The 57,671-nt window shown below is 47.6% G+C and carries 54 protein-coding genes and 2 other annotated features (1 of these 56 running past the window's edge); of the genes, 51 read left to right on the forward strand and 3 right to left on the reverse strand.

Annotation, left to right across the window (positions count from 1 at the left end):
* Positions 1 to 253: 253 nt before the first annotated feature.
* Complete coding sequence (locus tag QMA09_RS02680) at positions 254 to 553, reverse strand: YtpI family protein (RefSeq protein ID WP_290211921.1); 300 nt, start codon at positions 551 to 553, stop codon at positions 254 to 256.
* 93 nt (positions 554 to 646) lie between these two features.
* Between QMA09_RS02680 and QMA09_RS02685 the strand changes: the two genes are divergently transcribed.
* From QMA09_RS02685 to QMA09_RS02830, 30 genes are all read left to right on the forward strand, one after another.
* On the forward strand, positions 647 to 1,585 hold the full coding sequence (locus QMA09_RS02685; RefSeq protein ID WP_290211922.1) for a DHH family phosphoesterase: 939 nt from the start codon (positions 647 to 649) through the stop codon (positions 1,583 to 1,585).
* A 21-nt stretch (positions 1,586 to 1,606) separates the two neighbouring features.
* Complete coding sequence (dnaE, locus tag QMA09_RS02690; RefSeq protein WP_290212036.1) at positions 1,607 to 4,663, forward strand: DNA polymerase III subunit alpha; 3,057 nt, start codon at positions 1,607 to 1,609, stop codon at positions 4,661 to 4,663.
* Positions 4,664 to 4,776: 113 nt separating this feature from the next.
* Entirely contained in the window at positions 4,777 to 5,427 is a 651-nt protein-coding gene (locus QMA09_RS02695; RefSeq protein WP_290211923.1) for a FadR/GntR family transcriptional regulator, read from the forward strand.
* The gene (gene accD, locus QMA09_RS02700; RefSeq protein ID WP_290211924.1) at positions 5,411 to 6,289 is read left to right on the forward strand and encodes an acetyl-CoA carboxylase, carboxyltransferase subunit beta; all 879 of its coding nucleotides are present in this window, start codon (positions 5,411 to 5,413) and stop codon (positions 6,287 to 6,289) included. Before QMA09_RS02695 ends, accD begins: the two co-directional genes overlap by 17 nt.
* Positions 6,276 to 7,259: an acetyl-CoA carboxylase carboxyl transferase subunit alpha gene (gene accA / locus QMA09_RS02705; protein ID WP_290211925.1), complete on the forward strand. Its 984-nt coding sequence runs from the start codon at positions 6,276 to 6,278 to the stop codon at positions 7,257 to 7,259. The genes accD and accA overlap by 14 nt, the downstream gene beginning before the upstream one ends.
* A gap of 182 nt (positions 7,260 to 7,441) precedes the next feature.
* Entirely contained in the window at positions 7,442 to 8,401 is a 960-nt protein-coding gene (gene pfkA, locus QMA09_RS02710; protein ID WP_135500336.1) for a 6-phosphofructokinase, read from the forward strand.
* 21 nt (positions 8,402 to 8,422) lie between these two features.
* Positions 8,423 to 10,183 carry a pyruvate kinase gene (gene pyk, locus QMA09_RS02715; protein ID WP_290211926.1) on the forward strand — a complete coding sequence of 587 codons (1,761 nt, stop codon included), beginning with the start codon at positions 8,423 to 8,425 and terminating at the stop codon, positions 10,181 to 10,183.
* Positions 10,184 to 10,207: 24 nt separating this feature from the next.
* On the forward strand, positions 10,208 to 10,591 hold the full coding sequence (locus QMA09_RS02720) for an FxsA family protein (protein ID WP_290211927.1): 384 nt from the start codon (positions 10,208 to 10,210) through the stop codon (positions 10,589 to 10,591).
* 185 nt (positions 10,592 to 10,776) lie between these two features.
* Positions 10,777 to 11,892: a citrate synthase gene (gene citZ, locus QMA09_RS02725; protein WP_135500333.1), complete on the forward strand. Its 1,116-nt coding sequence runs from the start codon at positions 10,777 to 10,779 to the stop codon at positions 11,890 to 11,892.
* A gap of 75 nt (positions 11,893 to 11,967) precedes the next feature.
* Complete coding sequence (gene icd, locus QMA09_RS02730; RefSeq protein WP_135500332.1) at positions 11,968 to 13,233, forward strand: NADP-dependent isocitrate dehydrogenase; 1,266 nt, start codon at positions 11,968 to 11,970, stop codon at positions 13,231 to 13,233.
* A gap of 63 nt (positions 13,234 to 13,296) precedes the next feature.
* Positions 13,297 to 14,235 carry a malate dehydrogenase gene (gene mdh, locus QMA09_RS02735; RefSeq protein ID WP_290211928.1) on the forward strand — a complete coding sequence of 313 codons (939 nt, stop codon included), beginning with the start codon at positions 13,297 to 13,299 and terminating at the stop codon, positions 14,233 to 14,235.
* Positions 14,236 to 14,796: 561 nt separating this feature from the next.
* Positions 14,797 to 15,273: a MaoC/PaaZ C-terminal domain-containing protein gene (locus QMA09_RS02740; protein WP_135500330.1), complete on the forward strand. Its 477-nt coding sequence runs from the start codon at positions 14,797 to 14,799 to the stop codon at positions 15,271 to 15,273.
* Positions 15,274 to 15,317: 44 nt separating this feature from the next.
* Positions 15,318 to 16,025, forward strand: coding sequence for a response regulator transcription factor (locus QMA09_RS02745; protein WP_135500329.1), 708 nt, complete (start codon positions 15,318 to 15,320; stop codon positions 16,023 to 16,025).
* Positions 16,022 to 17,419 carry a two-component system histidine kinase PnpS gene (pnpS, locus tag QMA09_RS02750; RefSeq protein WP_290211929.1) on the forward strand — a complete coding sequence of 466 codons (1,398 nt, stop codon included), beginning with the start codon at positions 16,022 to 16,024 and terminating at the stop codon, positions 17,417 to 17,419. Before QMA09_RS02745 ends, pnpS begins: the two co-directional genes overlap by 4 nt.
* Positions 17,420 to 17,433: 14 nt before the next feature.
* Positions 17,434 to 18,648: a carboxylate--amine ligase gene (locus tag QMA09_RS02755; RefSeq protein ID WP_290211930.1), complete on the forward strand. Its 1,215-nt coding sequence runs from the start codon at positions 17,434 to 17,436 to the stop codon at positions 18,646 to 18,648.
* A gap of 170 nt (positions 18,649 to 18,818) precedes the next feature.
* A complete protein-coding gene (hflK, locus tag QMA09_RS02760) occupies positions 18,819 to 19,778 on the forward strand; it encodes an FtsH protease activity modulator HflK (protein WP_290211931.1) in 960 nt (319 codons plus the stop codon).
* Complete coding sequence (gene hflC, locus QMA09_RS02765) at positions 19,778 to 20,758, forward strand: protease modulator HflC (protein ID WP_290211932.1); 981 nt, start codon at positions 19,778 to 19,780, stop codon at positions 20,756 to 20,758. The genes hflK and hflC overlap by 1 nt, the downstream gene beginning before the upstream one ends.
* Before the next feature lie 80 nt (positions 20,759 to 20,838).
* Positions 20,839 to 23,460 carry a DNA polymerase I gene (gene polA / locus QMA09_RS02770; protein WP_290212037.1) on the forward strand — a complete coding sequence of 874 codons (2,622 nt, stop codon included), beginning with the start codon at positions 20,839 to 20,841 and terminating at the stop codon, positions 23,458 to 23,460.
* A 15-nt stretch (positions 23,461 to 23,475) separates the two neighbouring features.
* Positions 23,476 to 24,345 (forward strand): bifunctional DNA-formamidopyrimidine glycosylase/DNA-(apurinic or apyrimidinic site) lyase, encoded by an 870-nt coding sequence (gene mutM / locus QMA09_RS02775; protein WP_290211933.1) that lies wholly within the window; start codon positions 23,476 to 23,478, stop codon positions 24,343 to 24,345.
* Between the two features lie 9 nt (positions 24,346 to 24,354).
* On the forward strand, positions 24,355 to 24,960 hold the full coding sequence (gene coaE, locus QMA09_RS02780; RefSeq protein WP_290211934.1) for a dephospho-CoA kinase: 606 nt from the start codon (positions 24,355 to 24,357) through the stop codon (positions 24,958 to 24,960).
* A gap of 100 nt (positions 24,961 to 25,060) precedes the next feature.
* The gene (locus QMA09_RS02785) at positions 25,061 to 26,077 is read left to right on the forward strand and encodes a glyceraldehyde-3-phosphate dehydrogenase (protein ID WP_135500322.1); all 1,017 of its coding nucleotides are present in this window, start codon (positions 25,061 to 25,063) and stop codon (positions 26,075 to 26,077) included.
* A gap of 312 nt (positions 26,078 to 26,389) precedes the next feature.
* On the forward strand, positions 26,390 to 26,773 hold the full coding sequence (speD, locus tag QMA09_RS02790; RefSeq protein ID WP_135500321.1) for an adenosylmethionine decarboxylase: 384 nt from the start codon (positions 26,390 to 26,392) through the stop codon (positions 26,771 to 26,773).
* Positions 26,774 to 27,525: 752 nt separating this feature from the next.
* Entirely contained in the window at positions 27,526 to 28,002 is a 477-nt protein-coding gene (gene nrdR / locus QMA09_RS02795; protein ID WP_135500320.1) for a transcriptional regulator NrdR, read from the forward strand.
* Positions 28,003 to 28,013: 11 nt separating this feature from the next.
* Positions 28,014 to 29,384, forward strand: a complete 1,371-nt coding sequence (locus QMA09_RS02800; RefSeq protein WP_290211935.1) for a replication initiation and membrane attachment family protein — start codon at positions 28,014 to 28,016, stop codon at positions 29,382 to 29,384.
* On the forward strand, positions 29,385 to 30,320 hold the full coding sequence (gene dnaI / locus QMA09_RS02805) for a primosomal protein DnaI (protein ID WP_290211936.1): 936 nt from the start codon (positions 29,385 to 29,387) through the stop codon (positions 30,318 to 30,320).
* A gap of 520 nt (positions 30,321 to 30,840) precedes the next feature.
* Entirely contained in the window at positions 30,841 to 32,769 is a 1,929-nt protein-coding gene (gene thrS / locus QMA09_RS02810; protein ID WP_290211937.1) for a threonine--tRNA ligase, read from the forward strand.
* Between the two features lie 58 nt (positions 32,770 to 32,827).
* Positions 32,828 to 32,963: a sequence feature (ribosomal protein L20 leader region), on the forward strand.
* Between the two features lie 84 nt (positions 32,964 to 33,047).
* Positions 33,048 to 33,554, forward strand: a complete 507-nt coding sequence (infC, locus tag QMA09_RS02815) for a translation initiation factor IF-3 (RefSeq protein WP_135500316.1) — start codon at positions 33,048 to 33,050, stop codon at positions 33,552 to 33,554.
* A 27-nt stretch (positions 33,555 to 33,581) separates the two neighbouring features.
* Positions 33,582 to 33,782: a 50S ribosomal protein L35 gene (rpmI, locus tag QMA09_RS02820; protein WP_006831131.1), complete on the forward strand. Its 201-nt coding sequence runs from the start codon at positions 33,582 to 33,584 to the stop codon at positions 33,780 to 33,782.
* 92 nt (positions 33,783 to 33,874) lie between these two features.
* Positions 33,875 to 34,234, forward strand: coding sequence for a 50S ribosomal protein L20 (gene rplT / locus QMA09_RS02825; protein WP_135500315.1), 360 nt, complete (start codon positions 33,875 to 33,877; stop codon positions 34,232 to 34,234).
* 67 nt (positions 34,235 to 34,301) lie between these two features.
* Entirely contained in the window at positions 34,302 to 34,574 is a 273-nt protein-coding gene (locus tag QMA09_RS02830; RefSeq protein ID WP_290211938.1) for a DUF1294 domain-containing protein, read from the forward strand.
* A gap of 9 nt (positions 34,575 to 34,583) precedes the next feature.
* Here the strand turns inward: QMA09_RS02830 and QMA09_RS02835 are convergent, their stop codons facing one another.
* Complete coding sequence (locus tag QMA09_RS02835) at positions 34,584 to 34,970, reverse strand: sigma-w pathway protein ysdB (RefSeq protein WP_135500314.1); 387 nt, start codon at positions 34,968 to 34,970, stop codon at positions 34,584 to 34,586.
* A gap of 90 nt (positions 34,971 to 35,060) precedes the next feature.
* Here QMA09_RS02835 and QMA09_RS02840 point away from each other — a divergent pair, with 90 nt between their 5' ends.
* The 11 genes from QMA09_RS02840 to QMA09_RS02890 all read left to right on the forward strand — a co-directional run bounded on the left by QMA09_RS02840 (position 35,061) and on the right by QMA09_RS02890 (position 45,562).
* On the forward strand, positions 35,061 to 35,546 hold the full coding sequence (locus QMA09_RS02840) for a dUTP diphosphatase (RefSeq protein WP_290211939.1): 486 nt from the start codon (positions 35,061 to 35,063) through the stop codon (positions 35,544 to 35,546).
* Positions 35,547 to 35,616: 70 nt separating this feature from the next.
* The gene (locus tag QMA09_RS02845; RefSeq protein ID WP_290211940.1) at positions 35,617 to 36,705 is read left to right on the forward strand and encodes a M42 family metallopeptidase; all 1,089 of its coding nucleotides are present in this window, start codon (positions 35,617 to 35,619) and stop codon (positions 36,703 to 36,705) included.
* 292 nt (positions 36,706 to 36,997) lie between these two features.
* On the forward strand, positions 36,998 to 37,213 hold the full coding sequence (locus QMA09_RS02850) for a helix-turn-helix transcriptional regulator (RefSeq protein ID WP_135500343.1): 216 nt from the start codon (positions 36,998 to 37,000) through the stop codon (positions 37,211 to 37,213).
* Positions 37,203 to 37,703, forward strand: coding sequence for a hypothetical protein (locus QMA09_RS02855; RefSeq protein WP_290211941.1), 501 nt, complete (start codon positions 37,203 to 37,205; stop codon positions 37,701 to 37,703). The genes QMA09_RS02850 and QMA09_RS02855 overlap by 11 nt, the downstream gene beginning before the upstream one ends.
* The gene (locus QMA09_RS02860; RefSeq protein ID WP_290211942.1) at positions 37,700 to 38,143 is read left to right on the forward strand and encodes a small multi-drug export protein; all 444 of its coding nucleotides are present in this window, start codon (positions 37,700 to 37,702) and stop codon (positions 38,141 to 38,143) included. The genes QMA09_RS02855 and QMA09_RS02860 overlap by 4 nt, the downstream gene beginning before the upstream one ends.
* 188 nt (positions 38,144 to 38,331) lie before the next feature.
* Positions 38,332 to 39,099, forward strand: a complete 768-nt coding sequence (locus QMA09_RS02865; RefSeq protein ID WP_290211943.1) for a TrmH family RNA methyltransferase — start codon at positions 38,332 to 38,334, stop codon at positions 39,097 to 39,099.
* A 44-nt stretch (positions 39,100 to 39,143) separates the two neighbouring features.
* Positions 39,144 to 39,371 (forward strand) — a binding site (T-box leader).
* A 38-nt stretch (positions 39,372 to 39,409) separates the two neighbouring features.
* Positions 39,410 to 40,447, forward strand: coding sequence for a phenylalanine--tRNA ligase subunit alpha (pheS, locus tag QMA09_RS02870; protein WP_290211944.1), 1,038 nt, complete (start codon positions 39,410 to 39,412; stop codon positions 40,445 to 40,447).
* 15 nt (positions 40,448 to 40,462) lie between these two features.
* Positions 40,463 to 42,925, forward strand: coding sequence for a phenylalanine--tRNA ligase subunit beta (gene pheT, locus QMA09_RS02875; RefSeq protein ID WP_290211945.1), 2,463 nt, complete (start codon positions 40,463 to 40,465; stop codon positions 42,923 to 42,925).
* Positions 42,926 to 43,150: 225 nt separating this feature from the next.
* Positions 43,151 to 43,612 carry a type IV pilus modification PilV family protein gene (locus QMA09_RS02880; RefSeq protein WP_290212038.1) on the forward strand — a complete coding sequence of 154 codons (462 nt, stop codon included), beginning with the start codon at positions 43,151 to 43,153 and terminating at the stop codon, positions 43,610 to 43,612.
* Positions 43,613 to 43,616: 4 nt separating this feature from the next.
* Positions 43,617 to 44,096 (forward strand): prepilin-type N-terminal cleavage/methylation domain-containing protein, encoded by a 480-nt coding sequence (locus QMA09_RS02885; RefSeq protein ID WP_290211946.1) that lies wholly within the window; start codon positions 43,617 to 43,619, stop codon positions 44,094 to 44,096.
* Positions 44,093 to 45,562: a hypothetical protein gene (locus tag QMA09_RS02890; protein ID WP_290211947.1), complete on the forward strand. Its 1,470-nt coding sequence runs from the start codon at positions 44,093 to 44,095 to the stop codon at positions 45,560 to 45,562. Before QMA09_RS02885 ends, QMA09_RS02890 begins: the two co-directional genes overlap by 4 nt.
* Before the next feature lie 181 nt (positions 45,563 to 45,743).
* Here the strand turns inward: QMA09_RS02890 and rnhC are convergent, their stop codons facing one another.
* A complete protein-coding gene (gene rnhC, locus QMA09_RS02895; RefSeq protein ID WP_290211948.1) occupies positions 45,744 to 46,673 on the reverse strand; it encodes a ribonuclease HIII in 930 nt (309 codons plus the stop codon).
* Between the two features lie 84 nt (positions 46,674 to 46,757).
* On the opposite strand from rnhC, the gene zapA reads away from it, so the two are divergent.
* From zapA to QMA09_RS02945, 10 genes are all read left to right on the forward strand, one after another.
* Positions 46,758 to 47,018: a cell division protein ZapA gene (gene zapA, locus QMA09_RS02900; RefSeq protein WP_135500543.1), complete on the forward strand. Its 261-nt coding sequence runs from the start codon at positions 46,758 to 46,760 to the stop codon at positions 47,016 to 47,018.
* 5 nt (positions 47,019 to 47,023) lie between these two features.
* On the forward strand, positions 47,024 to 47,560 hold the full coding sequence (locus QMA09_RS02905) for a CvpA family protein (protein ID WP_290211949.1): 537 nt from the start codon (positions 47,024 to 47,026) through the stop codon (positions 47,558 to 47,560).
* A 468-nt stretch (positions 47,561 to 48,028) separates the two neighbouring features.
* Complete coding sequence (gene polX / locus QMA09_RS02910; protein ID WP_290211950.1) at positions 48,029 to 49,732, forward strand: DNA polymerase/3'-5' exonuclease PolX; 1,704 nt, start codon at positions 48,029 to 48,031, stop codon at positions 49,730 to 49,732.
* A gap of 12 nt (positions 49,733 to 49,744) precedes the next feature.
* Positions 49,745 to 52,105: an endonuclease MutS2 gene (locus QMA09_RS02915; RefSeq protein ID WP_290211951.1), complete on the forward strand. Its 2,361-nt coding sequence runs from the start codon at positions 49,745 to 49,747 to the stop codon at positions 52,103 to 52,105.
* Positions 52,106 to 52,127: 22 nt separating this feature from the next.
* Positions 52,128 to 52,541, forward strand: a complete 414-nt coding sequence (locus QMA09_RS02920) for a DUF350 domain-containing protein (protein ID WP_290211952.1) — start codon at positions 52,128 to 52,130, stop codon at positions 52,539 to 52,541.
* A gap of 393 nt (positions 52,542 to 52,934) precedes the next feature.
* On the forward strand, positions 52,935 to 54,626 hold the full coding sequence (locus tag QMA09_RS02925; protein ID WP_290211953.1) for an AMP-binding protein: 1,692 nt from the start codon (positions 52,935 to 52,937) through the stop codon (positions 54,624 to 54,626).
* A 59-nt stretch (positions 54,627 to 54,685) separates the two neighbouring features.
* On the forward strand, positions 54,686 to 55,315 hold the full coding sequence (locus QMA09_RS02930; RefSeq protein ID WP_158290559.1) for a fatty acid metabolism transcriptional regulator FadR: 630 nt from the start codon (positions 54,686 to 54,688) through the stop codon (positions 55,313 to 55,315).
* Between the two features lie 16 nt (positions 55,316 to 55,331).
* A complete protein-coding gene (locus tag QMA09_RS02935; RefSeq protein WP_290211954.1) occupies positions 55,332 to 56,105 on the forward strand; it encodes an enoyl-CoA hydratase in 774 nt (257 codons plus the stop codon).
* Positions 56,106 to 56,125: 20 nt separating this feature from the next.
* A complete protein-coding gene (locus QMA09_RS02940) occupies positions 56,126 to 56,899 on the forward strand; it encodes an electron transfer flavoprotein subunit beta/FixA family protein (protein WP_135500551.1) in 774 nt (257 codons plus the stop codon).
* 66 nt (positions 56,900 to 56,965) lie between these two features.
* Positions 56,966 to 57,671, forward strand: partial view of an electron transfer flavoprotein subunit alpha/FixB family protein gene (locus QMA09_RS02945; RefSeq protein WP_290211955.1) — the 5' portion only. The gene runs 260 nt beyond the window's last position; the window shows 706 of its 966 coding nt (coding positions 1-706); the start codon lies at positions 56,966 to 56,968; its stop codon lies off the right edge, out of view.

The following is a 57,671-nucleotide window of genomic DNA, read 5'->3' on the forward strand; positions in this document are numbered from 1 at the left end:
AAATTCGTTGGCTACTCTCTTTAATGAGAGCTACATGCTAGCAACCGTTATGGCCACGAAGACTCCTGTGGGACAGCGAAAGCTGAAGACCCCGCAGGAACGTCAGTGACGAGGAGGCTGAAGCTGAGCCCACGGAAAGCGAAGTGGCCAGAACGGTTGGAAGATACACAGTTATTCATGTTGATTAGATTTTGTCTACAGTCTAAAACCTCTCCAAGAAGGAGAGGTTTTAGTTCTTACAGCTATTTACGGCTTACTGGTTCAAGCGCGCTTCTTCGGCAACAAATTGGTGGTAATGTTTAGCCGCTTTGTAATTCGTGACCATCATCGCTATGCCTAATACGATGAAAATGCCGGCAATGATGTAGGTGACGGCTGTCTGGAAGACGAAAAGCTGGTTGATGCCGAAAAAGAGCATAAAAGCACCAAGTGAAAAGGATGCCGTAGCGCCGTACCACTTTTTGCGGATCGGCAGCACCGCGCGGAATTGTTTTGTTTTATAATAAAAATAAAAAACAAATGATACAATGATCAATAATACGAATACTAACATAAGGGACCTCCTGTCATGCATAATTCATTTCTATTGTACTTAGAAAAGCATGGAATTGCGAATGGATTTCCTTATAAATGGAGGAACTTGGATATGAACAGTCAAATCATCGACACAATTGAACAGTATAGCAAGATCATTATCCATCGCCATGTTCGCCCGGATCCTGATGCTTACGGATCGCAGCTTGGCCTGAAATACCTCCTGCAGCATAATTACCCGGAAAAACAAGTTTTGGCGGCAGGCGAACACGATTTCACGCTCGACTTTCTCGGTTATCCGGATACCGTCGAAGATCAGGACTACGCAGGCGCCCTGGTGATTGTCACGGATACGGCCAATACTGAACGCGTTGATGACCAGCGCTACAAGACCGGGGAAAAAATAGTGAAAATCGATCACCATCCGAATGATGACGCTTATGGAGACTTGCTTTTGGTCGATACCAAAGCCAGTTCTGCTTCTGAACTCGTTTTCGAATTGTTTGCATACGGCCGTCAGCACAAGGGGTGGGAGCTGCCAGCTTCAGCTGCACGCCAGCTTTATGCCGGCATCATCGCAGATACAGGCCGATTCCTGTTTCCGAGCACGACGGAAAAGACATTCGACGTAGCCGGTGAATTGATCAAGGCTGATTTCGACCGCAATGAACTCCATAACGGCTTGTATGAAATGGATCGCAGTTTGCTACATCTGCAGGGCTATATTTATCAGAACTTCGTTATGGAAAGCAGCGGTGCTGCCCATGTCAAAATCACAATGGATATTCTAAAGGAGTTCGGCGTTACAGCGACGGAAACTTCTCTTCTAGTCGGTTCCTTGGGCAACGTAAAAGACTTAAAAGCATGGGTTATTTTTATCGAAGAAGAAAATGAAATCCGTGTACGCCTGCGCTCTAAAGGCCCGGTCATCAATGGCTTGGCAAAAGAGTTCGGCGGCGGGGGTCATCCAATGGCTTCTGGTGCTACAGCTTATTCATGGGAAGAAGCGGACCGGGTTGTTGCGCGCCTGAATGAAATTTGCTCATCGTAAAAAGGAGGGATAGTGTTGTCAATGGTCTACCCGCATATAAGCACTTCGGCTGATCTGCTGAAAAGCACGGTGCGCCTTGACGAACTTTTCCCTTTCCTGAAACAGCAAGGGACCGTCTCGGCTGCCATCGTCAATACGAAATTATACGGCATACTGCCCTTTTGGGAAGCGTGCAAAAAGGCGGGCATCCATGCGGTGGCCGGCCTTTCGGCGTTTATTGAATTTGATGGACAAGAATATCCAGTAGTGCTGTATGCCCGGTCCAATGCCGGCTACCAAAATTTATTGAAAATAACGAGCGCATTGTCCACCCGGGATAAAAATTCAATTCCGGAGCAATGGCTCAAAGCCTATAAAGACGGACTGGTCTGTGCAATTCCGAATTCCATCCAGTGGACGCTGACAGACCGGGGTGAAGCGTTCCGGTATTTGCAGTCGGTATTCGGGGAGGAATGCTTCGCAAGCGTCAGCCGGCCGGGCGGGGAACGGACGGAATACGAAGAAGGGTTCGTGGCGCAATGCACCGAACTCGGGCTTGCCATCTTTGCCACACAAGAATGCCGCTATTTGCGCGAAGAAGATGCATTTGCTTTTGAAGTGGCTTCCGCAATCGGCCAAGGCTTGAAAATGAATGACCCGGAACGCAAAAAGCCTGGGCACGCAAAAGCATATGTGCCAACAGCCCAAGAATTTTCCGGCTGGTTCTCGGACCGCCCGGAATGGGTCGCTGAAGCAGCGGCGCTCATGGCGGGCTGCCAAGTGGCGATTGCTTTGCACAGGCAATTGCTCCCTATGTTCCCGTTGCCGGAAGGAACGGACCGTTTGCGTTACATAGAAGAACTTTGCAAGACGGGCCTTGAGGAGCGGCTTCCTGGTACAACTGCGGCTTATTCTCAGCGATTGTCATATGAATTGGGTGTCATAAGCCAAATGGGCTTTATCGATTATTTTTTGATTGTCGCTGACTTCATGAAGTTTGCCCGTGAACAGGAAATTCTGACAGGGCCGGGCAGGGGATCTTCTGCCAGTTCGCTTGTCGCTTTTTCTTTGCGCATAACAGACGTCGATCCGCTCGAACACGGGTTGTTATTTGAACGTTTCTTAAATCCTGAACGCGTCACGCTGCCGGATATCGATATCGATTTCGCCGACCATCGCCGCCATGAAGTTGTGGAATATGTCGCACGAAAATACGGCAAAGATAAAACAGCTCAGATCATTACGTTCGGAACTTTATCTGCAAAAGCGGTCGCACGCGATACTGCCAGGGTTTTCGGTTTTGAGGCGGAAGAGCTGGAGGCGATCTCCAAGATGATTCCAAACCGTCTGGGCACGACGCTAAGGTCTGCATTAAAAGAGTCCCCCAAATTCAGCGATTGGGTCATTGCCAAAGAAGAACGGAAAACCTGGTTCAAAACCGCATTGAAATTAGAGGGGCTGCCGCGGCATGCCTCGACGCATGCAGCAGGCGTCATATTGAGCCCTGCACCGCTTGTCGACCTCGTGCCGATTGAAAAAGGCAGCGAAGACATCTACATCACCCAATGGCCAATGGGTGAGCTGGAACAAATCGGCCTGCTGAAAATGGATTTTCTCGGCCTGCGCAACTTGACGATTCTCGAACAAATCCGGCGGCTGCTGCATCGCCAAAGCGGAAAGTGGATCGATTACCGCAAAATACCGCTCCAAGACGATGCCACTTACGCCTTGTTAGCGAAAGGTGACACGACGGGCATCTTCCAGCTTGAAAGCGATGGGATGAGGCGCTCGCTGCAGCAAGTCAAACCGACAGCTTTCGGCGATATCGTAGCGGTCAACGCATTATTCCGGCCAGGTCCGATGGAGTTTATTCCGTTATACGCTCGCCGCAAGCATAAACAGGAAACTGTGGCCTACGCCCATCCCATACTGGAGCCGATTCTGGCGGAAACTTATGGTGTTATTGTCTACCAGGAGCAAATCATGCAGATTGCTGCACAGATGGCAGGCTTTTCACTCGGAGAAGCCGACCTGCTCCGGCGCGCAGTCAGCAAAAAGAAACGCGAAATTCTCGATGAGCAGCGTCTGAACTTTACAAAAGGTGCAGCTTCAAAAGGCTTCCCTGCAGCTGCAGCGACTGAAGTCTACGATTTGATCGTCCGTTTTGCAGATTATGGATTTCCGAAAAGCCACGCCGTCGCTTACAGCATGATTTCCTATCAACTGGCATTTATGAAGACGCATTACGCCCTGCCGTTTTATGCGGCGATGCTGGCGAACAGCGCAGGTAATAACGAAAAGATCCAGCAATTGCTGCAGGAGATAAAAGGGCGCAGCATCCCGGTTCTTCCACCATCAATCCAAGAAAGCGGCTACTCGTTTTCAGTGGATGGCGAAGGGATCCGGATCGGGCTGAATTCAGTGAAAAGCGTACCAGGCAATGCCATCAAAGCATTGCTGAACGCACGCAAAGAAGGTCCGTTCACCAGCATGTACAATATTGCCGAACGCATCTCTGCCGTGCATTTCACCAGAAAAGCGTTTGAACCGCTTATAAAAGCGGGCGCATTGGATGGGTTTGGACTGGATAGAGGAGTTCTGCTGGCGTCGCTTGACAGTGCGGTGAAACACGCTGAACTGGTTAAGCCCAATGAAGAGCCTGGACTCTTTGACGATATGGGGTCAAGCTTTATGAAGCCGAAATACGCCAAAGCTTCACCCATGCCGGAAAACTTGAAACTTGATTTTGAAAAAGAAGTGCTCGGCTTTTATTTGTCGATGCATCCGATTGCGCGGGAAAAAGAACAGCGTCAAAAAACGTTTGCTGATTTAGCGGAATTGAAAAACAGCAAAGACCGCGAACCCGTCCTTGTGCTTGGAATGGTAGAGGATGTCAAACGGATCCGTACAAAAAAAGGAGACGCAATGGGGTTCGTCACGTTGCAGGATGATACTGGTCCTGCATCCGTCACGTTATTCCCGGCCGAATACGCCAAGTTCAACGCGTTGCTTGAAATAAACGCCATTTTGGAAGTGCAAGGCATTATTGAAAACCGCAACCAAAAAACAGCCATTATATGCAAAACAATCGATAGCTGACTGCCTTTCTTCCAGGAAAGGCAGTTTTTTCTTTACGTATGGCGAAAAGTTTTGTATTCTAAACAATATGAGTGGCCAGACCACTTTCAAATTAATGGAAAATAGGGGCGACCATGAATCAATCAAAGCGATATTTAGACATTGTCAAAGAAATCCGAGACATGATCCGGCAGGAGAAAATCAGGCCGGGCGACCGCATTCCATCTGAAAGGGAACTGGCAGAAAAGCTTCAAGTCGGCAGATCGACGCTCAGGGAAGCGCTGCGGAGCCTTGAGTTATTGGGGCTCATCGAAACACGCAGGGGAGAAGGGACGTTCCTTTCCGACCATCGCAACCATAAATTAGTGGAGGTATTATCCACTTTCATATTGCAGGACAACCAATCCCGGAAAGATGTCTGGGAGACACGGTTGATGCACGAAATCTCGGCAATCCAGTCTATCTGCCAAAACAAAGCGTTGGTGGAGCTGCGCATTTGGGACAGCTTTAAGAAAAGGCTCGAAGGCGAAAGTTTTCAACGGGCCGATTTCGTCCGTGAATTGATGGTTTTGTCAGGCAACCGGCTATCGTTGAAAATTTGGTTTCTGCTGCACCAATACAGCGGCAGCCCGTATTCACACGAAGTGTCGGAAGACGAAAAGGATTTGATGCTTCCGATATTGGATGCACTCGAAAATCAGCAAGAAGAGAAGGCGATCCACGCTTTTAAATCCTGGAGTGAATGGATAGAAAAAAGGAGAATGCTAAATGGCGATAATTCGTGAAATATTCAAACGCAATAAAGATGATAGAGAAGCGACGATCCCTTCAAAAAAATCAAAGGATGTGCCGGAAGGGCTGATGACAAAATGCCCGGAATGCAAAGAAATCACTTTGACGAAAGATTTGACCAAGTTACTGAAGGTCTGCCCGAAATGCGACCATCATTATAAAATGACTGCCTACGAACGAATTGATAGCTTGCTGGATGAAGGCTCTTTCCATTCGATGGATGACCATTTGAAATCAGAGAATCCGCTTGGTTTTCCTGGCTACACAGAAAAAATCAAAGCCGATAGCGAAAAGACAGGCTTGAACGAAGCTGTCTTGACAGGTATCGGCAAAATTGGCGGCCATGAAATTTCGATCGCCGTCATGGATTCACATTTCCGCATGGGCTCGATGGGTTCTGTTGTCGGAGAAAAAATTACCCGTGCCATCGAAGCGGCAACCAGCCGCGGTATTCCATTTTTGATCTTTACAGCGAGCGGCGGTGCACGCATGCAAGAAGGTGTCTTGTCGCTTATGCAAATGGCTAAAACAAGTGTTGCATTAAAACGCCACAGCAATGCCGGTCTCTTATTCGTTTCCATTTTGACGCATCCGACAACGGGTGGCGTATCGGCCAGTTTTGCATCGGTCGGCGATATCAACATCGCGGAGCCGAAAGCACTCATCGGTTTTGCGGGCCGCCGGGTCATTGAACAAACGGTGCGCGAGAAACTGCCGGAAGATTTCCAGACAGCTGAGTTCCTATTGGACCATGGGCAATTGGATGCCGTTGTCCACCGCGGAAAAATGAAAGAAACTTTAACAGCAATCGTTAAACTTCACGCGAAAGGGGCTGAACACAATGCCCAAGCATAAATCATCGAAAAAAAATGCGCCCAAATCGATGGGCTTCGAAGAACCGTTGATCCAATTGCACAAAAAAATCAATGAGTTAAAAGAGTATTCGGCTACGGCGGAAGTGGATTTGAGTTCGGAAATCAAGAGTCTCGAAGACCGTCTGTCAAAGCTGGAGAATGACATCTACGAAAACATGAAGCCCTGGGACCGTGTGCAAGTGGCGCGCCACCCCGAGCGTCCGACTACCTTGGATTATATCCCGCTCATCTTTGAAGAGTTCATTGAATTCCACGGTGACCGTTTATACGGCGATGACGAAGCCATTGTCGGCGGCATCGCTTCTTTTGAGGGGCAGCCTGTTACAGTGATCGGCCATCAGCGAGGGAAAAGCACGAAAGAAAACATCCGCCGCAATTTCGGTATGCCGCATCCCGAAGGCTACCGGAAAGCCCTACGCCTGATGAAGCAAGCAGAGAAATTTAAACGTCCAATTATTTGCCTGATCGATACGAAAGGTGCCTATCCGGGCAAAGCGGCTGAAGAACGCGGCCAAAGTGAGGCAATTGCACGCAATCTTGTGGAAATGGCAGGTCTTGAAGTACCGGTCTTGTCGATTGTCATCGGTGAAGGAGGCAGCGGCGGGGCACTTGCACTGGGTGTCGGAAACCATATTCTGATGCTGGAGAATTCGACGTTCTCCGTGATATCCCCAGAAGGTGCCGCTTCGATTCTTTGGAAAGATTCGGCACTTGCCCAAACGGCGGCGGAAGCGATGAAAATCACTGCACCCGATTTGCTGGAAATGGGCATCATCGAACGCATGATTCCTGAAGTGCGCGGAGGCGCGCACCATAACGCACAAAAACAAGCCGAATTTATGGCTGCAGCAATCAAGGAATCTTTAGTGGAGCTGAATAAGCTGAGCAGCGATGAACTGATCAACCAGCGCTACGAAAAATTCAAATCCATTGGCGTATTTAGTGAATAAAGGACCGCTTCGGCGGTTTTTTTTCGTTGCCTTGGCAAAATGAATGCGCTGCCTTTTCAAATGCGCTTGATTTATTAACGAAAAAACAAAGAATTAACAGAATAACATGGTTTTCAAGACTGACAGTCGAGTGCCCGCGTGGTAAGGTGAAAAGAGTAAACGGAATAGCAGGAGGGATTTGCATGAAACGAATAGGTGTTTTAACAAGCGGAGGAGATTCTCCGGGCATGAATGCTGCGGTACGGGCTGTCGTGCGAAAAGGTATTTTTGAAGGAATCGAAGTATTCGGTGTGTACAGTGGCTATCAAGGGTTGATTGACGGCAAAATCTCGAAGCTAGAAGCTGGGGATGTCGGTGATATAATTCAGCGCGGTGGAACAGCCTTGTATTCGGCAAGATGTCCGGAATTCATTACGGACGCTGGCCAGGAAAAAGCGATTGCGCATATGAAAGAACACGGCCTTGAGGGGCTAGTGGTCATCGGCGGCGACGGTTCATACCGCGGGGCCATGGCGCTTACGAAAAAAGGGATTCCAGCAGTAGGGGTTCCGGGTACGATCGATAATGACATTCCGGGAACGGATTATACAATCGGATTTGATACGGCATTGAATACGGTAATCGAAGCGATTGATAAAATCCGCGATACGGCAACGAGCCATGAACGGACATTTATAATAGAAGTAATGGGCCGCGATGCCGGGGACCTCGCTTTATGGGCAGGGCTTGCGGGTGGAGCAGAAACCATTCTGATACCGGAACAAGCTTTTGACCTGGATGACATGATTGACCGATTGGAAAAAGGGAAAAAGCGCGGCAAGAAGCACAGTATCATCATCGTTGCTGAAGGCGTCATGAGTGCACAGGAATTAGCGAACCTGCTTTCAGAGAAATCGGATACCGAAACACGCATCTCGGTACTCGGCCACATCCAGCGCGGCGGTTCACCAACTGCACGCGACCGGGTTCTTGGCAGTTTGTTCGGCGCTCGCGCAGTGGAAGCATTGCTGAAAGGCGAAGGCGGACAAGCGATTGGCATGGTCAATAACAAAGTTGTCGATTATGATATGGAAGAAGCATTCAAGCTGAAACGCAAAGTGGATATGAGCTTATACAATTTATCCAAAGAACTATCAATTTAAAAGCCTATTGGAGTGAGCACATTGAGAAAAACAAAAATCGTTTGTACAATTGGACCGGCAAGTGAAACGCCGGAGCTTTTAGAAGCATTGATCAATGCAGGCATGAACGTTGCCCGCTTGAATTTTTCACACGGAAGCCATGAAGAGCACGCGCTTCGCATCAAACGAATCCGTGAAGCGGCAGAAAAAACAGGGAAAATTGTCGGCATTCTGCTGGATACAAAAGGACCTGAAATCCGTACCCACCAAATGGAAAACGACTCGATCGATTTAGAGACTGGCCAAAGCATCGCCATCTCGATGACGGAAGTGCTCGGAACCAAAGAAATGTTTTCTATCAGCTACGGCCGGTTGATTGACGATGTTCACGTCGGATCGGTCATCTTGCTTGATGACGGATTGATCGAATTGCATGTCACTGGCATCGACAAAGAAAAAGGTTTGCTTCATACAGTGGTGGAAAATGCTGGGACTTTAAAAACGAAAAAAGGTGTTAACGTACCGGGCGTGTCTGTTCAATTGCCAGGCATGACAGAAAAAGATGCGCAGGATATCCTGTTCGGAATCGAACAAAACGTTGATTTTGTTGCAGCTTCATTTGTTCGCAGAGCTTCTGATGTCATGGAAATCCGCCGCCATTTGGAAAATAATAACGGTTCGCATATCCAGATCATTCCGAAAATCGAAAATCAGGAAGGCGTCGATAATATCGATGAAATTCTTGTTGTTTCTGACGGCTTGATGGTTGCACGTGGAGATCTCGGCGTAGAGATTCCTGCAGAAGAAGTGCCGCTTGTCCAAAAATCGTTGATTGAAAAATGCAATAGTGCAGGCAAGCCGGTTATCACGGCTACGCAAATGCTCGATTCTATGCAGCGCAATCCGCGTCCGACAAGAGCGGAAGCCAGCGATGTCGCCAATGCCATTTTTGACGGCACCGATGCAATCATGTTGTCAGGTGAAACAGCGGCGGGGATTTATCCTGTCGAATCAGTGGAAACGATGCACCGCATTGCAGTGACGACAGAAGCTGCGTTGAACTACAAGCAGCTTGTCGACAACCGCCGCAAAGAGAAAGAGCCGAACATGACGGAAGCAATCGGCCAGGCTGTTGCCTATACGGCGCTGAACTTGAAAGTGAAAGCCATTATTGCCCCGACTGAAAGCGGGCATACGGCGAAGATGATTTCAAAATACCGTCCAGGCGTACCGATTATTGCAGTGACTTCTTCTGAACGGCCATCACGCAAGCTTACCCTTGTTTGGGGTGTCCAGCCGATTGTCGGCCGGAAAGTGATGTCAACCGATGAAGTTCTTGAAAATGCGGTGGAAGAAAGTCTGCAGCACCATTTTGTAAAACACGGCGATTTGGTCGTGATTACTGCGGGTGTGCCAGTTGGCCAAGCCGGCACGACGAACTTGATGAAAGTCCATTTGATCGGCGACAGCATCGCACAGGGTCAAGGAATCGGAAAAATGAGTGCTTTCGGCAAAACGCTTGTAGTAAGAAACTCTGAAGAAGCATTGGCTTATGACGCAACAGGCAAGATTATCGTCACAATCGGCTCTGACCGCGACATGATGCCAGCCATAGAGAAATGTGCCGGTTTGATTACGGAAGAAGGCGGATTGACGAGCCATGCAGCTGTAGTCGGTTTGAGCCTGGGAATTCCGGTCATTGTCGGAGTTGAAGGTGCCACTTCATTGATCAAGAACGATTACGACGTCACGATAGATGCAGAAACTGGCATTATCTATGACGGCCATGCCAGTGTTTTATAAGTTCAGCAAGGAGGGTAATCCGTTATGAAATGGTTTTTCTTAGCTTTAATCATCGTCCCGACACTGGAACTTACGCTGCTTTTGTGGGCGAGCGACGCCATGGGAATCTTTCCGACGCTAGGATTAATCATAGCAACAGGTTTGATTGGTGCTTTTTTGGCTAAGAAACAAGGATTGAAAGCACTTCGTGACATACAGGACAGCATGGGGCGCTTGCAGCCGCCAGGCGAACACCTGATCAACGCGGCATTGGTGCTGGTCGGCGGCGTCTTGCTTTTGACCCCCGGCTTCATCTCCGATGCAATCGGGCTGTCGCTTCTGTTCAGGCCAACCCAAAAGATCTATAAGCCGATTGTCGGCAAAATAATTCAAAAAAAGATGCGTGTCACTCGGATTATCGAAGGATAATCCCGAGTGAAACCATCGTTATTTTGAGAAAAGTTTCACAAAAACAAGCGTTTTCATTCACAAATTCTACAATGTTGATTATAATGGCTAGGTAAGGAAATTTATTCATGCTCGAAAAAAGAGGATAACCCATCATTCGGGGTTTTTTTTTGGAATGATGAATTACAGTAGAAGGAGCGATTTTAATGACATCGTCAAAAGGTTTAGAAGGTGTAGTAGCTACACAATCAGCCATCAGTTCAATTATTGATGACACTCTTACATACGTTGGCTACGATATTGATGATTTGGCAAATAATGCCAGTTTTGAAGAAGTGATTTATCTTTTATGGCACCAGCGCTTGCCGAAAGCGGATGAGCTGGCTGAACTAAAACAGCAATTGGCTGATAATATGTCAGTGCCACAGGCAGTATTGGATCATTTCAAAACATACGAAATCAAAAAAGTTCATCCGATGGCTGCATTGCGTACAGCAGTATCGATGCTTGGCTTGTTCGATGAAGAAGCTGAAGTGATGAACCCTGAAGCGAACTACCGCAAAGCGATCCGCATCCAGGCCAAAATCGCTACTTTGGTGACTGCATTCGCACGCGTCCGCAGCGGCCAAGAGCCGGTTGCACCTAAAAATGATTTGAGTTTTGCAGCTAACTTCCTTTACATGCTTTCTGGAAACGTTCCAGCAGACATCGAAGAAGAAGCATTCAACAAAGCTCTAGTTCTTCATGCTGACCATGAATTGAACGCATCTACATTTACTGCACGTGTTGCAGTCGCTACTCTTTCAGATGTCTATTCTGGTGTAACTGCGGCAATCGGCGCATTAAAAGGCCCATTGCACGGCGGCGCAAACGAGCAGGTTATGAAAATGTTGACTGAAATCGGTTCAGTAGATAACGTAGAAAAAGTCATTAATGAGAAATTGGCGAACAAGGAAAAAATCATGGGCTTTGGCCATCGCGTTTACCGCAAAGGCGACCCACGTGCAAAACACTTGCGTGAAATGTCTCAGAAATTGACGAAAATTCGCGGAGAAGAAAAATGGTACGAAATGTCGATCAAGATTGATGAAATCGTCAGCGGCCAGAAAAATCTTCCGCCGAATGTCGACTTCTATTCGGCATCCGTCTACCATTCATTGAACATCGAGCATGACTTGTTCACGCCGATTTTCGCAGTATCACGTACTTCAGGCTGGCTTGCCCACATTTTGGAGCAATATTCAAACAACCGCTTGATTCGTCCGCGCGCTGAATACATCGGACCTGGAATGCAAAAATATGTTCCAGTTAACGAAAGATAATCATTTTTTAACCAATAAACCATAGGACGGGCAATTTGCACCGTCCTATTACATGACTACAGGAGGCTATTTTAAATGACAGGCGAAAAAATCACAGTAGAAAACGGCGTTTTAAACGTTCCTAATAATGCAGTAATTCCTTTCATCATCGGTGACGGCACTGGGCCGGACATCTGGAATGCGGCTTCACGCGTTCTTGAGCAAGCTGTAACAAAAGCTTATAACGGTGAAAAATCAATCGTTTGGAAAGAAGTTCTTGCTGGACAAAAAGCATTCGACGAAACTGGCGAATGGCTTCCGGAAGAAACGCTTGACGTTATCCGCGAATACTTGATCGCAATCAAAGGACCTCTTACAACGCCAATCGGCGGTGGTATCCGTTCATTGAACGTTGCTTTGCGCCAAGAATTGGATCTTTATACATGCTTGCGCCCTGTACGTTATTTCGAAGGCGTACCTTCACCGGTTAAACGCCCTGAAGATACGGATATGGTCATTTTCCGCGAAAACACGGAAGATATCTATGCGGGCATCGAATACGCTAAAGGTTCTGATGAAGTTAAGAAATTGATCGCTTTCCTTACTGACGAAATGGGCGTTAAAAACATCCGCTTCCCAGAAACTTCAGGAATCGGCATCAAACCGATTTCAGAAGAAGGAACAAAACGCTTAGTTCGTGCTGCAATCAACTATGCAATCACTGAAGGCCGCGAGTCATTGACGCTTGTCCACAAAGGGAACATCATGAAGTTCACTGAAGGAGCTTTCAAGAACTGGGGCTACGAAGTTGCTGAGCAAGAATTCGGCGACAAAGTGTTCACATGGAACCAATATGACAAGATCAAAGATGAGCAAGGAACTGAAGCTGCTGATAAAGCACAAAAAGAAGCTCTTGACTCTGGCAAAATCCTTGTCAAAGATTCAATCGCTGATATCTTCCTTCAGCAAATCCTTACACGCCCAAGCGAGTTCGATGTTGTTGCAACAATGAACTTGAACGGCGATTACATCTCTGACGCATTGGCTGCACAAGTAGGCGGAATCGGAATTGCTCCAGGAGCAAACATCAACTACTTGACTGGACATGCGATTTTCGAAGCTACTCACGGTACAGCTCCTAAATATGCTGGCCTTGATAAAGTAAACCCTTCATCAGTCATCTTGTCAGGCGTTTTGATGCTTGAGCACTTGGGCTGGAATGAAGCGGCTAAATTAATCATGGCTTCTATGGAGAAAACAATCGCTTCTAAAGTAGTCACTTATGACTTCGCACGTCTTATGGACGGCGCTACAGAAGTGAAATGTTCTGCATTCGCTGACGAATTAATTAAAAATCTTTAAAAATTGGAGGGGGAAACCCCTCTTTTTTTATTTACCCAAATACGAATTCAAAGGAGAGTTTCTATGACATTCAAACGTAAAAAAATTTCGGTCATCGGTTCAGGATTTACAGGCGCTACAGCTGCATTTCTATTGGCACAAAAAGAATTGGGCGATGTTGTACTGGTCGATATTCCACAAATGGAAAACCCGGCAAAAGGCAAAGCGCTCGATATGGCAGAAGCTGGCCCTGTTCAAGGGTTTGACGCGCGGGTAACCGGGACAGCGAATTATGAGGATACCAAAGGCTCCGATTTGGTGATCATCACTGCGGGAATCGCCCGCAAGCCGGGCATGAGCCGGGATGATCTTGTGCAGACGAACCAAAACGTCATGAAATCCGTGACGGCTGAAATCGTCAAGTATTCACCGGATACGACGATTCTCGTATTGACGAATCCGGTCGATGCGATGACATATACCGTCTATAAAGCATCGGGATTGCCGAAAGAACGCGTTATTGGCCAGTCCGGCGTATTGGATTCTGCACGCTTCCGTACATTTGTTGCAGAAGAACTCAACGTTTCGGTCAAAGACGTTACCGGATTCGTCCTTGGCGGCCATGGCGATGACATGGTGCCCTTGGTTCGCTATTCATACGCAGGAGGCATTCCGTTGGAGACGCTCATCGCTAAAGAGCGTCTTGACGAAATCGTTGACCGCACACGTAAAGGCGGAGCTGAAATCGTCAACCTGCTCGGAAACGGCTCTGCTTACTATGCGCCAGCTGCCTCTTTAGTGGAAATGGCTGAAGCGATCATCAAAGACCAGCGCCGCATTCTGCCGTCGATCGCCTATTTGGAAGGCGAGTACGGGTTGGATGGCATTTACCTCGGCGTGCCGACCATTCTGGGTGCAGGCGGCATTGAAAAAATCATCGAAATCGATTTAAACGAAGAAGAGCGGGCATTGCTTAACAAATCAGCTGAATCCGTGAAAGTTGTAATGGATCTTTTGGTGTAAATATTAATCAGCCGGGCAGGAATTTTCCTGTCCGGTTTTTATTTTTAAAAATGTAAAATATTAAATAAGTAAGTTGAACTAAGGCAATAACTTATTAAACATCGCTTCGGACGCTTTGGGCAATGCAAAGAATATTGCTCCTGCGCAAGCTCGTCGCAAAGGAGTTGCCAAAAGTATCTGGCACCTCCTTGGCTCCCATAATGAGTCGGGAAGAGCACCCGTCTCATTACTCCGCCTAGCCCTTGGTCGCGTCTTCGCTGGATAAGTAATTTGAAAGAAAAAATTCACGTTGTTCAGCTATTTCGTAGATACGCAGCAAAATTGCGGAGACGCCTGCGGGAAAGCGAGACAGCTGAGACCCTGCAGGAGCGAAGCGACGAAGCGGCTCAGCGCTCGCCCGCGGCAAGCGCAGCAATTTTGCGGAGTATCCACAACTAATATCCTTAACTAATACCCTTGGCGGGTGCTTTTCTAGCACTCCGCCAAGGATATTATACCCGCTTGCACTTATAACGCATTACTTGATACTATAAGGGTAGCAAGATTTAGGAGGGGAATTTATTGTTGCTTGGTAAGAAACGTAAATTAGGCCGAAAAATCGAGGATATGAATGTCGGGGAAAAATTGAAACTCACAGAGAAGATTGAAGACAAAGATCTGCTTCTTTATCTGGGGTTGACGAATGACGGGAATCCGCTGTATATCCAGCACGATTTTGCTTCCCAGACCGCATTTGAAAAACCGGTTGTGCCAAACATCATGCTGACGGGCATTATCACTTCAGCAATCTCCAAATACTTGCCGGGCCCAGGCTCGTATATTAATGAACAGCGATTGAAATTTGTTAAACCGGTATACCATTATTCAACGATCGACTTCTTGCTGGAAATCGTTGAGATTGACGAAAAAAACAACCTGGTAAGCGTACGGGTCGAAGCAACTGATGAAAACGGCAACACCGTTGTTGAAGGAACGGTGCATGTTAACCCGCCGCAGTTGCTGAATCAGCTGGCCACACATGCAATGGATAATTTCTAAACGGTTTGAGATGGGGGTTTCAAACTGAATGTGGAGGATGTCAAATGCTGAATAAAATACTGATTATCGAAGATGAACATTCAATTGCTACGCTCCTATCTTATAACCTGGTGCAAGCGGGATTTGAAACGATTGTCGCCAACGACGGGAAGCAAGGCTATGATTTGGCGTTAAGCGAGAAACCATCGCTCATCGTCCTTGATTTGATGCTGCCATCAATGGACGGTGTGGAAGTGTGCAAAGCGCTTCGCCAAGAGAAGGTGAATACTCCCATCATTATGCTGACTGCAAAAGATGATGAATTCGATAAAGTGCTCGGGCTGGAACTCGGAGCCGATGATTATATGACAAAACCTTTCAGCCCAAGGGAAGTTGTAGCACGCATCAAAGCAGTGCTGCGGCGTTCGGTTACGACTCCGACGCCAAAAGGAGAAACTTCCGCGCCTATGGTACTGGGCAGTTTAAAAGTGTTTCCAGATCGGTTCGAGGTTTTTCTGGATGAAAAACAGCTTGATTTCACTCCGAAAGAGTTCGAACTTCTTGTCTACTTGATGGAAAACAAAAATCGTGTGCTGACACGCGACCAGTTATTGAGTGCCGTCTGGAAATACGATTTTGCAGGCGATACGCGAATTGTGGATGTTCATATCAGCCATCTGCGTGAAAAAATCGAGGAAAACAGCCGCAAACCGGTTTTCATCAAGACGATTCGGGGGCTGGGCTATAAATTTGAGGAGCCGAAAGCGGGATGAAGTCATTTCAGCATCGCTTATTGATGACAATCCTTGCGTGGCTCGGTATATTGCTGGCTGGCCTATTGCTCATCATCGGCCAGCTTTTTCCCATTTACGCAGAATCGGGAAATCAAATGCAATTATGGATCTGGCTTGCGCTTATTTTTGCGCTGGCCATGATTTTTTCGGCTATTATCGGCTACCGGATCATCAAGGTCCAGGCCATGCCGATTGAAAACGTGACAGAAACCGCGTTGGAGTTGGCCAAAGGAAATTACCAGGCGCGCGCATATGAATACAGCAACATCGGCACAGTCGAACTCAGTTCTACCATCAATGTCCTGGCAAGGAACCTGCAGGAAATAACAGCTGTCCGTGAAATGGAACAAGAACGGCTGAAAACACTGATTGAAAATATGGGCAGTGCGCTGATCATGATTGATCGCCAAGGTTCGGTGTCGCTTGTCAATAAATCATTCATGTATGAATTCGAATTAGCTGAAATGGATGTCAATAAGAAATTCTACAAAGAAGTTCCGATTCCCCAGGTTCTGCAGGAGTTTATCGAGCGGGTTTTTATGATGGAAAAACCTGCCCGCGAACAGCTTGCATTCAACCAAGGGCTGAGCAGCCGCCATATTGATGTCTACGGTGCGCCGGTAATCGGTGAACAGGAGCAATGGCATGGCATTGTCATCGTGCTGCACGATATCACAGAACTAAAACGGTTGGAGCAGATCCGGAAAGATTTCGTGGCGAATGTATCTCACGAATTGCGGACGCCAGTGACGTCGATAAAAGGGTTTTCCGAGACGCTTTTAGACGGGGCCTATAAAGATCCCGCCACGTGTGAATCGTTTTTGGAAATCATCCATAAAGAAAGCAATCGGCTGGAAATGCTGATTGAAGATTTGTTGGAACTTTCGCGGGTGGAACAGTCCGGCTTTAAAGTGGATGCCCATCCAACGGATATGGAAGCGATCATTTACCAAGTGAGGGAAATGGTGCAGAAAAAACTGGAAGACAAAGGGATCGAGTTGAACCTTCAGCTCGAACCCGTTATTGTCCAAGGAGACCCAAACCGGCTTGTCCAGGTCATGATGAATTTATTGGTCAACGCTATGACCTATTCGCCGGAGCAGACGGTGATCACCATCCGGTTATTTTCACGCGGCAATGAAGCCATTATTGAAGTGGAAGACCAGGGAATCGGCATCGCAAAAGCTGAATTCAGCCGTTTGTTTGAACGTTTTTACCGGGTGGACCGGGCGAGAAGCCGAAACTCCGGCGGAACCGGACTGGGATTATCCATCGTCAAACATTTAATCGAAGCACATCACGGCAAAGTGGAAGTCAAAAGCGAAGTCGGCAAAGGCTCAACGTTTATCATCCACTTGCCCTTAGCAAGTTAATCTAGGAGGAACATATGGAAACAAACCCATTTTTGCCGATTATTATTGGCACAGACATGAACGCTTACAACATGGCCATTTCTTTTCACGAAGCATATGGCATTAAACCAATTTTGGTCGGCAAAGAACCGTTGTCATTTACAGCAATGAGCACAATTACCGAAACAATTGAATTGCGTTCGGGCTTATCGGATTCCGCACAATTTGCCGGGATCATGACCGCTATCGCCCAAAAATACAGAACACCTGGCAAGACCTTGCTGCTTGTTGGCACCAACGACTTATACGTGCGCTTGATTATCGAGAACGCGGCAATACTGAAAGAGTTTTTTGTCTTTAATTATATCTCCGAGGACTTGATGAACAAGCTGCAGGTCAAATCGAATTTCTATAAATTATGTGCGGAGCACGGCATCGATACACCTACGACTTATTTCTACGATTGCCGTTCAAACACGCCGTTCGAAGAACAGATGATGTATCCGGTCATCGCCAAGCCGAGCAACGGAATTGCTTATAACCTCAACAAATTTGATGGCCAGCAAAAAGTCTATAAAGTCGAAAATCCGCGTGAACTGCAAGATGTCATCAATAAAATCGTCGGCAGCGGCTACGACGATGAGCTGATCATCCAGGATTTCATCCCGGGCGACGACACGTATATGTGGGATTCCGTCATTTACGCAAGTTCAAAAGGCAAGACCCAGCTGGTGACGTTTGCGCAAGTCGTGCTGCAAGAACATACTGTTACAGCAATCGGCAATTACACAGCGTTGATCACCCGCTATAACAAGGAAATGATGGTCAAGCTGCAAAACTTCCTGGAAGCGGTCGGCTATAACGGCTTCGCGAATTTCGACTTGAAATTTGATGAACGCGACGGCAAGTTCAAAGTGTTTGAAGTGAATATCCGCCAAGGGCGTTCGAGCTATTACGTGACGGCACTTGGCCACAACATGGCATCGTATCTTGTTGATGACTTGATTTACCATGTGGAAAAGCCGGTGACGTATTTGAACGAAGATTTCCTCTTCACGGTAGTGCCGAAAATCGTGCTGCGCAAATTCGTCAATAACAAAGCAGTTCAACGGGATATCAATGAATTGCTGAAAAAAGGCAAATACGGCAATCCACTTTTCTATAAGAAAGATACGCATTTAAAGCGTAAATTATACTTGTTTGCACGCCAAGTCAATTATTATAAGAAATATAAGAATAATCAGTGGTAAGTTTAACATTAGGTTAACACTGGCTTCACAATCGGATGTTATTGTTTAATAGAACCCCCTTCAACCGCATGAAGGGAAAAAGAGCCCTTCCCCGGGGCTCTTTTTCTATTTTCTGAAACTTTTTCAAGATTCTGCCGTATATGAAATAGTAGAGAAAAGGGGGAACAAAAATGTCCGTTAAAAAGATCTTAGCTATCATTGGATTGTCCATTTTCGGAATCCTGTTGCTGATTGCTGTGTTCACATCATGGTATACCGTAGATGAATCCGAGCAGGCGGTAATCGTCACATTCGGTGTCGCCAATGAGACGATTGTCGAACCGGGGCTTCATTTTAAGATGCCTTGGCCGATACAGAAAGCCGAAATCCTATCAAAAGAAACGTATAGCCTCCAATTCGGCTATAACCAAAACGAAGACGGCGAAATCGTCGCTTTTGACAAAGAAACGAAAATGATCACGGGGGATGAAAATATCGTATTGACCGATCTGGTCGTGCAGTGGAAAATCACCGATCCGAAAAAATACCTGTTCAATGCAGAAAATCCGCAAGATGTGCTGCACGATGCGACATCGGCTTCCATCCGCTCCATTATCGGCAGTTCGCTCATTGATGACGCGCTGACTTCCGGAAAAGCGGAAATCGAGGCGGAGACAAGAGACTTGCTCGCTTCCTTAATGGATAAATACGATTTCGGCATCACCGTGTTAGCCGTTAAACTGCAGGACGTCGAGCTGCCGAATGAAGAAGTTCGTGCAGCGTTCACCAATGTGACGGATGCTCGCGAGACGATGAACACAAAAATCAACGAAGCGCGGAAATACGAAAACCAGAAGCGCAATGAAGCACTGGGTGAAAAAGCGGCCATCAATTCACGTGCCGAAGGGCAGAAAGTGGCCCGCGTCGAGCAGGCACTTGGAGACGTCGCATTGTTTGATAAATTATACGCAGAATATGAAACCAATCCGGAAGTGACGCGCCAGCGGATTGTTATGGAAACACTTGAGACCGTATTGCCTAACGCGAAACTTTACATCATGAACGACGAAGGCGGAACAATGACGTACTTGCCGTTAAATGAAACACAGACAATCGTGCCGCCGGCAGCAGAAGAAGGGGGAGGAAACTGATGGAGCCGAATAAACCGCAGAACAATCCCGTAAAACCGAACCCGTGGGAAAAGCCGCTGAAGCCGAAAAAACCGAAAACGCCGAGAGAACCGATTAATTTCAAGAAATACTGGAAATTGATCACGGTCTTGTCGCTGGCGCTGTTTGCTTTGATCGTCCTGCTGACGAATGTCTATGTCGTAAAAGAAAACGAGTACCGGGTGGTCCGCCAATTCGGTGAAGTTGTCGGCATCTATGAAGAACCGGGCATCCGTATGAAAATCCCGTTTGTGCAAAGTGTCAGCACGCTGCCGAAATACCAGATGACCTATGATGTTTCCGAAGCGGAGATCAACACAAAAGACAAAAAACGCATCATCATCGACAATTACGCAGTGTGGCATGTCGTCAACCCGCGTGAACTGATCACAAATGCTGTAACGATCGTCAATGCGGAATCGCGGATGGAGGAATTCATCTACTCGGTTGTGCGGACCGAACTTGGGCAATTGAATTACGATGAAATCATCAATGATGAAAATTCTTCACGCGGCAGTTTGAATGACAATGTCACAGCCCGCGTCAATGAATTGCTGGAGAAAGACCAATACGGCATTCGCGTTGTCGACGTCCGCATGAAACGCACGGACTTGCCGGAAGAAAACGAACAGTCGGTCTATACCCGGATGATTTCAGAGCGGGATTCGACCGCACAGGATTATCTGTCACAAGGCGATGCGAAAAAACGTGAAATCGAAGCGCAAGCTGACCGCGAAGCGCAGGAAGTGATTGCTTCCGCTAAAAAGGAAGCGGCGCTGATCCAGTCGGAAGGTGAATCCGAAGCTGCTAAAATCTATAATGCTTCTTTTTCCAAAGATCCGGAATTCTATGAGCTGTACCGTTCGCTTCAGTCTTATACCAAAACAATCGGCGACGACACGGTGATCATCTTGCCGTCCGATTCGCCTTACGCCCAAATTCTCTCCGGGAATTTGGAATAGCCGCAAGCCGTCATTTCTCTTCTTTTTGCCCGCGTGGTAAAATAGAAGGAATGACGGCTTTTGTTTATGAGAGGGGTAATATTGTGGCAAAGAAGATTTTATTATTGGACGGAAACAGTTTGGCGTACCGCGCGTTTTTCGCGCTGCCGCTATTGACGAATGAACAAGGGATCCATACGAATGCAGTATACGGCTTTACGATGATGCTCCAAAAAATACTGGAAGAAGAACAGCCGACGCATATGATCGTGGCGTTCGATGCCGGGAAAACGACGTTCCGCAATGAGATGTTCGGGGAGTATAAAGGCGGGCGCCAAAAAACACCACCCGAACTGTCGGAGCAATTTCCATATTTGCGCAAGCTGATCGATGCATACCGCATCAAGACCTATGAATTGCCGAATTACGAAGCGGATGACATCATCGGCACGTTGAGCCTGGAAGCGGAAAAAGAAGGCGATGAAGTCATCGTCATTTCCGGCGATAAGGATTTGACGCAATTGGCGTCTGCATCGACTACGGTATACATCACCCGCAAAGGGATGACGGACATCGAGAAATACACCGTCGACCACATCCGTGAAAAATACAACTTGGCGCCTTTGCAGATCATCGATATGAAAGGCCTCATGGGCGATGCTTCGGATAACATTCCAGGGGTTCCGGGAGTCGGCGAAAAAACGGCATTGAAACTGCTGGCAGCACATGGCAGCGTCGAAGGCGTCTATGAAGCGATCGATCAGCAGAAAGGCAAGATGAAAGAAAAACTCGTTGCCAATGAAGACCTTGCGTACATCAGCAAGAAATTGGCGACGATCGAACGCAGCGCACCTGTGGAAGTTTCCATTGAAGAATTGTCCTATCCAGGCCCGGACCACGATGAATTGGTCAAAGTATGGAATGAGCTGGCATTCAAATCGCTTCTGGAAAAACTCGATTACACGGCTGAGGAAACGACCAAAAAAGAATTGGAATTCGAAGTGCTGACGGAACTTGATGCGTCGATTCTGGAAGACGAGATGGCGATCCACCTGGAAATGTACGATGAGCAATACCACACATGCGACTTGCTCGGTGTTTCATTGGCGACGGCTGACAAGACCTACGTCGTGCCGATGGAGACGATCACGCAATCTCAAGCGTTCAAAGAATGGTTCGCAGACGATTCGAAGAAAAAATACATGTCCGATTCGAAAGCGGCAACGGCTGCTTTCTACCGCTACGGCTTAGGTGTGGACGGCGTCGATTTTGACTTGATGCTCGGCGCGTATATTGTCAATCCGTCATTGACGTATACGGATTTGGCGAATATCGTTCAGGAATACGGCTATACGGATGTCGCCCAGAATGAGCAGATCTACGGCAAAGGCGCGAAAAAAGCGGTGCCTGAAGCAGCTATCCTCAACGAGCATATGGCCAGAAAAGCACGCACGATTTGGGAAGTGCGCCCGATGGTCTTGAAGAAGCTCCAGGAAAACGAGCAATTCGATTTGTACAATAAGCTGGAGCTTCCGCTTGCCACGATTTTGGGTGAGATGGAATCGTTCGGCGTCAAAGTCGATAAAGAGCAATTAGTGGAAATGGGCAAGGATTTGTCGCATAAACTCGAGAAAATCGAATTCGATATTTACGGCCTTGCAGGCGAACGGTTCAACATCAATTCGCCGAAGCAATTGGGCGTGATCCTGTTTGAAAAACTTGGATTGCCGGTGCAGAAAAAGACGAAAACGGGCTATTCCACGGCAGCAGATGTTTTGGAGAAGCTCGAAGGCAAGCATGAAGTCATTTCCTATATTCTGATGTACCGCCAATTGGGCAAGATCCGTTCTACTTATATAGAAGGTTTATTGAAGGAAATCCATGAAGACGGCAAAGTCCATACGCGTTTCCAACAGGCATTGACGACAACAGGGCGTTTGAGTTCGATCAACCCGAACTTGCAGAACATCCCGGTGCGTTTGGAAGAAGGGCGCAAAATCCGCAAAGCCTTCGTGCCGTCTCAGTCGGGCTGGGTCATGGTCGCTGCCGATTACTCGCAGATTGAATTGCGCGTGCTGGCCGATATGTCGAAAGACGAAAGCCTGATCGAAGCGTTTCAGAACGATATGGACATCCATACGAAAACGGCGATGGACGTTTATGGCGTCGGAGCGGAAGAAGTGACACCGAATATGCGCCGTGCTGCAAAAGCCGTCAACTTCGGCATTGTCTACGGCATCAGCGATTACGGTTTGTCGCAAAACTTGAACATCACCCGCAAAGAAGCGGCAGAATTCATCGATACGTATTTGAAGAGCTTTCCTGGCGTCAAGCGCTACATGGACGAGAGCATCCAAATGGCGAAGAAAAACGGCTTTGTGACGACGATCATGAACCGCCGCCGTTATTTGCCAGACATCAACAGCTCGAATTTCAATTTGCGCAGCTTTGCAGAACGCACAGCGATGAATACGCCGATCCAAGGCAGTGCCGCTGACATCATCAAAAAAGCGATGATCGACATGGCGGATGCCTTGAAGCGTGAAAATATGCAGACGCGCATGCTGCTTCAAGTGCACGATGAACTGATCTTTGAAGCGCCGCCGAATGAACTTGAGAAATTGAAGACATTGGTGCCGCAAGCGATGGAATCGGCCGTCACGTTGAATGTGCCGCTGAAAGTCGATTTCGCATTCGGTGATACTTGGTACGATACAAAATGATAGGAGGGCTGAAGGATGCCTGAACTTCCTGAAGTAGAAGGCGTCGTTCGCCAAATCCGTCCGGCCGCAGCCGGAAAAACAATCCGCGATGTTTTCGTTTCCGACACCATCCGCCTGTCAAAGGCGAATGGCAAGGAAGCGATCATCAAAAAGATGGATGCGGATGCATTTATCAGCCGGCTGGTCGGGGCGGAAATTTCAAGCGTGGAACGGCGCAGCAAATATATTTATTTCACGATGATAAAAGAACGGGAGTTTTTATTGGTCAACCATTTGGGCATGTCGGGCGCGTGGTTTTACGTCGACAGCCTGTTGTCCATTACGGAAGAGAAATTCCGCCGCCATGTCCATGTCGTGCTGACGCTCGACGACGGCAATCTATTGGCGTATTCGGACATCCGCCGTTTCGGTGAGATGCGCCTGCTGAACGGCGAAGCGGATTTTCCGCCGCTGCTTTTAATGGCGCCGGAACCGTTCGCTGAAGAGGCACTCGAACATTTTCTCCATATGGCGGAACGTCCGAAATACAGCGCGAAGCCGATCAAGGAAGTCATCATGAATGGGCAGGTGATTTCGGGCTGCGGCAATATCTACGCAACCGAAGCGCTGTTCCGGATGAAAATCCATCCGAACCGTGCAGCAGGGCGCATCAGCCGTGCCCGGAAAATCCAGTTGTTCAAAGCGGTTGCGGCAATCCTGCTCGAAAGCATCGATGCTGGCGGCAGCACCATTTCGGATTACCGCAACATCAATGGCGAATCAGGGCGGATGCAGGACCGCTTCGGCATGTACGGCAAAAAACAATGCATGGAATGCGGCACAGCGACGAAGTCCCTGCAAATTGCAGGGCGCACTTCCGTCTACTGCCCAACATGCCAAAAATGAGGGATTAGGATGATCATTGGGTTAACAGGGAGCATAGCGAGCGGGAAAAGCACCGTCTCGCAGATGTTGAAGGAATTGGGCTATCCGATTGTCGATGCTGATTTAGTGGCTCGCCAAGTTGTGGAACCCGACAGTGAAACATTGGAGAAAATCAAGGGGGCGTTCGGTGAAGATGTCATTTTGCCGGATGGTTCGCTGGACCGGAAAAAAGTGGGGGACCTCATTTTCACTGATCCAGCCAGCCGGAAACGCTTGAACGATATTATTCATCCAGCGATCCGCAACGAAATGCTGCGGCAGCGGGCGGCTTATGTGGCTGAAGGCCAGAAAGTCGTCATCATGGACATCCCGCTGCTGTTCGAAAGCAAACTCCAGCATTTCGCAGATAAGATTCTGGTCGTCAGCGTAACCGAAGAAAATCAGCTGAAGCGCCTCATGGAACGCAACGAATTGGCTGAAGGGGAGGCGCTTGCGCGGATTTCCTCGCAATTGCCGATGTCCGTCAAAGAAGAAGGCGCAGATGCCGTCATTTACAATAATGGCACCATCGAAGAAACGAAATGGCAACTCAACCGCATCCTGGAAGAATGGGATGCGGGCATTTCGGAACAATAAATGCTGAAGTGAACTTTAAGGTTCCAGTATCCGTAAAATGTGTTATACTATATAACGAATTAAAAATAAAAGTATAACTTATTTAATGGGGGACTCATAAATGACAGTTTCTATTGCGATTAACGGGTTTGGCCGCATCGGCCGTATGGTTTTCAGACAAGCTATTTTAATGGATGACATCAAAATTGCCGCTGTAAATGCCGGCTATCCTGCTGCAACACTAGCGCATCTGATTAAGTATGACACAAATCACGGCACCTTCCAGGGCGACGTCTCTCATGAAGAAGATGCATTAATTGTCAATGGCAAACGGGTCCAGCTCGTCAATGAACGCGATCCTTTACTGCTTCCTTGGAGTGAAATGGGCATCGACATCGTCATTGAAGCAACAGGCAAGTTCAATGCACGCGAAAAAGCGGCATTGCATCTGGATGCTGGAGCCAAGAAAGTCATTTTATCCGCACCGGGTAAAAATGCAGATGTGACTATCGTGATGGGCGTCAATGACGACGCACTCGAAATCGATAAGCATGACGTCATTTCAAATGCCAGCTGCACGACAAACTGCCTTGCACCGGTTGCGAAAGTCTTGAACGATGCGTTCGGGATTGAAAACGGCCTCATGACAACTGTCCATTCTTACACGAATGACCAAAAGAACCTGGATAACCCGCATAAAGATCTCCGCCGCGCGCGTGCATGTGCCCAGTCGATCATCCCTACTTCTACGGGCGCTGCGAAAGCGCTATCATTAGTGCTTCCGGAATTGGAAGGCAAGCTTCACGGCATGTCGCTCCGCGTACCGACGCCTAATGTATCTTTAGTGGATCTTGTCGTCGACTTGAAGCAAGACGTAACGATCGAAGAAGTAAATGCTGCGTTCCAAGCGGCTTCAGTGGACGGCCTTGAAGGCATCCTGAGCTTGACGATGGAGCCATTGGTGTCGATCGATTTCAATACGACTGAACAATCGGCGATCGTAGATGGATTGTCCACGATGGTCATTGGCGGCCGCAAAGTGAAAGTTCTCGCTTGGTATGATAATGAGTGGGGCTACTCTGCACGGGTGGTCGATTTAACTAAAAAAGTGGCAAAATCATTGGTTTATGCCCGATAATTAATACAGGCCGCAGCCATTGTAAAATGGCGTGCGGCTTTTTCCATGAAAAAAATTCCCATAAAAATTAATTGATTTTGAGTAATTATGATTGCATTTCATTTCAATACATCATATACTAACATTCGTAGTCAAAAAACGGCTACGTACTTCTTCGTTTCTGAGAGCATAAAGCAGGAGCGGACGGAGCAATATTTATTCACATGACTGCTTAAAGGGTTAGGACCTCTTTGGACTAACTTTCCCCCGTGGTAGTCAACTTTGAATATTTTGCGCACTAAAACAAAATGATATCAAAGGGGGAAACGAACCATGGAAACAATGGGACGTCACGTAATTGCAGAACTTTGGCAGTGTGATTTTGACAAATTAAACGATATGGATTTTATCGAACAGACTTTTGTTGATGCAGCACTTAAATCCGGAGCCGAAGTCAGAGAAGTAGCTTTTCACAAATTTGCACCTCAAGGCGTAAGCGGGGTAGTCATCATTTCTGAATCGCATTTAACGATCCACAGCTTCCCGGAACACGGCTATGCAAGTATCGATGTTTATACTTGCGGCGATCTTGATCCAACTGTTGCAGCTAATTATATTGCAGAAGCGTTGAATTCAGGCACACGTGAATTCGTAGAAATTCCGCGTGGAATGGGTCCAGTCAGTGCTGGCCAATCCAAAGTATCAGTAAATGCATAATCCATTAACATGAACGATATGAAGCAGGGGATCTGATCCCCTGCTTTTTCTGTTTTCTAGGGATAATAGATATTTGTGATATACCGCTGCGGTCGCTCAGGGCATGGTTTACACAAAAAGCCAAGCAAAGAACGCTTGTCTTTCTGCTAAAAACCTACTGCTTCTGTCCCTGTCTCTGCAACGCTGCGCTAGCTTCGAGACATTTAAGACCGTTGCAACGCTTCACTAGCTTCGGGACATGAAAGACCGTTGCATCGCTGCGCTAGCTTCGAAGCAAAGGAAATGGTCCAAATTTCATTTGGCCATCTCCTTGCCTAGCCCGTGTTCGCGCCTGCGCTGGATAGTTCTTTAAAAAAATGTTGTTTAAAGCCTTCTATTTTATTGATAAGAAGCAAAATTGCGGAGATGGCTTATATATTGTTGAACTAGTTAATATTCACAATCGATGAGTGACAAGTACCCTCACCTTGCTAACGATTGCTCTTCTGGGGTCTTGAGTGTCAATTTTCTAATCTGCAGATGTCTAAGCTACTTTGCTCCAAATCGAGAGATATCTTAGCTGAAGCGCGTCAAGGGGCTAGGCGAAGCAAGGAGACGAGTGTTCTTCTCGGCTTCTCGCGGGAGCCATGCCCAAAGCGACTGAAGCTATTTTCAATATGATACTTCTTTCGTTCTATTTATATAGCAACTAATGGCGCCGTAAATTTGTTATACTGGAGTTACGAGAAACAATGTTTAGGGAGAGGTCCAATATGAGATGTCCGGCTTGCCAGCATAATGGCACACGCGTCGTGGATTCGCGGCCAGTAGATGATAATAAATCAATTCGGAGGCGCAGGGAGTGTGAAGCATGCGGCTACCGGTATACGACGTTTGAAAAAGTGGAAGAAATGCCATTGATCGTTGTGAAGAAAGATGGCTCGCGTGAAGAATTCAGCCGCGAGAAAGTGTTGCGCGGCTTGATCCGTGCTTGCGAAAAGCGTCCAGTTCCTTTGGAGACGCTGGAGAACCTTGTGTTTGATATCGAGAAGGAGTTGCGCCGTACAGGCAATGCTGAAGTGAAATCCGAGGAAGTCGGAGAACTTGTCATGAACCGCCTAGCGGCAATCGACGAAGTGGCGTATGTCCGCTTCGCTTCGGTTTATCGCCAGTTCAAAGACATTACGGTTTTTATCGATGAATTAAAGGAATTACTGGATAAAAACCCGAATGGCAAGAAACCCGAATAAGGTGGTGTACTATGTCTGCACTTTATAAAGAACTGCAGCCTCCGGATTCATTTAAAATCCGGCTGCCGTATCCGTTTTCCAATTACGACCGCCAGCTTTTGACGCTCTTGTACCAGCCGATGATCGGGGCGGAAGCCACTGCGTTCTATTTGACGCTATGGGCGGAAGGGGAAGCGCAGGGCGAAGAAGCGACCCATTATTCATTAATGAACACATTGGGCATTTCAATCGCGAAGCTTTTTGAATCCCGCATCCAGCTCGAAGCGATCGGTTTGATGAAGACCTTCAAGAAAGACAACGGGCACCGGTCGTTCATCTATGAACTATGTCCGCCGCTTGACCCGAAAACGTTTTTCCAGGATCCATTGCTGTCGATGTTCCTGTTCAGCAAAATCGGCGAGTCGGCATACCGCAAAGTGCGGGAGCGGTTTTTGAATCCGACTGATATCGGCGAAGGCTTTGAGGAGGTGTCCCGCACATTCACGGATATTTTCCGGCCGGTCCATGCGAAAGCCGGCTATCCGGCGGAGACGAAAGATTTGCATGAACGCAAAAAAGGGGCTTACCAGACCGAGTCCGATTTTGATTTCAGCTTATTGCAGCAAGGATTGTCCGAGCAGCTGGTGCCGAAGCGCGTCCTGACGGCTTCAATCAAAGACACCATCGGAAAGTTAGCGTATTTGTACAGCTGGGGTCCGCTGGAAATGCAGAAAGTGGTCTTGCTGGCAATTGATGAAGATTATAAAATGACGGCCGAAAGCTTGAAAAAAGCCGCTTCCGAATATTATAAATTGACGGTTGCTACGACAGCTCCGCAGCTCGTCCATGTGAAGAAGGAAGAAAAGCCGACAGAACAGCGTGACGAGCCGAAAACCCGCCAGGACGAATTGATCCTTTATTTGGAATCGGCTGCGCCTGTAGAAGTTTTAAGGGACATCGCCAATGGCAATGAACCACTGCCTGCAGATGTGCAATTAGCGAACCAGCTCGTCATGCAGCATGGCATGGAGCCGGCAGTGGTCAATGTGCTCCTGCAATACGTCCTGCTGCGCACCGATATGAAATTGACGAAAGCGTACGTCGAGAAAATCGCGTCGCATTGGCTGCGCAAAAATGTCACGACGGCGAAAGAAGCGATGGAACTTGCGCGCATTGAACATGAGCAATATGTGAAATGGAAAGCGGAAGGTTCGCCTTCGGCTGCTTCAAAAGCACCCGCGCGCCAGAACAGAGGCAAGCCGCTTCGTGAAGAAAAGCTGCCTGAATGGTTTTATACGAAAGAAGAAACGCCTGCGGCTTCCGGCCCGAAAAACGAAAGCCTGGAAATCGAGAAACAAAAGCTTCTCGCTAAATTGGCGATGAAGAAAGGGAAAGGTGATTAAATGGAGCCCATTCGCGAAACAATGAAACGCGTCGTGAACGCACCGGCTTTTTCAGAGCGCTATAACGACATGCGCAAGGAAGTACTGGAGCATCCCGGCGTCCAAAAATTCCTGGAGCAGCATGCCTCGGAAATCGACAAAAGCACCGTCGACCGTGGGCTTCACAAATTATACGAGTATATCGACCAATCCCACGACTGCCATAAATGCCCGAGCTTTGAAGGTTGCGTTAACCACTTGAAAGGCTTCGAGCCGAACCTTGTGCTTGAACGGGGCACAATCGGCATTTCCTATACGGCTTGCCGTTTGAAAAATGCCCATGACAATAAACGCAAGGCTTCTTCGATGATCCACAGCATGTATATGCCGAAAGAAGTCATGCAAGCGACGCTTGATGAATTCGAGCCGGACGACAGCCGCATGGAATCGTTCCGCGCGGTCGGCAAGTTCCTGGATGAAACGACAGGGCCAGGCCATATGCCGGAAAAAGGCTTGTATCTTTACGGTAAGTTCGGCGTCGGCAAATCTTATTTACTGAGCGCCGTTGCCAACGAACTTGCGGACATGAATATCCGCTCGGTCTTGGTTTTCGTGCCTGAATTCATGCGTGAAATGAAACAGGCAATCGGGGATCAGACGCTGCAGGAGAAAGTCGATTACGTCAAAAAAGCCGATGTACTGATGCTCGATGACATCGGAGCAGAAGCGATGTCGAGCTGGACGCGCGACGAAGTCCTCGGCACGATCCTGCATTACCGCATGGCGGAAAAGCTGCCGACGTTCATGACGTCGAACTTCAGCTATTCCGAATTGCAGCACCATCTCACGTATTCCCAGCGCGGCGAGAAAGAAGATTTGAAAGCGGCACGCGTCATGGAAAGGATCCGTGCCTTGACGACGCCAGTGAAGCTGGACGGCAAAAACCGCAGAAATTGACAGTACGGCTATTGCGTTTTCATGATTTACACAGTATAGTAAAAACAATCGAAATATGATTTAACATGCGTTGACAAGGACAATAGCGGACTGTACGACTTTCAGAGAGAGAAGCCCCGGCTGCAAGCTTCTTAAGTACCGGCACGACGCTTACCGCCTTCGAGCAGCAGCTGTGAACTTTTTTAGTAGCAGCTGACGGTACCGGCCCGTTAGCCGATGCAGAGCTTCGTTCCGCACAGAATTTTCTGTCCGGAATAGAAGAAGGGTGGAACCACGAACATAGCTTCGTCCCTTTGGGATGGGGCTTTTTTGCGTGGAAAAGCGGAAGTGCCCGTTTAGCCCCGACAAGCGCTGGAGGCATGGCCGGTAATGGCGTTCCTTGCCATTGCTGGACAGGCTGAAGCGACTCGAGGGGCTGGGCACTGCAGCTAGACAACACGAAAAGCGGAAAAGTAAGCACCGATTCAGACCCTGTGAATCCAGGTGCTTCAGCGACAACAGAGAAAAAGGAGAGATTGGCATGGCAGACATGATTCAACTAAAATTCCCTGACGGAGCAGTAAAAGAGTTCGAACGGGGCACAACTACTGAAGAAATCGCTCAATCGATCAGCCCAGGATTACGCAAAAAAGCATTGGCCGGCAAAGTAGGCGATAAATTGGTCGACTTGCGTGCGCCATTGAACGAAGATGGAGATATCGCCATCATCATGCCTGAATCGGAGGAAGGGTTGGAAGTGCTGCGCCACAGTACTGCGCATTTATTGGCACAAGCGGTTAAACGCCTGTACCCGGATGCGAAATTGGGTGTTGGCCCGGTCATCGAGAACGGCTTCTACTACGACATCGATACAGCGTCAGCGATCACTTCAGAAGATTTGCCGGTGATCGAAAAGGAAATGAAGAAAATCATCAATGAAAACGTAGAAATCATTCGCCATGACGTATCGCGCGCAGAAGCGCAAGAGCGTTTTGCGGCGATTGAAGACCCTTATAAATTGGAACTTCTTGAAGCGATTCCGGAAGATGAGCAAGTGTCGATTTACGAACAAGGCGATTTCTTTGATCTATGCCGTGGCATCCACGTGCCGTCCACTGGCAAATTGAAAGAGTTCAAGTTGTTGAGCGTCGCCGGAGCATATTGGAGAGGCGACAGTGATAACAAAATGCTGCAGCGCATCTACGGTACTGCTTTCTTTACAAAAGACGAATTGAAAGCGCATCTTGCCATGCTTGAAGAAGCGAAAGAGCGCGACCACCGCAAAATCGGCAAAGAGCTGAATTTATTCATGAACTCCCAGAAAGTCGGCCAGGGCTTGCCGATGTGGCTGCCGAAAGGCGCAACAATCCGCCGCATTATCGAACGCTATATCGTCGATAAAGAAGAACGCCTGGGCTATGACCATGTCTATACTCCGGTCTTAGGCAGTGTGGAATTGTACAAGACAAGCGGCCACTGGGACCATTACCAGGAAGATATGTTCCCGGTCATGGAAATGGACAACGAGCAGTTGGTGCTGCGCCCGATGAACTGCCCTCACCATATGATGATTTTCAAACAAGGCATTCACTCATACCGCAACTTGCCGATCCGCATCGCGGAACTGGGATTGATGCACCGCTATGAAATGTCAGGCGCTTTATCCGGCCTGCAGCGTGTACGCGGCATGACGCTCAACGATGCGCATATCTTCGTGCGCCCGGACCAGATCAAAGATGAGTTCAAGCGTGTCGTGAACTTGGTCGTCGAAGTTTATAAAGATTTCGACATCAAAGATTATTCATTCCGTGTGTCGTACCGCGACCCAGCGGACAAAGAGAAGTATTTTGACGACGATGCAATGTGGAACCGCGCGCAAGCGATGCTGAAAGAAGCAATGGATGAGCTTGGCCTGGATTACGTGGAAGTGGAAGGCGAAGCCGCTTTCTACGGCCCGAAATTGGACGTCCAAGTGAAGACAGCGCTAGGCAAAGAAGAGACTTTGTCGACTGTGCAGCTCGATTTCCTGCTGCCGGAACGCTTCGACCTTTCGTATATCGGAGAAGACGGCAAGCAGCACCGCCCAGTCGTTATCCACCGCGGCGTCGTATCGACAATGGAACGCTTCGTAGCCTTCCTGATTGAAGAATACAAAGGCGCGTTCCCGACGTGGCTGGCACCGGTCCAAGTCGAAGTGATCCCGGTTTCATTGGACGCGCACAGCGCTTACGCCAAAGAAGTACAGGAGAAATTGCAGTCCCACAAATTGCGTGTCGACATCGATGAGCGCGACGAGAAGCTTGGCTATAAGATCCGCGAAGCGCAAATGCAGAAAGTTCCTTACATGATCGTCATCGGCGACAAGGAGCTGGAAAGCGGTTCAGTCAACGTCCGCAAATACGGCGAACAGCAATCAGAAAGCATGCCGTTTGATGACTTCCTGAAAATGATCCAAAGCGAACTTCGCTGACAAGGTTGACATGGCAACACACGCGTGATATTATAGTTGAGGTTATAGAATACTTATATGTGCAAAGCAGGAGCACCCGCTTCTCACCTGATCGACCGATTGTTGGCAGGTATACACGATTGACTACTACACGCGTGCGTGTTGTCATATTAGGCGGGTGGACCTCTGTGGTCCATCCGCTTTTGTTTTGCATCGGAACCTGTAAGCCGGCAATCGTCGGTTCGAGCATTTAAGATATTCGCGACACTATCCGGAGGTGGATTAATATTAGCAAAGACATTAATGTAAACGAAGGTATTCGTGCACGTGAGTTACGGGTTATTGATCAAAATGGTGAACAACTCGGTATTAAAACACGTAACGAAGCACTTGAAATTGCTGCACGTGTCAACTTGGATCTTGTTCTAGTGGCTCCTCAAGCTAAGCCGCCGGTCGCACGTATTATGGACCACGGGAAATTCAAGTTCGAACAGCAGAAAAAAGATCGTGAAATTCGTAAAAACCAAAAAGTGATCATCGTGAAAGAAGTTCGTTTGAGCCCTTCTATTGACGATCATGATTTTGATACGAAACTTCGCAACGCGATCAAGTTCCTTGAAAAAGGCGACAAAGTAAAAGCTTCAATCCGTTTTAAAGGCCGTGCGATCACGCACAAAGAAATCGGACAGCGCGTACTTGAACGCTTCGCAGAAGCGTGCAAAGAAGTCGCTACGGTTGAGCAGCGCCCTAAAATGGACGGTCGCAGCATGTTCTTAATGCTTGCTCCAGTCAACGAAAAAGAATAAGAGATTATTGTTTAGGAGGAATTCGAAATGCCGAAAATGAAAAGCCATAGCGGTGCGTCTAAACGTTTCAAGAAAACGGGTACTGGTAAAGTAAGACGCAACAGCTCACACACAAGCCACTTGTTCGCTAACAAATCAACTAAGCAAAAACGCAAACTTCGCAAAGGGAAACTTGTTTCTTCAGGCGATTTGAAACGCATCAAATCTTTGATCTACAACATGAAGTAAGAAAATTTCAAGCGATCCAGGAAACTGGATGCTCGAATTTAGCCATGAACAAAAAATCGAATTTTTTATATTCAAGCAGGAGGTAATGAATTATGCCACGCGTAAAAGGCGGAACAGTGACGCGCCAGCGTCGTAAGAAGGTCATAAAATTAGCAAAAGGGTATTATGGTGCGAAGCACATCCTTTTCAAAGTAGCAAACCAACAGGTGATGAAGTCAGGTAACTATGCTTACCGTGACCGTCGCAACAAGAAACGTGATTTCCGCAGATTGTGGATCACACGCATTAACGCGGCTGCTCGTATGAACGAGATTTCTTACAGCCGTTTGATGAACGGCCTTAAAGTTGCCGGCATCGACATCAACCGCAAAATGCTTGCTGAAATCGCTGTAACTGATGCAGCTGCTTTCACAGTATTGGCTGACCAAGCTAAAAAAGCATTGAACAAATAAGATAGACCATAAGAAAAGACTGGCGAAAACTCGCCAGTCTTTTTTATATGACAAAGGGGGAAACATGATGTTTTTGATCATCGCAGGCTATTTTCTAGCCTTGTCGCTATTGGCTTTCTTTATGATGCTGATCGATAAAAAACAGGCACAGCGCCGAGGGCAGCGGATTCCAGAAAAAAACCTATGGTCCGCAGCTATATTCGGCGGCGGCATTGGGGCTTACGCAGGCATGATGGCTTTCCGGCATAAAACAAAGCGCACGAATTTCCGCGTTGGTTTTCTCATGCTTGCCGTAATCGACGCTGCTATACTGGTTTGGAGCTATCAGACATTCCAGTAAAGGAAGCACTCAACTTTCTTTATGCAATAACTGGCCGATGGGGCTTTTCCAATCGATTCTCGCATTCGGATAATTCATATGAATTTCTTTTTCCAGAAAAGCGAAATCTTCTTTCGAAAAGCCCTGCAGTTTGGCTGGATTTTCGGTCCAGACGAAAATCGATACCACTTCAAAAGCATCCTCAGTCGTCCCCAAATATTTTTCCCCTTCGAATAATACTCCACGCATCGCAATAAAGAAATTTTTCTGCACATTCGTGACGTCATCATAAAAATAATAATTGCCCGATTCGATTGCCGAATCGATTTTGCGTTTAGGATCCAGAATATAGCGGATCAAGCGGTAAAAAAAGTATATGATCAAGCCAATAACAATTAAACGAATTAAAAATGCCATGCAAAATCGCCCTCTCTCCCCGAGTTCTACTGTATAATACGAACGGAAAAGGGTATGGTTTCAATATTTTACCGAAAAAGGAGTGCTCGCATGAATTTGCAGAAATTATTTAAAATGCAGGAAGAGCTGGACCGTTTTATCCAGTCGAACCAAGGAATCAATGAAGATGTCTTCCGGAAAAAAGGGCTTGCGCTGCTGATCGAGCTGGCAGAACTGGCAAATGAAACTCGCTGCTTCAAATTCTGGAGCCAAAAAGGTCCGTCAGAACGCAATATCATTCTGGAAGAGTATGTGGACTCGATTCACTTCCTATTATCGCTGGGCATTGAAAAGAACCTGAATATGCTGGAAGAATGGCCAGAACGCGTGGGTGAGAATGACTTAACCGAATTGTTCATCGGCACACAGCGAGAAATCCTGGATTTTCTGGAAGATTATTCGATGACCAATTACCAGGATTTATGGAGCTGGTACGGAGCGATCGCGGAAGAACTCGGCTTTTCCTACGAAGATATATTCGATGCATATCTGGCAAAGAACCAGACCAATTATGATCGCCAAAATGATGGCTATTAAAGGAATTTTTTGATAATGGAACGGCTTTCATTTATAATGAAAAAGAACGAATACTTAGGAGGTCGAAATAATGAGCAAAATGGATGAAACAATTGAAATGTTGAAAGAATTGACTGACGCGAACGGCATACCGGGCAACGAACGCCAACCGCGTGAAGTTATGAAAAAATACATAGCACCTTTCGCTGATTCTATCGAAATGGATGGATTGGGCGGTTTGATCGCCAAAAAAGAAGGCGCCGCGGACGGACCGAAAATCATGGTTGCGGGCCATTTGGATGAAGTCGGTTTCATGATTTCCAAAATCGACGACAAAGGCTTCTTGAAATTCCAGACAGTTGGCGGCTGGTGGTCGCAAGTCATGCTGGCACAACGCGTGACGATCACGACACGCAGCGGCAAAGAGATTACGGGAGTGATCGGCTCAAAACCGCCGCATATCCTGTCTCCGGAAGCACGCAAAAAGCCGGTTGAAATTTCGGATATGTTCATCGACATCGGAGCGTCTTCACGCGATGAAGCGAAAGAATGGGGCGTAACACCAGGAGACATGGTGACGCCGTATTTCGAATTCTCGGTCATGACCAACGAGAAATTGTTATTGGCAAAAGCTTGGGACAACCGCATTGGCTGCGCTATCGCAATCGATGTATTGAAAGGCTTGAAAGGCGTTGACCACCCGAACATCGTTTACGGAGTGGGCACAGTGCAAGAAGAAGTCGGCTTGCGCGGCGCGCGTACAGCGGCTTCTAAAATCCAGCCCGACATCGGTTTTGCTGTAGACGTCGGCATTGCTGGTGATACGCCTGGAATCACAGAAAAAGAATCGACAAGCAAAATGGGCGCTGGCCCTCAAATCTTGCTGTTTGACGCTTCTATGGTATCGCACCGAGGATTGCGCGAACTAGTCGTTGATACGGCTGAAGAAGCTGGCATCCCGTACCAGTTCGAAACGATTGCAGGCGGCGGAACAGATGCCGGCTCGATCCATTTGACAGCTAACGGCGTTCCATCGTTGTCGATCGGCGTAGCCACACGCTACATCCACTCGCACGCAGGCATTCTGCACCGCGACGATTACGAAAACGCAGTAAAATTGATCATCGAAGTTATCAAGAAATTGGATAAAGACACGGTTACGCGCATTACATTTGAGTAATGGTGTGACAGTATGGCCCCTCGCCGGTTGGCGAGGGGTTTTTTGTTGTTGCAAGTTTCCGCCCTTACATCGCTTTTCGCTTGCGAAAAGCTTCCATCCGGCTATTCGTCCCGGTTTTGATTTTACTTAAAACCTAGCCTTCCGCTTCCGGCGGAAGGCTTTTACAATGCCGGGGGCCGCAAAAACAGCGGTCCGAAAAAGAATGTATGTAAATAATACTTTACTTAATGTTAAGTATAATGTACATTATGTTATATAAACCAAACATGAAACAAAAGAAAGGGCGATGCGGATGTTGAACAATCGGGTCAGGGAGCTGCGTGCACGCTACGGCTTTACACAAAGCGATCTGGGCAAGCAAGTGGAAGTTACGCGGCAGACGATTGCTTTCATTGAAAAAGGGGAATTTTCGCCGTCGATTACGCTGGCGTTGAAACTCGCGAAAGCGCTGCAGACGAATGTGGATGAATTATTTTGGCTTGAGGGGGATGAGAAGGATGAAAAATGATTTTCGCTTGCAATATCCGTTGTGGATGATGGGTTTTATCGTCGTTTTGGGGTTATTGGCTTTTGGGCTTAGTTCACCAGTTACCGAGGTAATCAATACAGAAACGGAACAAAGCGTCACAATCAGTTTGGGTCCTGTCGGCGGGATGTTTGCTATGGGTTCAATCGTGATTTACGCAATCATGCTGACGATTTTTTTGCTCAAACTTAAAAAGCACAATAAAAAAAATCCTGCGCAGCGGATTTCTCCGTTTTCCATCCGTCCGCCTGAGTATTTGGAGCAAGATGAAGGCATGACTTACATCACCCGGAAAGCGGCGCAAAAAGTCTACACATTCATCACGTGGAGTTTGCCGGCTCTCGCAGGTTTTGCGATTGCTTTGTCAATGCCGAGACTTTACATCATTTTCGGAATCCTGCTGGTCGCACTTGGCCAATACTGGATTTATTTCAGCGAGATCCGCAAGCATTTAAAGGAGGAAACTGAATGACCTACGAATATTTCATGGTGTTTCTGGGAGCTGCGATTCCATGGATGGAAATCGCGCTGGTCATTCCGCTTGGTGTCGTTTGGGGGCTGTCACCGTTTTGGGTGATGGTGCTGGCGTTCGTGGGGAATTTGCTGACGGTGCTTGCGCTCATCATCGGCTTTGATAAATTTAAAGAATGGCATCAAAAACGCCAAGAAGCGAAAGGCAAAACGCCTTCGAAAAAAAGCGAACGCGCCAAAGACATCATGAACAAATACGGGCTTCCCGGTCTCGCACTGCTCGGGCCGATTTTGATCGGCACGCACATTGCCGCATTCGTGGGCATGACGCTTGGCGCAACCAAACGCAATACGACGATTTGGCTGACGGTGAGCATCGGTTTATGGACGCTGATATTCGGGCTCGGCACAGCATTAGGATTTGACTTGTTCACGTCGTAAGCGGTCACCTGCGCTTTTCGGTATTGTCCAGCTCCAGTGCCCAGGCCCTCGAGGTCGCTTCGGTCTTGGCCTGAATGGAAAAAGCGCCATTCATCCCAAGCCCTCCAGCGCTAGTCGGGCCTACCAAGGCACCTGCGCTTTTCTGTATGATATACTTGAGCTATTCTAGATAAAAAGGCGTGAACAAGATGAAGAGAATTGAATCGGTGCAGAACTCCCTTGTGAAGCATTGGAAAAAGCTTGGGACGACGAGGAAAGAGCGCGATAAGTTTGAGGAATTCCTGGTTGAAGGATTTCATTTGACGGAAGAGGCGTTGAAAAAGAAAAGTTTGATTAAGTCCATCATCGTCCGTGAAGGGGTCGACATTCCAGACGCTTGGGACATTTCGGATGTCCCGCAATATTCCGTGACCGCTGCGGTGGCGAAGGAGATTTCAGAGACGGAGCATTCGCAAGGCATTTTTGCCCATTGCGCGCAGCCGGAATTCGGTGAAGACGAACAGCGTTCGTGGACGAAGCTATTGCTGATCGACGCAGTGCAGGATCCCGGCAATGTCGGTACGATGATCCGCACGGCTGCAGCGATCGGCATTGACGCGGTCGTTCTTGGCAAAGGTTCGGCTGATCCGTACAACCCGAAAACTGTGCGTTCGGCGCAAGGATCGAATTTCCAGATTCCCGTCGTAAAAGGCGAGTTGTCGGAATGGATCCCGGCTTTAAAAGAGCAGGGCGTCCGCCTCTTCGGTACGGCGCTGCTCCATGCAACGCCGGTGCACGAAGCACAAGCCCAGGACAAGTTCGCATTGATGGTTGGCAATGAAGGCAGCGGCGTGGATCCGGTTTTATTGCAGCAGACAGATGAGAATTTGGTGGTGCCGATCTATGGCGCAGCTGAATCCCTGAACGTTGCAGTGGCTGCAGGCATTTTGCTGTATAGCTTGGTTCCGAAAAACTAATTTGATAAAGCGGCATAAGTTTCGTATAATGAATGAATAAATAAACAAAAGCTTTGACCGGGAAAAGTATGTTGCCAAAATGCATCGAAGGGATTCCGCACCTTGACTGAAAGTGTGGATATGCAGGGGCCGCAGAAGTTCACCCCGCGAGCTGCCAGACGGGACCAGCAGAGATGCTGTAAAGTCAGGCCGGTGAAGAGCCGTTATGTAAATGAGTGATTGCGCTTGCGCATTAACTAGGGTGGTACCGCGAATAATGCCTCGTCCCTTTTTGGGACGGGGCTTTTCTATGTTTAAAGGAGGAGAAAAAATGGAAGCACAATTGCATGCATTGAAAACAGAAGCGCTGGAAAAAATCGCAGCTTCAGAGAACGTCAAAGAGTTGAACGGCGTCCGCGTGGCGTATCTCGGCAAAAAAGGGCCAATCACGGATTTATTGAAAGGCATGGGCAAATTGCCTGCCGAAGAACGTCCGAAAATGGGTGCGTTGGTGAATGTCGTCCGCGAAGAAGTGACGGCGTCTCTTGATGAGCGCATGGCTCTTCTTGAAGAGCAGGCGATCAATGAAAAATTACAGAGCGAAACGATCGATGTAACCTTGCCAGGCCGTCCGGTGCAAACCGGTAATGCGCACCCGTTGACGCGTGTCGTCGAGGAAATTGAAGACTTGTTCATGTCGATGGGCTATGAAATTGCGGAAGGCCCGGAAGTGGAAAAAGATTATTACAACTTCGAAGCGTTGAACTTGCCGAAAGGCCATCCTGCGCGTGATATGCAGGATTCCTTCTATATAACTGAAGACATCCTTTTGCGTACGCATACTTCTCCAGTCCAGGCGCGCACGATGGAAGCGAAAGGCGGAGAGCCGATCAAAATCATCTGCCCTGGCAAAGTGTATCGCCGCGACAATGACGACGCGACGCATTCTCACCAGTTCACGCAAATCGAAGGCCTGGTCATCGGCGAAGATATCCGCATGAGCGATTTGAAAGGAACATTGTCTGTATTCGCGAAGAAAATGTTCGGCGATGAGCGGGAAATCCGCCTGCGCCCAAGTTTCTTCCCGTTCACGGAACCGTCTGTTGAAATGGACATCTCCTGCTTCAAATGCGGCGGAAGCGGCTGCAACGTCTGCAAAAAAACCGGCTGGCTTGAAATTCTCGGTGCTGGCATGGTGCATCCGAACGTCCTTGAAATGGCCGGCTATGATTCCAAGCGTTTGACTGGATTCGCATTCGGCATGGGGCCGGAGCGCATCGCGATGCTGAAATATGGTGTGGAAGACATCCGACATTTCTATACGAATGACGTCCGCTTTTTATCCCAATTCCAACGCACTGAAGTATAAGGAGGAAAATCAACTATGTTAGTATCCATTAAATGGCTCCAAGAGTACGTAGATACACAAGGTTTGGCACCAGCCGACCTTGGCGAAAAAATCACGCGATCCGGCATCGAAGTTGATGCGGTGATCGACCGTTCACACGGCATGACCAATGTTGTCGTCGGATACGTGAAGGAATGCGTCAAGCATCCGGAAGCGGACAAGCTGTCGATCTGCCAAGTTGATGTAGGCGGAGAAACAGACCAGATCATCTGCGGCGCACCGAACATCGCAGCCGGCCAGAAAGTGATCGTGGCCCGTCCTGGTGCAACATTGCCGGGTGACATCAAAATCAAAAAAGCGAAACTGCGCGGAGAAGAATCGAACGGCATGATCTGCTCGCTGCAGGAATTGGGCATCGAAAGCAAGCTCGTCCCGAAAGCTTACGCGGAAGGCATCTACGTGTTGCCGGAAGAAGCGGAAACAGGAAGCGACGTTATCACGAATTTCGATTTGGATGATACCATTTTGGAATTGGGATTGACGCCTAACCGTGCAGATGCGATGAGCATGATCGGCGTTGCCTATGAAGTCGGCGCTATTTTATCGGAAGACGTAAAATTGCCGGAAATCAGCTATACCGAAGCTGCCGAACCAGCAAGCTCGTTGTTGACGCTGAACATCGATGCACCGGAAGCGAATCCATTGTATGTGGCGAAAGTTGTCCGCAACGTCGAAGTGAAAGAGTCGCCGATGTGGCTTCAGCAGCGCTTGATGGCAGCTGGCGTGCGTCCGCATAATAATATTGTCGATGTTACCAATTACGTCTTGATGGAATACGGCCAGCCGCTTCACGCGTTCGATTACGATTCGTTGAAAACCGGCAACATCACAGTTCGCCATGCTAAAGAAGGCGAAATGATTACAACGCTCGATAACGCAGAGCGCAAGCTGTCTGCCCATAACCTGGTCATTACGAACGGTGAAGACCCAGTGGCGCTTGCGGGCGTCATGGGTGGGGCGAATTCAGAAGTCAGCGCTTCGACGACAACGATTGTCATTGAATCCGCTTATTTCGCATCCGGCTCGATCCGCCAGACTTCGAAAGACCATAATCTGCGCAGCGACGCAAGCTCGCGCTACGAAAAAGGCGTCGACCCGAACCGCGTCATTCCGGCTGCAGAACGTGCTGCTAGTTTGATCGCTGAACTTTCTGGCGGAGAAGTATTGTCCGGTTCGGTCATGTTCGACGCATTGGATAAAGAAGAGAAAATCGTCACGGTTTCGCCTGACTTCATCAATGCACGTCTAGGGATGAAGATTTCATTCGAAGAAATGATGCGCATCCTGAAACGATTGAAATTCAATACAGAAGCGATCAACGGCCAATTGGTGATTTCAGTGCCGACGCGCCGCCAAGACATCCAGATCGAAGAAGACGTCGTGGAAGAAATTGCACGCCTGCACGGCTACGATGAAATCCCGGCGACATTGCCGGAGATGGAAACGACGCCAGGCGGCTTGACGCCGTATCAGCACAAGCGCCGCATCGTCCGCAATTATTTGGAAGGCGCAGGCTTGCTGCAGGCGATTACGTATTCGCTGACTTCCAGCAAATCAGCGCAGCAATTCGCATTAGCGAAAACTGAAATGACGCGCTTGCTGATGCCGATGAGCGAAGAGCGCAGCACGCTTCGCCAAAGCCTGTTGCCGCACCTTTTGGAATCGGTATCGTTCAACACGGCACGCCGCAGTGATTCGGTTGCTCTTTATGAAACAGGAGCGGTATTCCTTAGAAAAAATGATGAGTATAAAAAAATAAAGAAAAAGTTAGAAGCTACAGTTGGTGTAAATAATGAAGAAGTTGTTGAATTGCTGGATGAGGAAGAGCATTTGGCAGTCGCCATGACGGGCTTATGGCTGGATAACTCTTGGCAAGGCGAGAAAAAATCGGTAGATTTCTTCGTTCTGAAAGGAATCGTCGAAGGACTCGCCGCAAAACTTGGCGTTGCACTCGAATTCGAGCGCGGGCAAATGGACGGCTTGCATCCCGGGCGTACAGCGTACATTATCAAAGACGGCAACCGCATCGGCGTTATCGGCCAATTGCATCCGTCGGAACAAGCGGCACGCGACTTGAAAGACACAATCGTGCTGGAAATGAACTTGGCAGTCCTGTTGAATGCCGAGCCGGAAGCCTTGCTTTACACGCCAGTTCCGCGCTATCCATCGATGTCCCGCGACGTTGCCCTAGTGCTTTCGAAAATTGTCGAAGCAGGATCGATCGAAAACACGATCCGCAACGCAGGCGGCAAATTGCTGAAACAAGTGCGCGTCTTCGATTTATACGAAGGCGACAACATGGAAGAAGGCAAAAAATCAGTGGCCTTCTCACTGACTTACTTCGATCCGGAGAAAACCTTGACTGATGAAGAAGTAACGCGTGTGCACGAAAAAGTTCTGTCGGCATTGAAAGATGCAGGAGCCGAACTGCGCAGCTAATAAATCAGGCAGTTAGACGTATCAAAAAGTGGAGCCAAAATGGCTTCACTTTTTTTATTTACTTTACAAAAAATAAAAGGCAATTAATCCATTTAATTAGTTAAAAATATCTATTTTTATTTAAAGTATGTGATAATATATATTCATGAGTTAGAATTTTGCGGTAAAAAGTACTACGAATAAGGAAGAATAATGTTTTAAGGGAGATGAGCAGAAGTGAAAAGCGTGCTTCTAAACAATAAGGGCTTAACATTGGTAGAAATATTGGCGACGCTGGCACTCATCGGCATCGTCTTTGTAGGCGTCATGTCCATTTTCCCTCAAATGTCATTATTTAATGAAAAGACTTATACCAAATTAGACACGATGAATTTGGCGAGGCAGGAAATCAGTGAAATGAAAGCATTGACCTTCACCGGTACACCCGTTGAAATACGCCAAAAGCTTGTGGCGGATCCGTTAATGGCTTATTCTTCAAACCCTCTTTTAAATGAAACAGGGCCTGGCGGAGAAATAATCCACTACTTCAAGAAAACCAAAGGCACTTATGAATATGAATTGCGGTTTTATGAAACGCCCAAGTTCACGGGCGAAGCGTCGCTAGGGAAGCTTTATCAGGTTCACTTAACAGTAAAGACCGGACAGACATTTAATAGTGAAACATTTGCGTATATTGAAGTGAATTAAAGGGGTGAGGAAAATCGGCTTTAAGTTGATAAACAATGAAAGAGGCGTAACACTGCTCGAACTTATCGCTGCACTTTTGCTTGCCTCATTAGTAGTGGGAATTTTAATGACTTCTTTTTCAATCGGCGCCAAACACAATGTATCAGCTTCCGACACACTTAGGGTGCAGCAAGAAGCCAATCTGGTGATCGCTAAAATCAGCGCTAAACACCGGAGCGGTGAATGTTATAACCTGAAAGAAACAGGAGGGAAACTGTTCTTTGTATCGTATAAAACCGGTACAGCAATCCCATGCTCAGAAGAATTGACAGTTGAAGCCGTATCCGATAGTTCATACGAGTATAAAGTAAATACCAATGGTTTTCTTGGAAATCCCAAGAAATGTGATTTGAAATTGGAACTAACTGTGAAGAGCGGAACGAGGGAAGTCGTTTTGAATTCGACCATTTCTCGAATAAAAACTGAGGGGGCCTGTGGACCATGAACAAGCTTAAAGAAGAAGGCGGCTATACTTTAATCATTGCACTTTTATTGATTGTATTATTTATGGGGATGTCAGCAGTATTTGTTCAAGCTTCTTTAAGCCATGCCACGCAGGAACAAACAGTGGATCAAGGGAATCTCGCAGTCTCTGCAGCGGAAATGGGCGTAGAGAAGTACTCGAAAGAAGCTGAGAATGCTTTTGCAAAGACCTACGCAAAAGTGAACGCATCGGCTTTGCTTAAGAAAAAAGCACTTGAAGCCGAAGTGAAAAAGTATCCCAATCATGCGGACTTAAATACAATTTGCCTAAAAGCGAATAAACCCGTTATGCAGGACTGGATTCAATGTAATATCGACAAATACGATGAAGAGTTGAGAACTGAATTCTTTAATGAAATGCAGGTCCAATTAAGTTTGATCAACAAAGATGAAGTGGCAGTTAGTGATACATTATCGCATGAACTGGCAAGCATCTCGCTTTTGCCAATGACCGCGACAGACAAGACGATTAATTTGAAAATGGATGTTATCGGTGAAAAAAGTGAACCGAACCAGGTGCCATCTGCATCCAAAACTGTACTAAGATCAAAAAAGCTGCCTACTGAATTGAATTTTCCGGAAGTGCCGTTTTTTAATGATGATTCAGTATCGGAAGTAGAGGTGAAATGGGGGGAAACCATAACTGAAGTGACGAATTTTTTCCCGCAATTAGTCGATAAACCATTAGCGGCATGTCCATCCGCTGCCAGCATCACAGCGGATATGCCTCCATGCAAATATACTGGCGTAATAACTGAAGCATATTTAAAGGCATTGAAAGATGCCAATGTAGATGGATCATTCTATATCAAAGTAGATAAATTCCCTCAGCAAATAAATAATTTCAATGCCTACAATATACCGATACTAGCCGACAGTGGTTCCATTACGACTCAACCCAATATTAACCAAACAGACAATTTAACGCTTTACTATAAAGGGCTGTTGGCGTTGCAAAATACCAACGTTCACACGAATAATAATTTTATAGTCGCTGAAATAATAACTTTCCAAAACAACCAAAACATCTATAATAATACAATTATTAATATTGGGAACACTGCAAAGAGCACCTATACGGCCAGCAAAGTTAAAATTAATGATGGCTCTAAGTTATGTGTGAATTTAGATGGGATTACACCTTCACCGGCTGATATGTTTGCGAAAATTGATGTAAGTGAAACGAATGGAAGCAGCAGCTCGGATTTAGCGGTCAGGGGCACTGGTAAGATTTATCTCTTCTCCAAAACTGGTCCTGCAACAGTATTGCCAAGCAATGCAAAAGTGGTTTACTTTAATGATCCGACGAAATTCTTGGAAAACTGTGGAGTTGCTGTTAATTACAATGTTGAAGGTGTAGAGATATTCGGTCTTCCGCTCCTCATTTCAGATATGGAATGGGATGTAGATATGGATGTTACCTATTAAATAAAAAACGAAATCCGAGGATTTCGTTTTTTATTTGTAAATTCATTAGTACTAAATACTTAAATAATACTTCTTTTTCACCAAAGGTATGTTAATATAAGAATGTTCGAAAAATTAGAAACCAAATAAAAAAAGCTTAAGGGACCTCCCCTTAAGCTTTAAAATACTCGTAAGTTGTTGATTACCGTCTTTTCGCGGCAAGGTCTTTCGCTTTCTTCGTATTAGCAAAATGGACTTTCGTCAACGACTGCAAAAAAGCGTCTCCGTGTTTCAGCAAAATTTTCGCGGCGGCTTCATCTACGATTTTACCGGCACCTTTTGGCAATGTGACGCCAGCTTTTTGGCTCAAAGCGTCCATTTCTTCCAAAAAGGCAACACGGGCGATGATGGAAGCGCAAGCGACAGATACGTGCAAGCCTTCCGCTTTTGTCGAGAACAGGACATTTTCGCGGACGATCTCAGGTTCATCTTTGATGTGCTTGTAATAAATGCCGCGTTCAGCGAATTGGTCGATAAGGATGGCATCAGGTTTCACAGGTTCGATTTTGCTGAGCACATGCTTCAGTGCCTGGTTATGGAGCAGCGCCTTGATTTTTCCTTGCGACCAGCCTTTGCTTTGGACCGCGTTATACTTCTCATTTTTCAGCGTTAAGACGCTATGGTTGAATGCTGCTTTCAGATCCGGCGCAATTTTGCGCATGTAATCATCTGTCAGCAATTTGGAATCTTTGACCCCGAGCTCATGCGCAAGAGCTACTCCTTCGCTTGGCACAAAGCAGGCGGCGACGGTGATGGGCCCGAAGAAATCTCCGGTGCCGGTTTCGTCGGAGCCCAATACGGATTTATGGGCAAAGTCGGGGGGCAGGACGTCGCCTTTAGCGGAAGAAACCTTTGCCGCTGTGGTGGAAGCGGATCCCCATTTCGCCGCTTCGCGCTCTGCGCCGGCACCTTGGAACATCACTTTGCCGGAGGTGTAGACGGTGACGACCGTATCTGAGAGTTTTGCAGTAAAACGTACATACTGCGCCTTCGCTGCGATTTTCTTATTATCGTAATGCTTGATGATTTGGAGGAGGCTTTCCTCTGGAAGTTTCAGCACGGTGTTGGACATGGGGGAGTCCCCTTTCTAATAATTCACATTCTAGTTCGGTTCATGTTATGATTATGTATAGGATTTCTAAGGAGGGGTGGAGCATTGTCAGAGCAACATAAGATTCGTACATCGGTCGAAATCTACGGCTATACCTATAAACTTACAGGCACAGAAACATCCGGCCATATGCGGCTAGTAGCGTCAATCGTTGATGAGAAGATGCGTGAATTCCATGCAATGAATCCATCTCTCGACAGTTCGAAGCTCGCTGTATTGGCTGCGATCAATACGGTACATGATAATCTTAAACTTAAAGAGCAGGTAGAACAATTAGAAAATGAATTGAAAAAGTTGAAGGGCTGACGTACATGCTTGATATTATTTTATTGATTTTATTGATTGGCGGCATCATAGTAGGCGCAAAGCGGGGCTTCGTGCTCCAGCTGGTACATATGGTTGGGTTTGTCATCGCGTTGATCGTGGCTTATGTCTATTATAAGCCGCTGGCAGAGTATTTTGTATTATGGATTCCTTATCCGGCAGTCGATAGCGACTCGCGTTTCACGATTGCCATCGAACAGCTTGATCTGGACCAGACCTTCTATCAATTGTTCGCATTCGCATTGATTTTCTTTGCGGTTAAATTTGCATTAAACTTGATTGCCTCGATGTTCGATTTCCTGAAGTTTTTGCCGGTGCTCGGTTTCCTCAGCAAAATCTTGGGAGCGCTTTTGGGCTTCATCGAAGCGTATTTGCTATTGTTCATACTCCTATACGTTCTGGCTTTATTGCCGGTTGGCACGATCCAAGGTTATTTGGAAAACTCAGGGATCGCGAAGTCGATTCTGGAAAACACACCTTATTTCTCCGAGAAAGTGAAGGAATGGTGGTATATTTATATGTAAGGCGAGAGGAGTTGCCCCGACACCAATGGGGCAGCTCCTTGTTACTGTCCGAGAATTACCGCAGCGGTTTTGCGGAATATCGGTATATTAAAATTAAAAATCTATGTAATTGAATTGCAGAAATAACTTGTTAAACACCGCTCAGGACGCTTTGGGCATGGCTTTCGCAATGAGCCGAGAAGAGCACTCGTCTCATTACTACGCCTAGCCCCTTGACGCGCCTTCGCTTAATAAGCTTGATGAAAATAAGAGAGCTACAATAATAGAAATTTCATTAAGATACGGAGCAAAACTGCCGAGACGCCTGCGGGAAAGCGAGACAGCCGAGACCCTGCAGGAGCGAAGCGACGAAGCGGCTCGGCGCTCGCCCGCGGCAAGCGAGGCTGTTTTTGCGGAGTATCGGTTACATCCACATTTTTAAAAACAAATAATTTTGCTGCAGACAAGTCATATTACCGGAGGCTTATCATGAACAAAAAAATCATCATCAGAACGCTTGAGAAAATAGCGGTTTATATGGAAATCAAAGGGGAAAACCCGTTTAAAGTCAGTGCTTTCCGCAAAGCGGCACAAGCGCTGGAACTGGATCAGCGGAGCTTGGACGAAATCGAAGATGTGACGAAGCTGAAAGGCATCGGCAAAGGCACGGGAGAAGTCATCGCGGATTTGATCGCAACTGGCAAATCGTCGGTGCTTGAGGAATTGCAGGAAGAAGTGCCGAAAGGGCTGATTCCGTTATTGAAATTGCCAGGCATGGGCGGCAAGAAGATTGCGAAATTGTATAAAGAGCTGGGCATTGATTCGGCGGAAGCGTTGAAGCAGGCCTGCCTGGACCACGAAATCCAGAAACTGCCGGGCTTCGGCCCGAAATCCGAAGACAAGATTTTGAAGGAATTGACCGATTTCGAATCGAAACCTGGCCGCCATCCGATTTGGAAAACGGAAGAAGCGGTCAAATTTGTTGAGGAGATTCTTGGGGCGATCGAAGGCATCAGCGAGTTTTCAGTTGCTGGCAGCTACCGCCGTACGAAAGAAACCAGCAAAGACCTTGATTTCATCATCGCAACGTCTGACCCTAAAACAGTGAAAGAAAAGCTGCTCGCAGCATTGCCTGTCCAGGAAACAATTGCATCGGGCGATACGAAAGTATCGGTGACGGTTGAATTTCAGGATCCTATCGATATTGATTTCCGTTTGGTGGCGCCGGAGGAATTCATTACCGCGCTCCATCATTTCACGGGCTCGAAAGACCATAATGTGCGGATGCGCCAATTGGCCAAATCGCAAAATAAGAAAATCAGCGAATACGGCGTGGAGCAGCCGGATGGCTCTATCGCGACATTTAGTTCTGAAGCTGATTTTTATGCCCATTTCGGTTTGCCGTTCATTCCGCCTTCTGTAAGAGAAGACGGCCGGGAAATCGACCGGCTGGAGGAGTTGCCGAATTTGGTTGCGCTCGAAGACATCACAGCCGATATGCACATGCACACGACGTGGTCAGACGGCGCGCATTCACTGACGGAAATGGTGGAAGCCGTGCGCAGCAAAGGCTATAGCTACATGGCCATTACCGACCATTCCCAATACTTGAAAGTGGCGAACGGCTTGACGCCGGAGCGCTTGTTGCAGCAGAACGCGGAAATCCGTGAGCTGAATAAAAAATACGATGATTTCGACATTTTATCCGGAACGGAAATGGATATTTTGCCGGATGGCTCACTCGATTTTGACGATGAAGTGTTGGGACAGCTTGACTTTGTCATTGCCAGCATCCATTCGAGTTTCCAGCAGCCCCGCGAACAGATCATGGAACGCATCCTGACAGCGATGAAAAATCCGCTTGTCGATATGATTGCCCATCCGACAGGCCGCATTGTCGGACAGCGCGACGGCTATGATCCGGATGTCGAACAATTGCTCGACTGGGCAAAAGAGTACGGCAAAATCGTTGAATTGAATGCCAGCCCGTACCGCTTGGACTTAGCCGTTGAATATTTGGAAATGGCTCAGGAAAAAGGTGTGCCTGTGGCGATCAACACGGACGCACACGCGGCCGAACAGCTTGAAGTCATGGCTATCGGGGTAAAACATGCCCAAAAAGCCTGGCTGAAGAAAGACAATGTCGTCAACACGTGGCCGCTTGAGCGGCTGCGTGCATTTATCAAAAAGTAGGAGGTGTCCCGCGTGATTGCAGAACGCGCTTTAAGAACACTGGAATTTTATAAAATCCGCAGCGAAGTAGCGCGGTATTGCACGTCTTCACTCGGCAAAGCCCATATCGACGGATTATTGCCGTCGATTGAAATAAACGAAGTAAACCGCCTGTTGGAAGAAATGGATGAAGGGGCGGCGATTATCCGCACCAAAGGAAATGTGCCGATGGGCGGGATTTTCGATATCCGCATGCACGCAAAACGCGCACAAATCGGCGGTTCACTCAGCCCGATGGAATTGATGGAAGTCTCGTCGACCATCCGTGCCAGCCGGATTTTGCGCCAATTCTTCGAAAGTATTCGTGAAGAAGGCGCTATCTCGATTCCGCATTTCCTTGCGAAAAAAGAGGCGATGCCGATTTTGACGCAATTGGAACACGATATCAATATGTGCATCGATGACAATGGCGGAGTGCTCGACAGCGCGAGCCCAGGCCTTCGAACCATCCGCCAGCAATTGCGCGCCCAGGAAAGCCGTGTTCGTGAACGGCTGGAAAGCTTGGTGCGCGGCAAAAACGCAGCGAAAATGCTGTCGGATACGATCGTTACGATCCGCAACGACCGTTTCGTCATCCCGGTCAAACAGGAATACCGCAGCCACTACGGCGGCATCGTCCATGACCAATCGTCATCGGGCCAGACCTTATTTATTGAACCTGATGCGGTCGTGCAGGCAAACAATGAAGTACGCCGATTGAAAATGAAAGAAAAAGAAGAAATCGACCGCATTCTTCAGATGCTTTCTTCACAAGTGCAGGAAGTGGCCCATGACTTGTTCGGCTTGGTCGAAGTGTTGGGTGAATTGGACCTCGTTTTCGCGAAAGCGAAATACGGAGCGGAACATAAATGCACGAAGCCTGAGATGAACACAGAAGGCTATATCAAATTGAAAAAAGCGCGGCATCCGTTGATTCCGGCCGATGAAGTAGTGGCAAACGATATCGAATTCGGGCGCGACATCACGGCAATCGTCATTACCGGACCGAATACGGGCGGTAAAACCGTGACGCTGAAAACCGTTGGGCTGTTTACACTGATGGCGCAAGCGGGCATTCCTGTCCCGGCGCTGGACGGTTCAGAGCTAGCAGTATTCGATCAGGTATTCGCTGATATCGGCGATGAACAATCGATTGAGCAAAGTTTGAGTACATTTTCATCTCATATGGTCAACATCGTTGACATCCTGTCGAAATTTGACAGCAATTCGTTGGTCATTTTCGATGAACTCGGCGCCGGCACGGATCCGCAGGAAGGGGCCGCGCTTGCCATTTCCTTGCTTGATGAAGTCCATGGCCGCGGTGCACGCGTCATTGCGACGACCCATTACCCGGAACTGAAGGCATACGGCTATAACCGGCCAGGCGTTGCGAACGCCAGTGTGGAATTCGATGTGGAAACACTGAGCCCGACGTACCGCTTATTGATCGGCGTCCCTGGGCGCAGCAACGCGTTTGAAATTTCGAAGCGCCTCGGTTTGCCGGAGCACATCATCAGCCACGCCAAGAGCTTTACGGGCACGGACCGCAGGGAAGTCGATTCGATGATTGCTTCACTTGAAAAAAGCCGCAGAGAGTCCGAACAGGACGCTGAACAGGCAGCTGAATTGCGTGCCGAAGCTACTAGCCTGAAAAAAGACCTTGAGCAGCAATTGAAGGATTACGAAAGCCAGAAAGAGAAACTTGAAGACAAAGCAAAAGAAAAAGCGCGCAAAATCGTTGAAGAAGCGACGCGCGAAGCCGAAGCGGTCATGTCTGAACTGCGCAAGATGCAGATGAATCAAACATCCAGCGTCAAAGAACATCAATTAATTGAAGCAAAAAAACGCCTCGAGGCAGCGATGCCAGAGAATCGCGTGTTGAAAAAAGCCGCGAAAGCAAACCAGCAGCATGTCCTGAAAGTGAACGATGAAGTGAAAGTCATTTCATTCGGCCAAAAAGGCACGTTGGTGGAAAAAGTATCGGACAAAGAATGGATTGTCCAGATTGGCATCCTGAAAATGAAACTCGCAGAATCCGATCTGTCGTATACGAAACCTGAAAAACAGAAAGAAACACGGACGATGGCAACGCTGCAAAACCGCGACAGCCATATTAAACTTGAACTCGACTTGCGCGGCGAACGCTACGAAGATGCCTTGATGCGGGTTGAAAAGTACATTGATGATGCGTTATTATCGAATTACCATCAAGTGTCAATCATCCACGGAAAAGGGACTGGCGCATTGCGGCAAGGAGTCCAGCAATACTTAAAAAAACATCCGAGAGTCAAAGGCTATCGTTTCGGTGAAGCGGGCGAAGGCGGATCCGGTGTCACGATTGCTGAGTTGAAGTAAGTTATATAGGGGAGAAATGAGAATGTCGGAAACTGGTTTTTGGACCCATCCGCTCGTTGAAACAGCTGGATATTTCAGTGTGGTCGTGCTGTGCTTGATCGTTTCAATGGTACTTTTTGAAATCGTCACGAAATACAAGAACTGGGAAGAAATTAAAAAAGGGAATGTTGCGGTTGCGATGGCGACAGGCGGCAAAATCTTCGGCATCACGAATATCTTCCGCTTTTCAATCGATCAGCATAATTCCTTGGTGGAAATGATCGGCTGGGGCTTATACGGTTTTGCGCTGTTGATATTCGCGTATCTATTGTTTGAATTCCTGACCCCTCGATTTAAAGTGGACGAAGAAATTGAAAACGATAACCGTTCCGTCGGCTTTATCTCCTTGACGATTTCTGTCGGGCTGTCATTTGTCATCGGAGCAAGTATTTCATAGGAGTTGTAAACGATGGAAAACCTCATCAAAATACTGTTCGTGTTTTGCGTGCTGTTTGTAATAGTGGGAGTCATCTTCCTTTTTGTTTTTTAAATAAATCAGGCTGTCCGGAAAGTCGCTCTGACTTTTCTGGGCAGTTTTTGTTTTTAATGCTGCTTTTCAAAGGTAAACGGGCACTTTCGCATTTCTTGATGTCCAGCTGCAACGGCCAGGTTCTCGGGTCTAAGACGTTCTGGCTATGCGGCTAAAAACACGCCGCTTTGCCAGTCCATCTTACGCTTTTCGAACCTAAACGGCCGTTTCCGCATTTCTTGTTGAAAGCCCTTTCAATGTCGATTATAATAAAAGTAGGAATATTTTCACTATTCTTTATTTTAGAAGGAGGAAGAAAGAATGACAGAGAAACCGTGGCTCGCTCATTATCCGCCAGAAATTCCTCACACGCTTCAATATCCGAGTATGCCGGTACAGGAGTATTTGACTCAGGCCCACGAACAGTTTCCGGAGAAAGTCGCCATCCATTTCCTGGGGAAAGATGTGACGTACAACGAGCTTTATGATTCCGCGATGAAATTTGCGAATTATTTGCAGAAGCTCGGGATTCAAAAAGGGGACCGCGTCGCGATCATGTTGCCGAACGGACCGCAGGCGGTTATCAGTTTCTACGGTATCCTATATGCCGGCGGCGTCGTCGTCATGACAAACCCGCTTTACACGGAACGTGAAATTGCGTACCAGATGAACGATTCCGGAGCACGTTTGATTGTCACGCTGGACCTTCTGTATCCGCGCGTCGCAAAAGTGCTGAAAGAGACGAAACTGGAGAATGTTGTGGTCACGGCGATTAAGGATTATCTGCCATTCCCGAAAAACATCATTTATCCGTTCATTCAGAAACGGCAGACAGGCCTCAGCGTAAAAGTCGAACACCGCGGCATCAACCATCAATTCCTGGAGATCATGAAAATCGCTTCGACCGATGTGAAGAAGCCGGAATTCGATTTCGAACACGATTTGGCATTGCTGCAATACACTGGCGGCACGACCGGATCACCGAAAGGCGTCATGCTGACGCATAAAAACCTGATTTCCAATGCAACCATGTGTGATGCTTGGCTGTACAAATGCAAAAAGGGCGAAGAGACGATCATGGGCATTATCCCGTTATTCCACGTCTACGGCTTGACGACGGTTCTTATTCTTTCCGTTATGCAAGGCAATCGGATGGTGCTGCTGCCGAAATTCGATCCTGAAACGGCATTGAAGACGATCAATAAACAAAAGCCGACTTTATTCCCTGGCGCACCGACATTGTACATCGGCTTAATGAACCACCCGGACATCGCGAAATACGATTTGTCTTCCATCGAAGCTTGCTTGAGCGGATCTGCTCCTCTGCCAGCAGAAGTACAAGAAAAGTTCGAGAAAATCACGGGCGGGAAATTGGTCGAAGGCTACGGCTTGACCGAAACTTCGCCAGTCAGCCACTCAAACCTTGTCTGGGGAGAACGCACAAAAGGATCGATCGGCTATCCATATCCGGATACCGACAGCAAAATCTTCTTGCCTGGCACGACGGAAGAAGTGCCGCATGGTGAAATCGGCGAAATCGCCATCAAAGGCCCGCAAGTGATGCAAGGATACTGGAACCGACCGGAAGATACCGCCGCTACAATTGTTGACGGTTGGCTGTTGACTGGAGACCTCGGCTATATGGATGAAGGCGGCCATTTCTTCATTGTCGACCGCAAAAAAGACATGATCATTGCCGGTGGATTCAATATTTATCCGCGCGAGATCGAAGAAGTGCTGTATGAACACGAAGCAGTGCAAGAATGCGTCGTAGCTGGAATTCCGGATCCATACCGCGGAGAAACAGTAAAAGCTTACATTGTCTTGAAAGAAGGGTATACTGTAACAGAAGAAGAATTCGATAAGTATTGCCGCGAACACTTGGCGTCATTCAAGGTTCCGCGCATTTACGAGTTCCGCAAAGAATTGCCGAAAACGGCAGTAGGGAAAATCCTGCGGCGGTCGCTGGTCGATGAAGAGCGCGCAAAACAAAGCGAAGCGATTCCTTCCTAAGCGGATAAGCGCATAAAAGCTTGACACAATATTCCTTAAACTATAATATGAAAATATGAATGAACCGCCATTCATATTTTCATATTTTTTTGGGTGGTGATGAATTGGTAAAGAAGGATAAACCGAAATACAAGCAAATCATCGATGCGGCCGTAATCGTAATTGCTGAAAATGGCTACCATCAGGCGCAGGTCTCGAAAATCGCGAAACAAGCAGGCGTCGCAGATGGCACCATCTATTTATATTTCAAGAATAAAGAAGACATCCTGATCTCGGTCTTTCAGGAAAAAATGGGGCTGTTCGTCAGCAAGCTGGGTGACATACTCGAACAGGAAGTGTCCGCTTCGGACAAACTGCAATTGATGATCAAAAGCCATTTCGATTTGCTTGCGAACGATCTGCACCTTGCCATCGTCACCCAGCTGGAGCTCCGGCAATCGAACCACGAGCTCCGCATAAAAATAAATGGCGTGTTGAGGGAGTATTTATTGTTAATGGACAAAATCCTCGTCAATGGGATGGAGACCGGGGAATTTGATAAAGACATGGATATCCGTTTAGCAAGGCAAATGGTTTTTGGTACAATGGATGAGACCATCACCACCTGGGTGATGAATGACCATAAATACGATTTGGTCAGTTTGGCGCCAAAAGTTCATCGACTGTTGATGAAGGGTATGCGTGCATAAGAGAGGGGCTAATCGAATGGAATTTATCAGTTGGAAAAAAGAGGACGGCGTTGCAATTGCGACCATCAACCGTCCGCCAGCGAATGCGTTATCGCGTTCATTGATCCTCGAAGTCGGCAACTTGCTTGATGAAGTAGCGAATGATGAAGAAGTCCGCGCAATCGTCCTTCACGGAGAAGGCAGATTCTTTTCAGCGGGAGCAGACATCAAGGAATTCACTGAAGTAAGTTCAGGCGAAGAATTCTCGAAGCTTTCAGCAAGCGGGCAAGCAGTTTTTGAACGGCTCGAAACGTTTCACAAACCAGTGCTGGCAGCCATTCACGGAGCGGCTCTGGGCGGAGGCCTGGAACTGGCGATGAGTTGCCATATGCGATTTGTCAGTGAAAATGCTAAACTGGGATTACCGGAGTTGCAGCTAGGGCTGATTCCCGGTTTTGCAGGCACACAGCGCCTTCCGAGATACGTCGGCGTAGCGAAAGCGGCCGAAATGCTATTGACGAGTGATCCGATTACAGGAACGGAAGCAGCTCAATTGGGCTTGGCGAACCGCGCCTACCCTGAAGCAGACCTGCTTTCGGAAACGCTTACAATTGCAAAGAAAATTGCGAAAAAGAGCCCGGTTTCCGTGAAAGCGGCAATCGACATGCTCCAATACGCAAAACCTGCTTCTTATTATGAAGGGGTTAAAGCGGAAGCCGGATCATTCGGGACAGTATTTGTTTCGGAAGACGCGAAAGAAGGCATCCAGGCTTTCCTGGAAAAAAGACACGCACAATTCAAAGGGAAATAATACTTGGGAGGTTTACGTTCATGAACATTTATGTATTGGTAAAACGCACTTTTGACACAGAAGAAAAACTGGTGATTTCTAACGGCCAGATCCAGGAAGACGGCGCCGAATTCATCATCAATCCTTACGATGAGTATGCGATCGAAGAAGCAATCACAGTACGCGACGCGCACGGCGGCGAAGTGACTGTCATTACAATGGGCGGAGAAGAAGCAGAGAAGCAGCTTCGCACAGCATTGGCGATGGGGGCGGACAAAGCCGTTCTGATCAACACGGAAGATGACGTGGAAGAAATGGACCAGTTTACTTCAGCATACATATTGGCTGAGTACTTGAAAGATAAAAACCCGGACTTGATCCTTGCAGGAAACGTTGCAATCGATGGCGGTTCTGGCCAAGTCGGACCGCGCGTTGCTGACTTGTTGGGCATCAACTACGTGACGACAATCACAGACCTTAAAATCGACGGCACAACTGTAACGATCACAAGAGACATCGAAGGCGACGCGGAAGAGCTTGAAACGTCATTGCCACTTTTGGTAACGGCACAGCAAGGCTTAAACGAACCGCGCTACCCATCACTTCCAGGAATCATGAAAGCGAAGAAAAAGCCGCTTGAAGAACTGGAATTGGATGATCTTGACATCGAAGAAGACGATGTAGAAGCGAAAACAGAAACAATCGAAATCTACTTGCCGCCTAAAAAAGCTGCTGGCCGCGTACTACAGGGTGACCTTTCAGCGCAAGTCACTGAACTAGTCGGCTTGCTGCGCAACGAAGCGAAAGTCATTTAATCCAATAAAATCGGTTAAATAAATCATTCCGAGCATTTTCACATCTACTTAGGGGGTATACGGACAATGGCAAAAAAAGTATTAGTATTGGCGGAAACGCGCGAAGGCGCATTGCGCAACGTATCATTTGAAGCAATTGCCGCTGCGAAGCAAATTTCGGGCGGAGGAGAAGTGGTTGCGGTTCTTTTGGGAGACGCAGTCAGCGATTTCGGCCAGGAATTGGTGAACTACGGCGCAGACCGCGTCGTAACAGTTGAACACCCGCATTTGAAGCATTATACATCTGACGGCTACGGCCAGGCGTTCATGGCTATTGTAGAACAGGAAAGCCCGGAAGCTTTGGTTTTCGGACATACAGCAGTCGGCAAAGACTTGTCGCCGAAAATCGCTTCTAAGCTGCAAACAGGTTTGATTTCAGATGTGACGGCAATCGAAGGCGAAGGCGACGACGCAGTATTCGTTCGCCCGATCTATTCAGGCAAAGCATTTGAAAAAGTGAAAAACAAAGAAGGCGTTTCGTTTATCACAGTTCGCCCGAACAACATCACTCCACTTGCAAAAGAAGAGCGTTCAGGCGACATCAGCTCATTGTCAGTAGACATCACAAACTTGCGTACGATCATCAAAAACGTTGTCCGCAAATCGACTGAAGGCGTTGACTTGTCAGAAGCCAAAGTTATCGTAGCAGGAGGCCGCGGCGTCAAGAGTGCAGACGGTTTCGCACCGTTGCAAGAACTTGCCAACCTATTGGGCGGCGCAGTCGGCGCATCTC

Origin of the sequence: Planococcus sp. APC 3906, from assembly GCF_030407685.1 — a bacterium.
GTDB classification, from domain to species: Bacteria; Bacillota; Bacilli; order Bacillales_A; family Planococcaceae; genus Planococcus; species Planococcus koreensis.

What these genes read in the sequence shown, in the direction of transcription:
- QMA09_RS02680 (WP_290211921.1), bottom strand. Translation starts at nt 553, where the DNA reads ATGTTAGTATTCGTATTATTGATCATTGTATCATTTGTTTTTTATTTT.
- QMA09_RS02685 (WP_290211922.1), top strand. Translation starts at nt 647, where the DNA reads ATGAACAGTCAAATCATCGACACAATTGAACAGTATAGCAAGATCATT.
- dnaE (WP_290212036.1), top strand. Translation starts at nt 1,607, where the DNA reads ATGGTCTACCCGCATATAAGCACTTCGGCTGATCTGCTGAAAAGCACG.
- QMA09_RS02695 (WP_290211923.1), top strand. Translation starts at nt 4,777, where the DNA reads ATGAATCAATCAAAGCGATATTTAGACATTGTCAAAGAAATCCGAGAC.
- accD (WP_290211924.1), top strand. Translation starts at nt 5,411, where the DNA reads ATGGCGATAATTCGTGAAATATTCAAACGCAATAAAGATGATAGAGAA.
- accA (WP_290211925.1), top strand. Translation starts at nt 6,276, where the DNA reads ATGCCCAAGCATAAATCATCGAAAAAAAATGCGCCCAAATCGATGGGC.
- pfkA (WP_135500336.1), top strand. Translation starts at nt 7,442, where the DNA reads ATGAAACGAATAGGTGTTTTAACAAGCGGAGGAGATTCTCCGGGCATG.
- QMA09_RS02720 (WP_290211927.1), top strand. Translation starts at nt 10,208, where the DNA reads ATGAAATGGTTTTTCTTAGCTTTAATCATCGTCCCGACACTGGAACTT.
- citZ (WP_135500333.1), top strand. Translation starts at nt 10,777, where the DNA reads ATGACATCGTCAAAAGGTTTAGAAGGTGTAGTAGCTACACAATCAGCC.
- icd (WP_135500332.1), top strand. Translation starts at nt 11,968, where the DNA reads ATGACAGGCGAAAAAATCACAGTAGAAAACGGCGTTTTAAACGTTCCT.
- mdh (WP_290211928.1), top strand. Translation starts at nt 13,297, where the DNA reads ATGACATTCAAACGTAAAAAAATTTCGGTCATCGGTTCAGGATTTACA.
- QMA09_RS02745 (WP_135500329.1), top strand. Translation starts at nt 15,318, where the DNA reads ATGCTGAATAAAATACTGATTATCGAAGATGAACATTCAATTGCTACG.
- pnpS (WP_290211929.1), top strand. Translation starts at nt 16,022, where the DNA reads ATGAAGTCATTTCAGCATCGCTTATTGATGACAATCCTTGCGTGGCTC.
- QMA09_RS02755 (WP_290211930.1), top strand. Translation starts at nt 17,434, where the DNA reads ATGGAAACAAACCCATTTTTGCCGATTATTATTGGCACAGACATGAAC.
- hflK (WP_290211931.1), top strand. Translation starts at nt 18,819, where the DNA reads ATGTCCGTTAAAAAGATCTTAGCTATCATTGGATTGTCCATTTTCGGA.
- hflC (WP_290211932.1), top strand. Translation starts at nt 19,778, where the DNA reads ATGGAGCCGAATAAACCGCAGAACAATCCCGTAAAACCGAACCCGTGG.
- mutM (WP_290211933.1), top strand. Translation starts at nt 23,476, where the DNA reads ATGCCTGAACTTCCTGAAGTAGAAGGCGTCGTTCGCCAAATCCGTCCG.
- coaE (WP_290211934.1), top strand. Translation starts at nt 24,355, where the DNA reads ATGATCATTGGGTTAACAGGGAGCATAGCGAGCGGGAAAAGCACCGTC.
- QMA09_RS02785 (WP_135500322.1), top strand. Translation starts at nt 25,061, where the DNA reads ATGACAGTTTCTATTGCGATTAACGGGTTTGGCCGCATCGGCCGTATG.
- speD (WP_135500321.1), top strand. Translation starts at nt 26,390, where the DNA reads ATGGAAACAATGGGACGTCACGTAATTGCAGAACTTTGGCAGTGTGAT.
- nrdR (WP_135500320.1), top strand. Translation starts at nt 27,526, where the DNA reads ATGAGATGTCCGGCTTGCCAGCATAATGGCACACGCGTCGTGGATTCG.
- QMA09_RS02800 (WP_290211935.1), top strand. Translation starts at nt 28,014, where the DNA reads ATGTCTGCACTTTATAAAGAACTGCAGCCTCCGGATTCATTTAAAATC.
- dnaI (WP_290211936.1), top strand. Translation starts at nt 29,385, where the DNA reads ATGGAGCCCATTCGCGAAACAATGAAACGCGTCGTGAACGCACCGGCT.
- thrS (WP_290211937.1), top strand. Translation starts at nt 30,841, where the DNA reads ATGGCAGACATGATTCAACTAAAATTCCCTGACGGAGCAGTAAAAGAG.
- rpmI (WP_006831131.1), top strand. Translation starts at nt 33,582, where the DNA reads ATGCCGAAAATGAAAAGCCATAGCGGTGCGTCTAAACGTTTCAAGAAA.
- rplT (WP_135500315.1), top strand. Translation starts at nt 33,875, where the DNA reads ATGCCACGCGTAAAAGGCGGAACAGTGACGCGCCAGCGTCGTAAGAAG.
- QMA09_RS02830 (WP_290211938.1), top strand. Translation starts at nt 34,302, where the DNA reads ATGTTTTTGATCATCGCAGGCTATTTTCTAGCCTTGTCGCTATTGGCT.
- QMA09_RS02835 (WP_135500314.1), bottom strand. Translation starts at nt 34,970, where the DNA reads ATGGCATTTTTAATTCGTTTAATTGTTATTGGCTTGATCATATACTTT.
- QMA09_RS02840 (WP_290211939.1), top strand. Translation starts at nt 35,061, where the DNA reads ATGAATTTGCAGAAATTATTTAAAATGCAGGAAGAGCTGGACCGTTTT.
- QMA09_RS02845 (WP_290211940.1), top strand. Translation starts at nt 35,617, where the DNA reads ATGAGCAAAATGGATGAAACAATTGAAATGTTGAAAGAATTGACTGAC.
- QMA09_RS02850 (WP_135500343.1), top strand. Translation starts at nt 36,998, where the DNA reads ATGTTGAACAATCGGGTCAGGGAGCTGCGTGCACGCTACGGCTTTACA.
- QMA09_RS02855 (WP_290211941.1), top strand. Translation starts at nt 37,203, where the DNA reads ATGAAAAATGATTTTCGCTTGCAATATCCGTTGTGGATGATGGGTTTT.
- QMA09_RS02860 (WP_290211942.1), top strand. Translation starts at nt 37,700, where the DNA reads ATGACCTACGAATATTTCATGGTGTTTCTGGGAGCTGCGATTCCATGG.
- QMA09_RS02865 (WP_290211943.1), top strand. Translation starts at nt 38,332, where the DNA reads ATGAAGAGAATTGAATCGGTGCAGAACTCCCTTGTGAAGCATTGGAAA.
- pheS (WP_290211944.1), top strand. Translation starts at nt 39,410, where the DNA reads ATGGAAGCACAATTGCATGCATTGAAAACAGAAGCGCTGGAAAAAATC.
- pheT (WP_290211945.1), top strand. Translation starts at nt 40,463, where the DNA reads ATGTTAGTATCCATTAAATGGCTCCAAGAGTACGTAGATACACAAGGT.
- QMA09_RS02890 (WP_290211947.1), top strand. Translation starts at nt 44,093, where the DNA reads ATGAACAAGCTTAAAGAAGAAGGCGGCTATACTTTAATCATTGCACTT.
- rnhC (WP_290211948.1), bottom strand. Translation starts at nt 46,673, where the DNA reads ATGTCCAACACCGTGCTGAAACTTCCAGAGGAAAGCCTCCTCCAAATC.
- QMA09_RS02905 (WP_290211949.1), top strand. Translation starts at nt 47,024, where the DNA reads ATGCTTGATATTATTTTATTGATTTTATTGATTGGCGGCATCATAGTA.
- polX (WP_290211950.1), top strand. Translation starts at nt 48,029, where the DNA reads ATGAACAAAAAAATCATCATCAGAACGCTTGAGAAAATAGCGGTTTAT.
- QMA09_RS02920 (WP_290211952.1), top strand. Translation starts at nt 52,128, where the DNA reads ATGTCGGAAACTGGTTTTTGGACCCATCCGCTCGTTGAAACAGCTGGA.
- QMA09_RS02925 (WP_290211953.1), top strand. Translation starts at nt 52,935, where the DNA reads ATGACAGAGAAACCGTGGCTCGCTCATTATCCGCCAGAAATTCCTCAC.
- QMA09_RS02930 (WP_158290559.1), top strand. Translation starts at nt 54,686, where the DNA reads ATGAACCGCCATTCATATTTTCATATTTTTTTGGGTGGTGATGAATTG.
- QMA09_RS02935 (WP_290211954.1), top strand. Translation starts at nt 55,332, where the DNA reads ATGGAATTTATCAGTTGGAAAAAAGAGGACGGCGTTGCAATTGCGACC.
- QMA09_RS02940 (WP_135500551.1), top strand. Translation starts at nt 56,126, where the DNA reads ATGAACATTTATGTATTGGTAAAACGCACTTTTGACACAGAAGAAAAA.